General features: G+C 73.6%; 45 protein-coding genes (1 of these 45 running past the window's edge). 13 read left to right on the forward strand and 32 right to left on the reverse strand.

All coding sequences use genetic code 11. The features are described 5' to 3' along the window. Nucleotides 1-133 precede the first annotated feature (133 nt). Together H1A17_RS04360 and H1A17_RS04365 are read left to right on the forward strand one after the other, a co-directional pair. The gene (locus H1A17_RS04360) at nucleotides 134-1,207 is read left to right on the forward strand and encodes a hypothetical protein (protein ID WP_375372788.1); all 1,074 of its coding nucleotides are present in this window, start codon (nucleotides 134-136) and stop codon (nucleotides 1,205-1,207) included. Nucleotides 1,208-1,240: 33 nt separating this feature from the next. Beyond that, nucleotides 1,241-2,125, forward strand: a complete 885-nt coding sequence (locus H1A17_RS04365) for a 3-methyladenine DNA glycosylase (protein ID WP_145918301.1) — start codon at nucleotides 1,241-1,243, stop codon at nucleotides 2,123-2,125. A gap of 41 nt (nucleotides 2,126-2,166) precedes the next feature. On the opposite strand, the gene H1A17_RS04370 is transcribed toward H1A17_RS04365, so the two are convergent. The 9 genes from H1A17_RS04370 to H1A17_RS04410 form a co-directional block, all read right to left on the reverse strand. Continuing rightward, the gene (locus H1A17_RS04370) at nucleotides 2,167-3,324 is read right to left on the reverse strand and encodes a cellulose binding domain-containing protein (RefSeq protein ID WP_194821127.1); all 1,158 of its coding nucleotides are present in this window, start codon (nucleotides 3,322-3,324) and stop codon (nucleotides 2,167-2,169) included. An 88-nt stretch (nucleotides 3,325-3,412) separates the two neighbouring features. After that, nucleotides 3,413-3,811 (reverse strand): DUF4180 domain-containing protein, encoded by a 399-nt coding sequence (locus H1A17_RS04375; RefSeq protein WP_194821128.1) that lies wholly within the window; start codon nucleotides 3,809-3,811, stop codon nucleotides 3,413-3,415. 69 nt (nucleotides 3,812-3,880) lie between these two features. Then, a complete protein-coding gene (arfB, locus tag H1A17_RS04380; protein ID WP_145918298.1) occupies nucleotides 3,881-4,306 on the reverse strand; it encodes an alternative ribosome rescue aminoacyl-tRNA hydrolase ArfB in 426 nt (141 codons plus the stop codon). Between the two features lie 9 nt (nucleotides 4,307-4,315). Then, nucleotides 4,316-4,624 (reverse strand): hypothetical protein, encoded by a 309-nt coding sequence (locus tag H1A17_RS04385; protein WP_145918297.1) that lies wholly within the window; start codon nucleotides 4,622-4,624, stop codon nucleotides 4,316-4,318. 108 nt (nucleotides 4,625-4,732) lie between these two features. Next, a complete protein-coding gene (locus H1A17_RS04390; RefSeq protein WP_194821129.1) occupies nucleotides 4,733-5,596 on the reverse strand; it encodes a S1C family serine protease in 864 nt (287 codons plus the stop codon). 61 nt (nucleotides 5,597-5,657) lie between these two features. After that, on the reverse strand, nucleotides 5,658-6,617 hold the full coding sequence (locus H1A17_RS04395) for a VWA domain-containing protein (RefSeq protein WP_145918295.1): 960 nt from the start codon (nucleotides 6,615-6,617) through the stop codon (nucleotides 5,658-5,660). Continuing rightward, nucleotides 6,614-7,606, reverse strand: coding sequence for a DUF58 domain-containing protein (locus H1A17_RS04400; RefSeq protein WP_145918294.1), 993 nt, complete (start codon nucleotides 7,604-7,606; stop codon nucleotides 6,614-6,616). Before H1A17_RS04400 ends, H1A17_RS04395 begins: the two co-directional genes overlap by 4 nt. Continuing rightward, nucleotides 7,603-8,652: a MoxR family ATPase gene (locus H1A17_RS04405; RefSeq protein ID WP_145918293.1), complete on the reverse strand. Its 1,050-nt coding sequence runs from the start codon at nucleotides 8,650-8,652 to the stop codon at nucleotides 7,603-7,605. The genes H1A17_RS04400 and H1A17_RS04405 overlap by 4 nt, the downstream gene beginning before the upstream one ends. Before the next feature lie 220 nt (nucleotides 8,653-8,872). Further along, the gene (locus H1A17_RS04410) at nucleotides 8,873-9,394 is read right to left on the reverse strand and encodes a hypothetical protein (protein WP_194821130.1); all 522 of its coding nucleotides are present in this window, start codon (nucleotides 9,392-9,394) and stop codon (nucleotides 8,873-8,875) included. A 397-nt stretch (nucleotides 9,395-9,791) separates the two neighbouring features. Between H1A17_RS04410 and H1A17_RS04415 the strand changes: the two genes are divergently transcribed. Further along, on the forward strand, nucleotides 9,792-10,727 hold the full coding sequence (locus H1A17_RS04415) for an endonuclease/exonuclease/phosphatase family protein (RefSeq protein ID WP_228542921.1): 936 nt from the start codon (nucleotides 9,792-9,794) through the stop codon (nucleotides 10,725-10,727). A 15-nt stretch (nucleotides 10,728-10,742) separates the two neighbouring features. Here the strand turns inward: H1A17_RS04415 and cimA are convergent, their stop codons facing one another. Continuing rightward, nucleotides 10,743-12,326 (reverse strand): citramalate synthase, encoded by a 1,584-nt coding sequence (cimA, locus tag H1A17_RS04420; protein ID WP_194821132.1) that lies wholly within the window; start codon nucleotides 12,324-12,326, stop codon nucleotides 10,743-10,745. 278 nt (nucleotides 12,327-12,604) lie between these two features. Between cimA and H1A17_RS04425 the strand changes: the two genes are divergently transcribed. Both H1A17_RS04425 and H1A17_RS04430 read left to right on the forward strand, forming a co-directional pair. Then, entirely contained in the window at nucleotides 12,605-13,063 is a 459-nt protein-coding gene (locus tag H1A17_RS04425) for a PRC-barrel domain-containing protein (protein ID WP_145918290.1), read from the forward strand. Nucleotides 13,064-13,140: 77 nt separating this feature from the next. After that, nucleotides 13,141-13,896 (forward strand): tyrosine-protein phosphatase, encoded by a 756-nt coding sequence (locus H1A17_RS04430; RefSeq protein ID WP_194821133.1) that lies wholly within the window; start codon nucleotides 13,141-13,143, stop codon nucleotides 13,894-13,896. Nucleotides 13,897-14,298: 402 nt separating this feature from the next. Here the strand turns inward: H1A17_RS04430 and H1A17_RS04435 are convergent, their stop codons facing one another. Beyond that, on the reverse strand, nucleotides 14,299-15,396 hold the full coding sequence (locus H1A17_RS04435; protein ID WP_194821153.1) for a branched-chain amino acid aminotransferase: 1,098 nt from the start codon (nucleotides 15,394-15,396) through the stop codon (nucleotides 14,299-14,301). Nucleotides 15,397-15,507: 111 nt separating this feature from the next. Continuing rightward, the gene (locus tag H1A17_RS04440) at nucleotides 15,508-16,539 is read right to left on the reverse strand and encodes a 3-isopropylmalate dehydrogenase (RefSeq protein WP_145918288.1); all 1,032 of its coding nucleotides are present in this window, start codon (nucleotides 16,537-16,539) and stop codon (nucleotides 15,508-15,510) included. A gap of 221 nt (nucleotides 16,540-16,760) precedes the next feature. On the opposite strand from H1A17_RS04440, the gene H1A17_RS04445 reads away from it, so the two are divergent. Continuing rightward, a complete protein-coding gene (locus H1A17_RS04445; protein ID WP_145918287.1) occupies nucleotides 16,761-17,636 on the forward strand; it encodes an FAD:protein FMN transferase in 876 nt (291 codons plus the stop codon). A 358-nt stretch (nucleotides 17,637-17,994) separates the two neighbouring features. Next, entirely contained in the window at nucleotides 17,995-18,351 is a 357-nt protein-coding gene (locus tag H1A17_RS04450; protein ID WP_145918286.1) for a hypothetical protein, read from the forward strand. Nucleotides 18,352-18,436: 85 nt separating this feature from the next. Here the strand turns inward: H1A17_RS04450 and serA are convergent, their stop codons facing one another. The 5 genes from serA to H1A17_RS04475 form a co-directional block, all read right to left on the reverse strand. After that, nucleotides 18,437-20,035: a phosphoglycerate dehydrogenase gene (gene serA / locus H1A17_RS04455; RefSeq protein ID WP_145918285.1), complete on the reverse strand. Its 1,599-nt coding sequence runs from the start codon at nucleotides 20,033-20,035 to the stop codon at nucleotides 18,437-18,439. 441 nt (nucleotides 20,036-20,476) lie between these two features. Next, nucleotides 20,477-21,490, reverse strand: a complete 1,014-nt coding sequence (ilvC, locus tag H1A17_RS04460) for a ketol-acid reductoisomerase (protein ID WP_145918284.1) — start codon at nucleotides 21,488-21,490, stop codon at nucleotides 20,477-20,479. A 70-nt stretch (nucleotides 21,491-21,560) separates the two neighbouring features. Beyond that, complete coding sequence (gene ilvN, locus H1A17_RS04465; RefSeq protein ID WP_067307043.1) at nucleotides 21,561-22,076, reverse strand: acetolactate synthase small subunit; 516 nt, start codon at nucleotides 22,074-22,076, stop codon at nucleotides 21,561-21,563. Between the two features lie 66 nt (nucleotides 22,077-22,142). Then, a complete protein-coding gene (locus H1A17_RS04470; protein ID WP_145918283.1) occupies nucleotides 22,143-24,026 on the reverse strand; it encodes an acetolactate synthase large subunit in 1,884 nt (627 codons plus the stop codon). Between the two features lie 239 nt (nucleotides 24,027-24,265). Beyond that, on the reverse strand, nucleotides 24,266-26,680 hold the full coding sequence (locus tag H1A17_RS04475) for a bifunctional diguanylate cyclase/phosphodiesterase (protein ID WP_194821134.1): 2,415 nt from the start codon (nucleotides 26,678-26,680) through the stop codon (nucleotides 24,266-24,268). A gap of 110 nt (nucleotides 26,681-26,790) precedes the next feature. Here H1A17_RS04475 and ilvD point away from each other — a divergent pair, with 110 nt between their 5' ends. Then, entirely contained in the window at nucleotides 26,791-28,638 is a 1,848-nt protein-coding gene (gene ilvD / locus H1A17_RS04480) for a dihydroxy-acid dehydratase (protein ID WP_145918281.1), read from the forward strand. A 140-nt stretch (nucleotides 28,639-28,778) separates the two neighbouring features. Here ilvD and H1A17_RS04485 read toward each other — a convergent pair whose 3' ends face one another. From H1A17_RS04485 to H1A17_RS04525, 9 genes are all read right to left on the reverse strand, one after another. Beyond that, nucleotides 28,779-29,594: a DUF4352 domain-containing protein gene (locus tag H1A17_RS04485; RefSeq protein ID WP_145918280.1), complete on the reverse strand. Its 816-nt coding sequence runs from the start codon at nucleotides 29,592-29,594 to the stop codon at nucleotides 28,779-28,781. Between the two features lie 360 nt (nucleotides 29,595-29,954). Then, nucleotides 29,955-31,619 (reverse strand): SulP family inorganic anion transporter, encoded by a 1,665-nt coding sequence (locus tag H1A17_RS04490; protein ID WP_194821135.1) that lies wholly within the window; start codon nucleotides 31,617-31,619, stop codon nucleotides 29,955-29,957. Next, a complete protein-coding gene (locus H1A17_RS04495) occupies nucleotides 31,616-32,026 on the reverse strand; it encodes a metalloregulator ArsR/SmtB family transcription factor (RefSeq protein WP_309236697.1) in 411 nt (136 codons plus the stop codon). Before H1A17_RS04495 ends, H1A17_RS04490 begins: the two co-directional genes overlap by 4 nt. A gap of 143 nt (nucleotides 32,027-32,169) precedes the next feature. Continuing rightward, nucleotides 32,170-33,063 carry an acetyltransferase gene (locus H1A17_RS04500; RefSeq protein WP_194821136.1) on the reverse strand — a complete coding sequence of 298 codons (894 nt, stop codon included), beginning with the start codon at nucleotides 33,061-33,063 and terminating at the stop codon, nucleotides 32,170-32,172. 160 nt (nucleotides 33,064-33,223) lie between these two features. Further along, nucleotides 33,224-35,233 (reverse strand): FAD-dependent oxidoreductase, encoded by a 2,010-nt coding sequence (locus H1A17_RS04505; RefSeq protein ID WP_194821137.1) that lies wholly within the window; start codon nucleotides 35,231-35,233, stop codon nucleotides 33,224-33,226. A gap of 132 nt (nucleotides 35,234-35,365) precedes the next feature. After that, on the reverse strand, nucleotides 35,366-37,837 hold the full coding sequence (locus tag H1A17_RS04510) for a glycoside hydrolase family 2 protein (protein WP_194821138.1): 2,472 nt from the start codon (nucleotides 37,835-37,837) through the stop codon (nucleotides 35,366-35,368). Next, nucleotides 37,834-38,694 carry a carbohydrate ABC transporter permease gene (locus H1A17_RS04515; RefSeq protein WP_194821154.1) on the reverse strand — a complete coding sequence of 287 codons (861 nt, stop codon included), beginning with the start codon at nucleotides 38,692-38,694 and terminating at the stop codon, nucleotides 37,834-37,836. Before H1A17_RS04515 ends, H1A17_RS04510 begins: the two co-directional genes overlap by 4 nt. Nucleotides 38,695-38,765: 71 nt before the next feature. Beyond that, complete coding sequence (locus H1A17_RS04520) at nucleotides 38,766-39,779, reverse strand: carbohydrate ABC transporter permease (RefSeq protein ID WP_375372787.1); 1,014 nt, start codon at nucleotides 39,777-39,779, stop codon at nucleotides 38,766-38,768. Between the two features lie 50 nt (nucleotides 39,780-39,829). Further along, nucleotides 39,830-41,107 (reverse strand): extracellular solute-binding protein, encoded by a 1,278-nt coding sequence (locus H1A17_RS04525; RefSeq protein WP_145918273.1) that lies wholly within the window; start codon nucleotides 41,105-41,107, stop codon nucleotides 39,830-39,832. 385 nt (nucleotides 41,108-41,492) lie between these two features. Between H1A17_RS04525 and H1A17_RS04530 the strand changes: the two genes are divergently transcribed. Then, nucleotides 41,493-42,512 carry a LacI family DNA-binding transcriptional regulator gene (locus H1A17_RS04530; RefSeq protein ID WP_145918272.1) on the forward strand — a complete coding sequence of 340 codons (1,020 nt, stop codon included), beginning with the start codon at nucleotides 41,493-41,495 and terminating at the stop codon, nucleotides 42,510-42,512. 28 nt (nucleotides 42,513-42,540) lie between these two features. On the opposite strand, the gene H1A17_RS04535 is transcribed toward H1A17_RS04530, so the two are convergent. Next, complete coding sequence (locus H1A17_RS04535) at nucleotides 42,541-45,111, reverse strand: sensor domain-containing phosphodiesterase (RefSeq protein ID WP_309236699.1); 2,571 nt, start codon at nucleotides 45,109-45,111, stop codon at nucleotides 42,541-42,543. A 177-nt stretch (nucleotides 45,112-45,288) separates the two neighbouring features. Between H1A17_RS04535 and H1A17_RS04540 the strand changes: the two genes are divergently transcribed. Next, nucleotides 45,289-45,663, forward strand: a complete 375-nt coding sequence (locus H1A17_RS04540; protein WP_194821139.1) for a PH domain-containing protein — start codon at nucleotides 45,289-45,291, stop codon at nucleotides 45,661-45,663. Between the two features lie 38 nt (nucleotides 45,664-45,701). Here the strand turns inward: H1A17_RS04540 and H1A17_RS04545 are convergent, their stop codons facing one another. Further along, nucleotides 45,702-46,628 carry a 2-hydroxyacid dehydrogenase gene (locus tag H1A17_RS04545; RefSeq protein ID WP_145918270.1) on the reverse strand — a complete coding sequence of 309 codons (927 nt, stop codon included), beginning with the start codon at nucleotides 46,626-46,628 and terminating at the stop codon, nucleotides 45,702-45,704. 168 nt (nucleotides 46,629-46,796) lie between these two features. Here H1A17_RS04545 and H1A17_RS04550 point away from each other — a divergent pair, with 168 nt between their 5' ends. From H1A17_RS04550 to H1A17_RS04560, 3 genes are all read left to right on the forward strand, one after another. Beyond that, nucleotides 46,797-48,602 carry a GAF domain-containing SpoIIE family protein phosphatase gene (locus H1A17_RS04550; protein ID WP_194821140.1) on the forward strand — a complete coding sequence of 602 codons (1,806 nt, stop codon included), beginning with the start codon at nucleotides 46,797-46,799 and terminating at the stop codon, nucleotides 48,600-48,602. 70 nt (nucleotides 48,603-48,672) lie between these two features. Further along, nucleotides 48,673-49,836, forward strand: coding sequence for a sorbosone dehydrogenase family protein (locus H1A17_RS04555; protein ID WP_194821141.1), 1,164 nt, complete (start codon nucleotides 48,673-48,675; stop codon nucleotides 49,834-49,836). Between the two features lie 102 nt (nucleotides 49,837-49,938). Beyond that, entirely contained in the window at nucleotides 49,939-51,573 is a 1,635-nt protein-coding gene (locus tag H1A17_RS04560) for a metallophosphoesterase (protein WP_145918267.1), read from the forward strand. Between the two features lie 449 nt (nucleotides 51,574-52,022). Here the strand turns inward: H1A17_RS04560 and H1A17_RS04565 are convergent, their stop codons facing one another. The 4 genes from H1A17_RS04565 to gatC all read right to left on the reverse strand — a co-directional run. Further along, nucleotides 52,023-54,380 carry a transketolase C-terminal domain-containing protein gene (locus H1A17_RS04565; protein WP_145918266.1) on the reverse strand — a complete coding sequence of 786 codons (2,358 nt, stop codon included), beginning with the start codon at nucleotides 54,378-54,380 and terminating at the stop codon, nucleotides 52,023-52,025. Between the two features lie 155 nt (nucleotides 54,381-54,535). Beyond that, nucleotides 54,536-56,035 (reverse strand): Asp-tRNA(Asn)/Glu-tRNA(Gln) amidotransferase subunit GatB, encoded by a 1,500-nt coding sequence (gene gatB / locus H1A17_RS04570; protein WP_194821142.1) that lies wholly within the window; start codon nucleotides 56,033-56,035, stop codon nucleotides 54,536-54,538. A gap of 13 nt (nucleotides 56,036-56,048) precedes the next feature. Further along, the gene (gene gatA, locus H1A17_RS04575; RefSeq protein ID WP_145918264.1) at nucleotides 56,049-57,524 is read right to left on the reverse strand and encodes an Asp-tRNA(Asn)/Glu-tRNA(Gln) amidotransferase subunit GatA; all 1,476 of its coding nucleotides are present in this window, start codon (nucleotides 57,522-57,524) and stop codon (nucleotides 56,049-56,051) included. Nucleotides 57,525-57,600: 76 nt separating this feature from the next. Then, nucleotides 57,601-57,671 carry the end of an Asp-tRNA(Asn)/Glu-tRNA(Gln) amidotransferase subunit GatC gene (gene gatC, locus H1A17_RS04580; RefSeq protein ID WP_088641698.1) on the reverse strand. 235 nt of this gene lie beyond the right edge of the window, so the window shows 71 of its 306 coding nt (coding positions 236-306); its start codon lies off the right edge, out of view; its stop codon occupies nucleotides 57,601-57,603.

A 57,671-nucleotide genomic window follows, 5' to 3' on the forward strand; every position in this document is an offset into this window, starting at 1 on the left:
GGTCGTGCCGGTCACCCCGACCGCGCCCGCCCCCGGGATGACCACCGCCGGCAACCCGGGCGCGCCCCGGCCGGCGCCGCAGGTCACCGTGGCCGTGGCACCCGCCGCGACAGTGGTGCCGGGTTACCGGATCATGGTGCGGAACACGGGCGGCTCGGCGGTGCAGACGATGGTCCGGCAGGAGTTGCCGGCCGGCACCTCGACCACCGCGGTCAGCGCGGGCGGCCTGGTCACCCGACCGGGCGGGGCGGGCTCGGGCGGGGAGGTCACCTGGCGGCTCGTCCTGCCGGCCGGGGCGACCCGGACCCTGGACACCGCCCTGGCCGCCGCCGCGCCGGGCCAGGCGCTGACCGCGCCGGCCTGCGCCTACGCCGGTGACGGCGACCAGCCGTACGACTGCGCGACCGCAACCTGGCACAGCGCGGCGACCCCGGAGGCGGTGGTGCCCGCGACGCCGACCTGGCGACAGCCGCCGATCCTGCTCGGCGCGGCCCTGGTGGTGCTGGCGCTGCTGGCCGGCGCGCTCTGGTGGTGGCGGCGGGCCCGGCGACGGGCGGGCGGGATCGAGCCGACCGGCACCGCGCCGGTGGCGGCCGGCACCCCGCCGTACGCGGGCGGCCCGGCGACCCCGGGTGGCGGGACGGTGTACCCGCGCCCCGCCGTGCCCGGACAGGTCGGGCGACGCCGCAGCCCGTCGGTGTGGCTGGTGGTGGGGGTGGCCGCGACGGTGCTGGCCGGGGTGGTCTTCGCCGCCGCCTGGACGGCCACCCGCCAGGTCGCCGCCATCGACACCACCAAGCAGCCGACCGCCGGGGCGTGGACGGGCACCACCATGACCGGTCCCGTCGGCACCCCGCTGCGGGAGAAGGCGTTCGAGTTCACCGTCTACCGGGTCGTCTGCGCCACCGCGAAGGTGGCCAGCCAGCAGTGTCAGGCCACGGTCGGGGTGCGCAACGTCACCCCGGAGCAGCAGAGCTGGCACGGTCAGCTCCAGCGCGCGTACCTGCCCGGTGGGACCTGGGTGAGCACCGACGAGGACGCCACCCGGCTGGCGAACCTGGGGCGGGACGTCTTCGCCCAGCCCGTCTCGGCGGGCAGCCGGGTGGTGCTGCCGCTGGTCTTCACCGTGCACGGCATGCAGAAGCCGGAGCAGTTGGAGCTGCGCAGCGGGGTGTTCTCCGCCGGGGTCCGGGTGGACGTGCCCTGACCGGGGGCGGGCGGCGGTCGTACCCTGAGGGGTGTGACCGCCGCCCTCGCCCCCGCCGCCCTCGACGCGGCCGACTGGCAGGCCCGGCGGGCGGCCCACGCGGCGCGGGTGGCGACCTGGCTGGACCCGCACCTGGCCCGCCGCCGCACCGGCGCCCGGCATCCGGTGGAGGACTTCCTCTTCACCTACTACTCCTACCGCCCGGCGCAGTTGCGCCGTTGGCATCCGGGCGCGGGGGTGCTGCTGCGCGACGCGGACCCGGCCGAGTTCGGCCGGGACTACCGCGCCGACCCCGCCGGGGTCACCCTCGACACCGGGCGGGTACGCGCACGCCGCGCCGACTCGATCGGCTGGATCGGGGAGCTGCTGGCCGCGACCGCCGGCCGCCCGGCCCACCTGGGCTGCTTCGGGATGCACGAGTGGGCGATGGTCTACCGGCAGACCCAGGAGGAGGTCCGGCACAACGCCTGGCCGCTGCGGCTCAGCCCGGACGACACCGCCGCCGTGGTGCGTGAGCGGGGCGTGCGGTGCAGCCACTTCGACGCGTTCCGGTTCTTCACCGCGCCGGCCCGGCCGCTGAACGTGCTCCAGCCGAGCCGGGACACCCAGCACGCGCTGGAGCAGCCGGGTTGCCTGCACGCCAACATGGATCTCTACAAGTGGGCGTACAAGCTCTCCCCGCTGGTCGCCGCGGAGCTGGTGGCGGACTGCTTCGCGCTGGCCCGGCAGATCCGGACGCTGGACATGCGGGCCAGCCCCTACGATCTGGCCGCCCTCGGCTACCCGCCGGTGCGGGTGGAGACCGCCGAGGGCCGGGCCGAGTACGCGGCGGCGCAGCGCGGCTTCGCCGAGCGGGCCGCCGTGCTGCGCGCCCGGCTGCTGACCGCCCTGGACCACGCCACGGCGGCTGCCGGCTGACCCGGGTGAGGGTCCGGGCCGGGGCCCGGACCCTCGTCGGATCAACTGGCGGTGCAGGTCGCCGTGGGGGCGGTGGCGGTGCCGGTGTTGGTGCCGAGGAACCCGAAGGTGGCCTCGGCGGCCGGGGCGAGCGCGCCGTTCCAGCTGACGTTGCGGGCGGTGACCGCGCTGCCGGTCTGGGTCAGGTCGGCGTTCCAGGTCTGGGTGATCTGCTGCCCGGCGGGCAGGGTGAAGGTGACCCGCCAGCCGGTGGTCCGCGCGGTGCCGGTGCTGCGGACGGTCACCTCGCCCTGGTGCCCGCCCTGCCACTGGTTGGTGATCCGGTAGCTGGCGGTGCAGGCCACCCCGGCCGGCGGCGGCGAGGTGGTCGGCGGGTCGACCGTCGGTGACCCGGTGGGCCGGACCGTGGGGCTGACCGTCGGGCTGGGCGAGATGGTGGGGCTGGGCGTGCCGGTGGGGCTGGGCGTCGGGGTGACCCCGCCGAGGGCGGCCACCAGCGCCGGGTACCACCTGTCGGACATCTTCTGGTCACCGGCCGCGTTGGGGTGCACCCCGTCGTAGGTGTCGGTGGTGGTGCTGAACCCGGTCCACTGGTCGACCACGACGATCGGCGACGCGGCGGTGGTCTTCCCCGCCGCCCAGCCGTCGATCACGGCGTTCAGGGCCACCGCCCGCTGCCCGCACTCGGCGCAGCTCGACGGGGCCATTGGGATGATCTTGGCGACGATGATCCGCATCGCCGGGTTGCTGGCCCGCATCTGGTCCACCAGCTTCGAGTACGCGGCGAGGATGGTGGCCGGGGCGATGTTGCTCCACACGTCGTTGGTGCCGAAGTGCATGAGCACGACGTCGGGGCGGGTCGCGGCGAGCCAGCCGGGCAGCAGGTTCTGGTTGGCGACGTTCGTCACCAGGTAACCGCCGTGGCCCTCGTTGTCCCCGTCGTACGGCTGCCCGCACCCCTGCGGGCCGAGGGTGCCCACGAAGTCGACGTCGGTGTGGCCGGTGGACTGGAGGCGGTTCCACAACAGGGAACGCCAGCAGCCGGGCGAGCCGGTGATCGAGTCGCCGAGCGGCATGACGCGTACCGGGGTGGCGGCGGCGGGGTGGGCCGCCGGGGTGGCGACCAGCCCGACGAGCAGGGTGAGGGGGACGGCCGCGAACGCGGCGAGCAGGGCGGAGAGGAACGGCCTTCGGAGCATGGTGAGGGGACTCCTGTCACGTGACGACGTGCGGTCGGTGACGGCCCGGTTGCTCCCACGGACATCCCACCAGACCGGCCGCCCCGACTCAACGCCCTCCCGCATCCTGGCGAAGCGCTTCGACACGCAGCCGCTCCTCCAGCTCGGCCATGGTGTCGACGAACCAGAGCTGGCCGCCCCGGTTGGCCTCGACGACGAAGTCACGCAGGGCGGTGCTCCGCCCGACGTGCCCGGAGATGTCACCGACCACGGCCAGCCGCAGCCGGTAGTTGACGAACTTCTGCACCACCGCGCCCGCCACCCCGGTACGCAGCGTGAAGAACTCGACGGCGAGCCGGCGTACCGGCAGCACCACCAGGTCGACCCCGTGGCCCAGTGCCGCGCCGATCACGTCGGTGGCGTCGTCGCCGCCGCAGATCCGCGGCCCGTCGGGGGCGCAGGCGAGCGCGGTGGTGCCGGCGAGGGTGACCAGGGTGTCGGTGGACATGCCCGCCAGCCTAGGCAGCGCCGGCCCGCCCCGGCCCGGGTTTTCCGCCACCGCACCGGCCCGGGCGGGTCAGTCGCCGTCGGCGCGGCGGTCCCGTTTGCGCTGGGACTGGCGCTTCTTGTCGGCCAGCCGGCGTTCCTTGGCGCCCCGGGAGGGCCGGGTGGGACGCCGGGGCGGCGGGGGCGGGGCGACGGCCTCGCGCAGCAGGGCGACCAGCCGTTCCCGGGCCGCCTCCCGGTTGGCCAGTTGCGCGCGGTGCTCGCTGGCGGCGATGGTGAGTACCCCGTCGACGAGCCGGCCGGCGAGCCGTTGCAGCACCCGCTCGCGCAGCGCCGGGGGCAGGCTGGCGGTGCCCGCCACGTCGAAGCTCAGCTCGACCCGGGAGTCGGTGGTGTTCACGCCCTGCCCGCCCGGCCCGGACGAGCGGGAGAAGCGTTCCCGCAGCTCGGCGGCGGGCACGGTCCACCGGTCGGTCACCCGCAGTCCGTCGTCCATCCGGCGAGGTTAGCGCCCCCGGCCGCCGGTGGGCGTCACGGTCGCCGAGGGTGCGGGGCCGGGGGCCGGTTCGGCCCGGTCGTGGTCCGGTCCGACGGCGGCGTAGGCGACCGCCCCGAACAGCAGCAGCGCGATCACCCCGACCTTGGTGAAGACCGCCCGGACCAGCACGAGGGCGGCCCGGCGGGCACCGGGGACGGCCCGCTTGGCGGCCCGGTAGTCGGTCCAGCCACGGCGGGCGCGGGCGTACTGCGCGCCGACTCCCCAGCCGACGACGAGGCCCACCACCAGCAGCAATGCGATGAGAGGTAGCTCCACCCACGCCAGTATCCATACTTAGCGCCATATTTCTATAGGCTGATGGCCCTGACCTCGACATCTGTAAGTTTTACCTGGTCACAGCCGCCGTTGTCGGACGGCACGGGCTCAGCCGCCCTTGCCGATGATGGTGTCGGCGGTCTGTTGCACCTGGTCGATGGGGATGGCGAAGCCGATGCCGATCGACCCGCTGCCGTCGATGGTGGCGATCGCCGTGTTCACCCCGACCACCTCGCCCCGGGCGTTGACCAGCGGGCCGCCCGAATTGCCCGGGTTGATCGACGCGTCGGTCTGCACCGCGCTGCGCCGGTTGGTGCCCAGCCGTACCTGCCGGTTGAGGGCGCTGACGATACCGGCGGTCACCGTGCCGGCCAGGCCGAGCGGCGAACCGACCGCGAGCACCGGTTCGCCGACCCGGGTGGACCGGGGCTTGGCCAGCGGCAACGGGGCCAACCCGGCGGCCGACGGGACCTTCAGCACGGCCAGGTCGCTGCCGGGCTCCCGGCCGACCACCTCGGCGGCGTACCGGCGGCCGTCGGGCATCTCCACGGTCACCGCGCCACCGCCGCCCCGGGCCAGGATGTGGTCGTTGGTGACGATGTGCTGCTCGTTGTCGATGGCGAAGCCGGAGCCGGTCGCCGACTGCCCGGCGGTGCCGCCGCCGACCAGCACGGACACCACCCCCGGGACGGTCTTCTGGGCGGCGGTGACCAGTTCCGCCGGGACCGGGGCGGCGGAGGCCGCCGTCGGGCCCGCGCCGTCCTGGCCGGCCACCCAGCCGCCGGCCGCCGCGCCGGAGACGGTGGACAGGGCGACCACCGCCACGACGGTCCACAACCGCCCGCGCCAGCGCCGCCGGGACGGGTCCTCCCCCGGCGACGGTACGTCCCACCGGGGCCGGCCGTCCGGCCCCAGGTCGGGTGAGAGGAACCAGGGGCCCCGGGGCTCCCCCAGGCCGGTCGGTACTGCCATACGTCCGCTCCTCACTGTGCGCTGCGACGGATCAGGGGCAGGTGGGCCAGCACGGTCCCGCTCAGGGCAGGCGGGAGAACCAGCGCATCGACCCGGCCGCCGCCCCCATGGCGAAGACCAGCCCGAGCCCGATGAACCGGGCGGAGATGTCCTGACGTTCCTTGCGGTAGCCGACGGAGGAGCCGATGTCCTCGTAGACGTCGCGTAGTTCGGCGCTGCTGCCCGCCTCGTGGAAGCCGCCCCCGGTCTGGTCGGCGACCGCCCGCAGGGTCTGCCCGTCGACCGGCACCTGGATCGGCCGGCCACCCCGGTCGACGAACCCGCCCGGGGTGCCGAACGAGATGGTGTGCACCGGCACCTTCGCCGCGACGGCCGCCGCGGCCGCTTCCATCGGGTCGGCGCCGGAGGTGTTCGCCCCGTCGGAGAGCAGGACGACCCGGGCCGGCGGTGGTTGCTTGGCCGCCTTCCCGTCGAGGCTCTTCACCGCGCCGAGACAGGCGCTGATCGCCTCGCCGATGGCGGTGCCCTGTACCCCGGTGATCCCCTCGGCGAGCCGGTCGATCCCGTCGTGCAGGGCGCCCCGGTCGGTGCTCGGCGGCACCAGCACCGCCGCGCTGCCGGCGAACGCGACCAGCCCCACGTTGAACTCGTCGGGCAGCCCGTCGACGAAGGTCCGGGCGGCCTCCTTGGCGGCGGCCAACCGGTCCGGCTCCACGTCGGTGGCGAGCATCGACGTGGAGACGTCCACGGCGACCATCACGGTGGCCCGCTCGCGGGGCACCCGTACCTCGGCGGTGGGCCGGGCGAAGCCGACCACCAGCAGCGCCAGCATGGCCAGGAACAGGCCGGCCGGCACGTGCCGCCGCCAGGCGGGCCGCTGCGGGGCGACCCGGTCGAGCAGCCGCAGGTTGGTGAAGCGGACCGCGTACCGGCTGCGTCGCCGCTGCGCCAGCAGGTAGCCGGCGGCCAGCGCGGCCACCCCGAGCAGCAGCAGGAGCCGGGCGGGTGACTGCCAGTTCACGCGGCACCTCCCCGGGGCGCGGCGGACGCCGCCAGCCGACGCTGGGCGTGCACGTGCCGCACGATGTCGGCGGTCCAGTCCCGGTCGGTCCGCAACGCCAGGTGGTCGGCCCCGCTGCGGCGCAGCGCGCGGGCCACCTGGGCGCGTTGCGCGGCGGCGGCGCTGGCGTAGCGGCGGCGCAGCCCCGGGTCGCCGGTCCACACCTCGCGCCGCCGACCGCTCTCCGGGTCGACCAGGGTGATCAGGCCGACGTCCGGCAGCTCCAGCTCACGCGGGTCGGTCACCTCGACCGCGAGCACCTGGTGGCGGGCGGCGAGGCGGCGCAGCGCCGGCTCCCACGGGGTGGGGGCGTCGTGGTCGTCGGGCAGCCCGTCGAGGAAGTCGGAGACCACCACCACCAGCCCACGCCGGACGGCGACCCGCTGCACCGCCGCGAGCGCGGCGGTCAGGTCGGGGCCGACCGGCGGGGTGGCCGGTGCCGGGTCGTCCACCCGGGGGGCGTGCAGCAACGCGCGGAGCAGGCTCAGCAGGTGGGTACGCCCGCAGCGGGCCGGGAACCGGCGCAGCCCGTCGCGGCCGAGCACCTGCGCGCCGAGCCGGTTGCCGGTGCCGGCGGTGAGGAAGCCGACCGCGGCGACGGCGGCCACGGACAGTTCCCGCTTGTCCAGCTCGGCGGTGCCGTACTCCATGCTGGGGCTGGCGTCGACCAGCAGCCAGGTGGTCAGCTCCCGGTCGGCGTCGACCTCGCGGACGTGCGGGACGGTGGTGCGGGCGGTGACCGCCCAGTCCATCCGGCGTACCTCGTCCTCGCCGGGGCGGTACTCGCGGCTGCCGGCGATCTCGCTGCCGGGGCCGGGCAGCAGGCCGCGCAGTTGACCGTGGAGCAGCCCGTCCAGCCGGCGGGTGACGGTCAGTTCGAGGCGGCGCAGCCGCCGTTCGGGGGCGAGGTCGGCAAGGGTCGGGCCGGCCGGGGCGGTCGGGGCGCTCACGCCGCCGCCAGGTCGGGCGTGTACTCGGGGTGGCCGGTGGCGAGCACCGGGGGCGGCACCGCCTGGACCAGCCGGTGCACCACCGCCTCGGCGCTGACCCCGTCGGCGACCGCGTCGAACGAGAGCACCAGCCGGTGGGCGAGCACGTCGACCGCGAGTTCGCGGACGTCGTCGGGGAGCACGTACTCGCGGCCCCGCAGCAGCGCCTGGGCGCGGGCGGCGGCGACCAGGCCGAGGGTGGCCCGGGGGCTCGCCCCGTACGCCAGCATCGGGGCGATCTCCGGCAGCCCGAAGCGGCCCGGGTCGCGGGTGGCGAGGATCAGCCGGACCACGTACTCGGCGAGCGCGTGGTGCACGAAGACCTGGGCGGCCCGACGCTGGTAGTCGCGCAGTCGGACCGGGTCGAGCACCTGGCGGGGGCGGGGGCGGTCGCTGCTCATCCGGTAGAGGATGGCCAGTTCGTCGGCGTCGCTCGGATAGTCGACGACGATCTTCATGAGGAAGCGGTCCCGCTGCGCCTCGGGGAGTTGGTAGACCCCCTCGGACTCGATCGGGTTCTGGGTGGCCAGCACCAGGAACGGCTCCGGCACCGGCCAGCTCCGCCCGCCGATGGTGACCTGCCGTTCGGCCATCGCCTCCAGCAGCGCGGACTGCACCTTGGCCGGGGCCCGGTTGATCTCGTCGGCGAGCACCAGGTTGGCCATGATCGGGCCCAGTTCGACGTCGAAGTTCTCGGTCGAGGCCCGGTAGATCCGGGTGCCGACGATGTCGGAGGGGACCAGGTCGGGGGTGAACTGGATGCGGGTGAAGGTGCCGCCGACGACGGTGGCGAGGGTCTGCGCGGCCAGCGTCTTGGCTACGCCGGGCACCCCCTCCAGGAGGCAGTGGCCGTCGGCGATCAGCGCGGTGAGTAGCCGTTCGACGAGTCGGTCCTGCCCGACGATCACGCGTTTGACCTCGAAGAGGGTCTGTTCCAACTCGGCGCCCGCCGCGTCGGCATCGACCGGGCGGGGCAGGCTGGCCAGGGTGTCCGAGATGTCCGTCACGGTGCTTGCTTCCCGGGGTCACCGGCCGGCAAACGTCGGAATTTCGTACCCTGGCCGCACCATTCCCACCCGGATCGGGACGACCTGCCCGTCCGGGCGGCAACGCCGTGCGGCGGCGGAACCGGTACGTCGACGCGACATCCGCGCCGGAACGGGTGGTGGTCCACAACAGACGGTGCCGACCCCCGGTGGGGGCCGGCACCGCCGACGGGTCCGCGCCTCAGTTGGCGACGAACAGGTGGAACGGCTTGTTCGACGCCGATCCGCCGGAGCTGTACGTCTGGATGAAGACGCCGTTCGGTGTCTGGTTGCGCGGGGCGACCGAGATCTCGCCGGGCGGCGGCACGTTGAACTGGTCGTTGGTGCCGATGGTGGCCTGGAACGCCTTCCCGACCACGCTGTAGTCGAGCAGCACCTGGTACTGGCCGGTGCCGTACTTGGTCGCCGAGACGACGTTCGCCGAGTGCTGGAGCAGGGTGCCGCCGCTGGTGACGACCGCCCAGGCGACCGAACCCGCGGCCGGCGGGGCGAGCGAAGCCTTCAGCGCCGCGCGGGCCTGCTGGGCTTCGGCCGCCGTTACGGACGGCTGACCGGCGACGCCGGCCTGCTGAGCCCCGGGCTGGGCTACCTCGGCCGAAGCCTTGGTCGCCGGCTGGGCGACGGCGATCCCGCCGCCGGCCAGGGTGAGCGCCAGGACGCCGAGCGTCACCGCCGCCGCCTTACGCCTGAAGAATGTGGCCATGACAGGTCTCCCTTTTGTGACCGTGGCGATACGGCCGGCCCACCGTACGGCGAGCCGGATAGAGCTGGTGTGATCGAGCCGGAATTGACGTGGACGGAAAGCCTTCCACCCGCGCCGGAAATAGTGAAGAAGGAACGCTTCCAACCGGCCTGAGCTGGGAAAACTACGCTCTGTTGCGGCACCTCAACGAGGAGGAACGTAGCACCGCCAAAAGCGGAGCGTCAATAGCCGACCAACCCGTTTTGCCATCTTGAAAACGATGTTGAAAATTGCGAAACGTGAACTCTCGGCCATTCGCGGACCGGCTCCGCGCCCGACGGAAACAGCATCGGCCACTAGGCTGGCCGCCGTGCTGACGACCCCGGTGCCGGCCACCACCCGACGTCCCGCCGTCCCGCTGATCTGCTGGCTGGCGGTGGCACCCGGCCTCGCCTGGGCGGTGGTCCGCCTCGTCGGGTTCGACCGGGGACCGCTCGTGCAGGCGCTCGCCTTCACCCCGTACGTGGCGGGATGGAGCCTGCTGGCCCTGACGCTGACCCTCGCCCTACGGTGCCGGTGGCCGGCGGTGGCCGCGGCGGTGGCGGCGCTGGCCCTCCTCGGCGCGGTGGCGCCCCGCGCGCTGCCCGACCGGCAGCCGGCGGCCCGGGGGCCGGAACTGCGGGTGCTCACCGCCAACCTGCTCGCGGGCGACGCCGACGCGGCCACCCTGGTCGAGCTGGTCCGCCGGCACGAGGTGGACGTGCTCACCGTGCAGGAGTTCACCCCGGCGGCGCGGGACGCCCTCGACCGGGCCGGCCTGGCCGACCTGCTCCTTCACCGCCAGCTCAACCCCGAGGTGGGCACCACCGGCTCCGGGCTCTACGCCCGGTTTCCCCTCTCCGACGGCGGCTTCCGGCGCAACGCGGGGTTCGCGTTCACCCAGGCGTACGCGACGGTGGCGGTGCCCGGCGCACCGCCGCTACGGGTGGAGTCGGCCCACCCGGCGGCACCCTGGTCGGTCGGGGTGGTCGGCGAGTGGCGCACCGACCTGGCGGGCCAGCCGCGCGCCACCCCGGACGGTCAGCTCGGCATCCTCGCCGGCGACTTCAACGCCACCCTCGACCACTCCCCGCTGCGTGCGCTGCTGGCCAGCGGCTACGTCGACGCCGCCGACGCCGCCGGGGCCGGGCTGGTGGGCACGTGGGGCCCGTACGACGGCGACCCGATCCCCCCGGTCACCATCGACCACGTCCTGGTCGACCGCCGGATCGCCGTCCATGCGGTCACCGTCCACCGGGTGCCCGCCACCGACCACCGCGCCGTGCTGGCCACCCTGCGCCTGCCCGCCCCCTGACGCCGGAGGGTCAGCTCACACCGCCGCGCGGTCGAGGCCGTAGGTGAGGGCGTCGACCAGGGCGTGCCAGGACGCCTCCACCACGTTGGGGTGCACACCCACGGTGGTCCAGTCCCGGCCGGTGCCGTCGGCGGTCTCCACCAGCACCCGGGTCACCGCGCCGGTGCCGTGGGTGCCCTCCAGGATGCGCACCTTGTAGTCGGCCAGCTCGAAGTCGCGCAGCTCCGGGTAGTGCCGGGACAGGCCGACCCGCAGCGCCTCGTCCAGGGCGTTGACCGGGCCGTTGCCCTCGGCGGTGGCGATCACCCGCTCGCCGCGTACCCGGATCTTCACGGTGGCCTCGGAGACCACCTCCCCGTCCTCCCGGTGCTCCACCAGCACCCGGTACGACTCCAGCGCGAACGGCCGCACCGGGGCGGCGTCCGGCAGTTCGGAGCGGACCAGCAGCTCGAACGAGGCGTCGGCGGCCTCGAACGACCAGCCGCCCGCCTCCAGCTCCTTGACCCGGGCGGTCACCTTCGACACGGCGTCCGGATGGCCGGCCAGGTCCAGACCCAGCTCGCGGCTCTTCAGCTCGATGCTGGCCCGGCCGGCCATCTCGGTCACCAGGATCCGCATGTCGTTGCCCACCACCGACGGGTCCACGTGGTTGTAGAGCAACGGGTCGACCTTGATCGCGCTCGCGTGCAGCCCCGCCTTGTGGGCGAAGGCGGCGGCCCCGGCGTACGCCTGGTGGGTGTCGGGGGCGATGTTGGCGATCTCGGCGATGGCGTGCGAGACCCGCACCATCTGTTCCAGGCAGCCGTCCGGCAGGACGGGCAGCCCGAGCTTGAGCTGGAGGTTCGCCACGACGGCGAAGAGGTCGGCGTTGCCGGGGCGCTCGCCGTACCCGTTGGCGGTGCCCTGCACGTGCCGCACCCCGGCCTCGACGGCGGCGATCGTGTTGGCCACCGCGCAGGCGGTGTCGTTCTGGGCGTGCATGCCGAACAGTTCCGGGGCGATCCCGGTCCGGGCGGTCAGGTCGGCGATCGCGGCGGTCACCCGGGACGGCAGCATCCCCCCGTTGGTGTCGCAGAGCACGAACCGCTCGGCCCCCGCGGCGAGCGCGGTCTCGACCACCGAGGCGGTGTACGCCGGGTCGTGCCGGAACCCGTCGAAGAAGTGCTCGCCGTCAACGAAGACCCGTCGCCCCTGCGCGACCAGGTGGGCGACCGTGTCCCGGACCATCGCCAGGTTCTCCGCGCCGGTGGTGCGCAGCGCACGTTCGACGTGCCGGATGTCGGCCTTGGCGACCAGCGCGACGGCCGGGGTCTGCGCGTCGAGCAGCGCGCGCACCTGCGGGTCGTCGGCGACGGCGACCCCGGCCTTGCGGGTGGCCCCGAACGCGACCAGCAGGGCGTGCCGCAGCTCCAGCTCGGTGCGGGCGCGGCGGAAGAACTCGGTGTCCTTCGGTACGGCGCCCGGCCACCCGCCCTCGATGAAACCGACGCCGAACTCGTCGAGCAGGCGGGCCACCGCCAGCTTGTCGATCACCGAGTAGCTGAGCCCCTCGCGCTGGGCGCCGTCGCGCAGCGTGGTGTCGTAGACCTGGAACGTCATCGAGAGTCCCTTCCTCGGAACGTGGGGGAGCAACAAAAAGACCCCCCGCGGATGCGGGAGGTCTGCGCGCTCGGCAGAGGGGAGGCCGGCGCGCTAGCTGCCAATAATGCGGGCGGAGCTGGTCACGGTCGCCACTCTGCCACTCCCTCCCGGATCTGGGAGACAGAATCCACATCCCGGGACACGGTGTGTGCGACGTCTCCCCGGGGGTAGCCCGGATTACGGACACGAGGCGCTCATCTCCGACAACGACGACGACAGTCGAGGCAGGGGTTCCGATGGACAGGCTCGACCCGCACAGCACACACGGCGTCACCGACCCGATGGTCGACGACGGTCAGGGCGCGATCCCCGGCGGCGCTCCCGGCGGGGCGTTCGACCCGTGGACCTACCGGGACGAGGCCGGGGTGGCCGACGCGGACCTGGTCGGCTACCGGGTCGAGGCGACCGACGGCGGCATCGGCAGGATCGACGAGGCGAGCCACGAGGTCGGCGGCAGCTACCTCGTCGTCGACACCGGGCCGTGGATCTTCGGCAAGAAGGTGATGCTCCCGGCCGGCACCGTCAACCAGGTCGACCACGACGACCGGAAGGTCCACGTCGACCGCACCAGGGACCAGATCAAGGCCGCTCCCGAGTACGACGAGAACAGCCACAGCGACGCGGCCTTCCGCGACAAGCTGGGCGGCTACTACGACGACACCTACGGCAACCTGCCGCCCGGTACCGCCCGGTAGCCGGCAGGCACGGCAATCGATCGACGGTACGGCCGGCGGGGCGGCGTGCACGCCCCGCCGGCCGTTACCGTGTCCGGGTGGACCCCACCGAGAACAGCCGCCGTATCCCGTTCTCCGCGATGTTCAACTTCCGCGACGTCGGCGGCTATCCCGGCCACGACGGTCACACCGTCCGCTGGGGCCGGCTCTACCGCTCGGACTCCCCGCACCGCATCGACGGCACCGACCGGGAGGCGTTCCGCGCGCTCGGCATCCGAACGGTGATCGACCTGCGCCGCCCGACCGAGGTCGACCGGGACGGCCGGGTGCCCGACCTCGACGGCCTGACCTACCGGCACGTCCACCCCGAGCACGCCGACTGGGCGCTGAGCCGCCACGAGCCGGACTCCAGCCTGGCCCGCTACCTCGCCGACCGGTACGCCGACCTCGCCGAGACCGGCACCGCCGGGCTGGCCGAGGCGGTCGGGCTGATCGCCGACAGCGCCAACGCGCCCGTCCTGGTGCACTGCGTCGCCGGCAAGGACCGCACCGGCATCGTCTGCGCGCTGACCCTGTCCGTGCTCGGCGTCGACGACGAGCAGATCGCCGCGGACTACGCGCTGAGCACCGAGGCGTCCCGGCAGTTCAGCGCCTGGCTGGCGGAGGCCATGCCGGACGCCGAGGCGCCGCCCGCCCCCTTCCTGGGCTCCCCCGTCGAGGCGATGTCGCTCTTCCTCGCCGAGCTGCGCCAGCGGCACGGCTCGGTCGAGGACTACCTGCGGCACGCCGGCGTCACCGACGCCCAGCTCGCCGCCCTGCGCGACCACCTGCTGGAGCCGCCCGCGCCGCAGTGACCGCACCGCCGACGGGCGGTCGACCACGTCCGTGCCCGCCCGCTTCGCCGACGCGCCCCGCATACACCCGCGCCGCTCTACCGGCCCGCCCCGCCAACCCTGAACATCGCCGCCGGCAGGGCGGGTCGACACAGGTGGAGGCTTCCCTACCGGCTGTCGCCGCCGGCCCGCCCGTTTGGTGCGGGCCGAGCGGACACCTGGGCTGATTCGTCCACGACACCAGGTCGAAAGGACGCACAGACCTGACTACCTGCCCGGCCGAGGAGTGCCTCAGCGCGCTGCCCGAAGCAGCTCGCCGACGCCGGGCGCGGGCAGCCGACCGTCGGGGGGCCCACCGGCCCCAGCCAGCGGGAAACAGGCGGGAGAGCCGGCGAGGTACGGGCGGGAGAGCGGCGGGGGCGGTCAGCGGATGTGCGTGACCCAGCCGTGCGGGTCGGGCGCCTCGCCCCGCTGGACCGCCACCAGCTGCTCCCGCAGCGCCGCGGTGGACCGGCCCGGCTCACCGCCGCCGATCACGAACTCGCCGCCGGGGTGCCGCACCCGGGCGATCGGGGTGATCACCGCGGCGGTGCCGCAGGCGAAGACCTCGCGCAGCCGGCCGCTCTCGGCGTCGGCCTGCCACTCGGCGAAGCTGACCGGACGCTCGACGACCCGGTGCCCGGAGGCGGCGGCCAGGGCGAGCAGCGCGTCCCGGGTGATGCCGGGCAGGATGGTGCCGGTCAGCGGCGGGGTGACCAGGGTGTCGTCGTCGTAGACGAAGAACACGTTCATGCCGCCCAGCTCCTCGACGTAGCGGCGCTCGACCGCGTCGAGGAATACCACCTGGTCGCAGCCGGCCTCGATCGCCTCGGCCTGGGCCGACAGCGACGCCGCGTAGTTGCCGCCGCACTTGGCCGCCCCGGTGCCCCCGGGGGCCGCCCGGGTGTAGTCCGGGGAGACCCAGACGGTGACCGGCTTCACCCCACCGGCGAAGTACGCGCCGGCCGGCGAGGCGATCACGCAGTAGAGGTACTCGCGGGACGGGCGGACGCCGAGGAAGACCTCGCTGGCGAACATGAACGGCCGCAGGTAGAGGCTGGCGTCGGCGGCGTCGGGGATCCAGTCCCGGTCGATCTCGACCAGCTTGCGCAGCGACTCGACGAACAGCTCCGCCGGTAGTTCCGGCATGGCCAGCCGCCGGGCGGAGGCGATGAACCGGGCGGCGTTGGCCTCCGGCCGGAACATGGTCACCGAGCCGTCGGCCCTGCGGTACGCCTTCAGCCCCTCGAAGATCTCCTGCGCGTAGTGCAGGACGGCGCTGGCCGGGTCCATCGGGATCGGCGCGCGGGCCTCGACCCGGGGGTCGTACCAGCCCTTGCCGTCGGCGTACCGGATGGTCACCATGTGGTCGGTGAAGACCCGGCCGAAGCCGGGGTCGACCAACAGGGCGGCCCGCTCGGCGGCGGATACCGGCGCGGGATTCGGACGGATCTCGAAATCGAGCATGTCACCACCGCTCATCGCGCTGACCTCCCTGCGGATCGACGGCACGCGGGAACCACGCACCGGGCTGACGTTCCAGAAACCTACCCCGAACGGTCGTTCAGTGGATAGCTCCACTTCCCGTGAGGGTCAGGACACCGCCTGCGCGGCGAGCCGGTCCCCCACCTCGTCGGTGCGCAACGCCACACCCGGGGTCCGGCCGGCCAGCTCGGCGGCGACCGCGCCGGTCACCCGGGCGGCGGCGTCGGCGTGGCCGAGCTGGTCGAGCAGGAGCGCGGCGGAGAGCACCGCGGCCACCGGGTCGGCGACCCCCTTGCCGGCGATGTCCGGCGCGGAGCCGTGCACCGGCTCGAACATCGACGGGTACGCCCCGGTCGGGTTGATGCAGCCGCTGGCGGCCAGCCCGATCCCCCCGGTGACCGCGGCGGCGATGTCGGTGAGGATGTCGCCGAACAGGTTGTCGGTGACCACCACGTCGTACCGCTGGGGCTGGGTGACCAGGAACATGGCGGCGGCGTCGACGTGCTGGTACTCGGTGGCGACGTCGGGGTGCTCGGCGGCGACGGCCGCGAAGGCACGGGCCCACAGCGAGCCGGCGTGGGTCAGCACGTTGGTCTTGTGCACCAGGGTGACCTTGCGGCGCTCGCGGCGGCCCGCGCGGGCGAAGGCGTCCCGGATGACCCGTTCCACCCCGTGCCGGGTGTTCAGGCTCTCCTCGGTGGCCACCTCGGCCGGGGTGTCGCGGTGCAGGCTGCCGCCGGCCCCCGCGTAGAGCCCCTCGGTGCCCTCCCGGACGACGACCAGGTCGACCTCGCCCGGCTTGACGTTGGCCAGCGGGCCGGGCACCCCCGGCCAGAGCCGGGACGGGCGCAGGTTGACGTACTGGTCGAAGGCGAAGCGCAGCTTCAGCAGCAGGCCACGCTCCAGCACGCCGGGCGGCACGGTGGGGTCGCCGACCGCGCCGAGCAGGATGGCGTCGTGGCCGGCCAGCTCGCTCAGCACCGAGTCGGGCAGCACCTCGCCGGTGCGGTGGTACCGCGCCGCGCCGAGGTCGTACTGCGTGGCCTCGACGCCGGGAAGCACGGCGTCGAGGACCTTGAGGGCCTGCGCGACCACCTCGGGTCCGATCCCGTCCCCGGCCACCACCGCGATCCGTGCCACCTGCTGCTCCTCACCTCGTCCGCTGAGCGCAACGGTACGTCCCCGTCCCGCCTCCCGGTACGCGCCTTCCACCATCTGGGAGAGCGAAATGCTCAGCAGGCTCCCAGGCAGCATTCATGGTGCGGTCATCTCCACTGCCTAGGGTCGGTGCAGGACGGGTCGTGGGGGCCCGGGACGGACCGGCCGCGACGCCGCGGCACCGTCGGTGAAGGAGCAGCGTGATGCGGACCGAGCAGCAGCGGGGGCCAGGCCGACTGGACGAGCAACCGCGCACCCGCTGGGTGGACCAGACGGCGTTCTCCCGCCGCCGTCCCGACCTGCGCCTGGGCACCCGCAGCCACCGCCTCGACTCCGCCGGTGACCCGTCCGGCGGCCGGATCGCCGTGCAACACTCCGTCCGGACCGGCACCGCCGAATACTCGCTCCTGCTCAACGCCCCCGAGGAACTGGGCCGGCGGGCGGTCGGCGACGCGCTGCGCGACGCCGTCGCCGAACTGCGGGCGATCGACCTCACCTACGGGCCGAACCGGCCGGAGAGCCTGGTCTCCCGGCTGCGGCGCGGCGAGATCAGCCCCGAGTCGTACCCGCCGCTGACCGACCTGGTCGACCGCTGCGCGGCCATGCGGGCCGCCACCGACGGCTGGTTCGACGCCTGGGCCGTCCCCGGCGGCTTCGACCCCGGCGGCCTGCTCAACGGCTGGGCGGTGGAACGGGCCGCGGCCCGGCTGCGCGCCGCCGGCATCACCGACTACGCGGTGCTCTCCGGCGCCGACCTGACGGTACGCGGACACGCCGCGCACGGCGGACCGTGGCGGGTGGCGGTGCACCACCCGACCGACGGCCGGCGGGCCCCGCTGGTGCTGGAGATGACGGCCGGCGCGGTGGGCACCTCCGGGGTCAGCGGCCGGCAGGGGCACGTGGTCGACCCGCACACCGGCGAACCGGCCGGGCAGCTGGTCGCCGCGACCGTGGTCGGCCCGGACCTGGCGGTGGCCGACGCCTACGCGACCGCGTTGTACGCGGCCGGGCCGGTGGGACTGTCATGGTTCCGCGCCGACTCGGCCTATCAGGCTCTCTTCGCCCACCGACGCCGCTGAGCGGTGTCGCGGCGCGTCGGCCGACCTGTGGAGGGGGTCCACGGGGTGGCGCGGTCGACGGGCCGGCGATCGGCCCCCACGGTCTCGGCAACGACCGTGGGGGCCGGTCAGCGACGAGTGCGCGTGGCTCGCGCATTCGAGGGGTGCGGACCGGCCGGCCGGACGCTCGGCCCCGTCACCCGAAGACGGGTCGACTTCCAACTTTCCCGATGACCGCTCCGGTACGCTAGCGAATCGACGCAACTCGACGCAAGAGTCTCCACAGCGGACCGTGTTTCTCCGTACACTCACGACCACCCGCGGCGATCACGGCGGGTCAGTGTCGCTCCGGCCCCCGGGTGATGGCACGCTGTCCGCCGTGAGTTTCGATCTGAGCGTGTGGGCCCTCCACGACGGAGCCACGCCCGAGGACGTCCGGGCGGCGGTGCGGCAGTGCCACGAGGGGCGGCACGGCGAGCGGTATCCCGACCCCCGGGTGGTCGCCTTCTACCGCGCCATCACCGCCACGTACCCCGACCGGCCCGCCCACCAGGGCACCCCCTGGGAGGTGTCACCGCTGCACGCGGCGGCCGACCACGTGGCGCTGAACCTCGTACCGACCTGCGACGACCAGGTGCTGCTCGACATCGAGCGGCTGGCCGGCGAGTACGACCTGATGCTCTTCGACCCGCAGGACGGTTCGGTCTACCCGCCGCCGTCGCGCCTGGCCCGCTGACGCTGCCACCCGGGACGGTCGGGTGTGGACGGCGGAGGGCCCGGCCGTGCGGCCGGGCCCTCCGTTTCCAACCGTGCGGGTGTGACTACTCGTCGCGCAGGTCGGCCGCGCTGGCGGCGGTCGCCCCGATCGAGTCGGCGGCCGAGGTGAGCAGGTCCGCCCCGAGCGCCTGGTCGACGGTGAGGGTCATCAGGGTCTCGCCGCCGGCCTCCCGACGGGCCACCTGCATGGCGGCGATGTTGATGCCGGCCTCGCCGAGCAGCGTGCCGACGGTGCCGACCACGCCCGGCCGGTCGGCGTAGCGCAGGAAGAGCAGGATGCCCTCCGCGCCGATCTCCACGTCGAACCCGTCCACCTCGGTCAGCTTGATGACGTCGCGGGCGCCGGTGTGGGCGACCGTGCCGGAGACGCTGACCGTACGACCGTCGGGCAGCGCGCCCCGCACGGTGACCAGGTTCGGGTGGTCGACCGTCTCGGCCTGGGTGGCGAGGGTCACCTCGACGCCCCGCTCGGCGGCCAGGTGCGGCGCGTTGACGTAGGTGACCTGCTCCTCCACCACCGAGCTGAACAGCCCCTTGGTGGCGGCGAGCTTGAGCACCGACACGTCGTGGTTGACGATCTCGCCGCGCACCTCGACGGTGACGCTGGCGGCCACCCCGCCGGCCACGGCGGTGAACGCCCGGCCCAGCTTCTCGGCCAGCGGCAGCAGCGGCCGGACGTCCTCCGCGACGACGCCGCCGGCCTGCACGTTCACCGCGTCCGGCACGAACTCGCCCTGGAGGGCCAGCTTGACGCTCTTGGCCACGGCCAGGCCGGCCTTGTCCTGCGCCTCGTGGGTGGACGCGCCCAGGTGCGGGGTGGCCACCACGTTGTCGAAGGCGAACAGCGGCGACGCGGTGCACGGCTCCTTGGCGTACACGTCGACGCCGGCGCCGGCGACCCGGCCCTCGGCGATCGCGTCGGCCAGGGCCTGCTCGTCGACCAGGCCACCCCGGGCGGCGTTGACGATCCGGACGCCCGGCTTGACGATCGCCAGCTCCTTCTCGCCGATCAGGCCGACCGTCTCCGGGGTCTTCGGCAGGTGGATCGAGATGAAGTCGGCCTCCCGCAGCAGCTCCTCCAGCCCCACCAGGCGGACGCCGAGCTGGGCGGCACGGGCCGGCTGGATGTAGGGGTCGTACGCGATCAGCCGGGTGCCGAAGGCGGCGATGCGCTGGGCGAACAGCACCCCGATGCGGCCGAGGCCGACCACGCCGACGGTCTTGCCCTGCAACTCGACACCGGTGTACTTGGACCGCTTCCACTCGCCGGCCTTGAGCGCGGCGCTGGCGCTGGCGGTGTTGCGCGCGACGGCGAGCAGCAGCGCGACGGCCTGCTCGGCGGCGGAGACGATGTTGGAGGTGGGGGCGTTGACGACCATGACGCCCCGCGCGGTGGCGGCCGGAACCTCGACGTTGTCCAGCCCGACGCCGGCCCGGGCGACCACCTTCAGGCGCGGCGCGGCGGAGACCGCCTCGGCGTCGATCTGCGTGGCACTGCGCACGATCACCGCGTCGGCCTCCGCCAGCGCGGAGAGCAGGGCCGGGCGGTCGGTGCCGTCGACGTGGCGCACGTCGAAGTCGTGCGCGAGCACCTCGATGGCGGCGGGAGCGAGTTCTTCGGCGATCAGTACGACAGGATTCATCGGTCCTCGTAGACGTCGTATTAGGTCGGCCGGGGCGACCGGGCGCCGCGATGCGCCCTGCGCCGATCCGTGCCATGGCCGTCAGGTGCCGGTCACGCACCTCACCAAGGATCGTAGGGGGCGCTCCGGCCGGCAGGTCCCGGTCTGCGGGGTGAGGGCCCTCACACAGGGTTGTCGCACGCCTGTCATCCCCCGTTCATCCGGCCCGGGAGCGCGGCGCGCGGGCCGATCGCGCCCGATGAGGCATCGATCACCCCGTCCCGCCTGGTGAACTGGCCAGCGCGGACCGCGACGGCGACCGGCGGGGCGGGTGACGCCGCAGCGGGTTCCGGCGGCGGCCGACGGCCCGGCCCGGCTCGCCGAGGGATGTGTTCACGCAGAAAGCGGTATGACTGGCCGGCATAGATATGCCAGCCAGTCATACCGCTTCACGTCACCAGGTCAGGCGGTCTCGGTGAGCGGGCGGTCCACCCAGCTCATCATCGAGCGCAGCTTCTGCCCGGTCTCCTCGATCGGGTGCGCCGCGCCCTCGGCCCGCCACTTGGCGAAGTTCGGCCGGCCCGCCTCGTCCTCGGCCACCCACTCGCGGGCGAACTCGCCGGACTGGATCTCACCGAGGATCTTGCGCATCTCCTCCTTGACCCGCGAGTCGACCACGCGCGGGCCCCGGGACAGGTCGCCGTACTCGGCGGTGTCGGAGATGCTGTAGCGCATCCGGGCGATGCCGCCCTCGTACATCAGGTCGACGATGAGCTTCAGCTCGTGCAGGCACTCGAAGTAGGCCACCTCGGGGGCGTAGCCGGCCTCGGTGAGCACCTCGAACCCGGTCTGCACCAGGGCCGCCGCGCCACCGCAGAGCACCGCCTGCTCGCCGAAGAGGTCGGTCTCGGTCTCCTCGGTGAAGGTGGTCTTGATCGCGCCGGCCCGGGTGCCGCCGATGCCCTTGGCGTACGCCAGGGCGAGCGGGAAGGCGTTGCCGCTGGCGTCCTGCTCGACGGCGACCAGGCAGGGCACGCCCTTGCCGTCGACGTACTGGCGGCGGACCAGGTGGCCGGGGCCCTTCGGGGCGACCATCGCCACGTCCACGTCGGCCGGCGGGGTGATCAGGCCGTACCGGATGTTGAAGCCGTGCCCGAAGAAGATGGCCTTGCCGGGGGCGAGGTTGGGGGCGATCGACTCGGCGTAGATGGTCCGCTGGGCGGTGTCCGGCGCCAGGATCATGATCACGTCGGCCTCGGCCGCCGCCTCGGCCGGGGTGAGCACCCGCAGGCCCTGCTCCTCGGCCTTGGGCCGGCTCTTGGAGCCCGCCGGCAGGCCGATCACCACGTCGACACCGGAGTCGCGCAGCGACAGCGCGTGGGCGTGGCCCTGGCTGCCGTACCCGATCACGGCGACCTTGCGGCCCTGGATCAGGCCCAGGTCGGCGTCGTCGTCGTAGTACACCTCAACGCTCATTGACTTCCCTTTCGTACGGCGGTCTCGTCGACCGTCGTGGACTGTGTGCGGTGGCGGGCGGGCGGCGCGGTCAGGCGGCGCGCAGCGCGGGGCCGGCGGTGATCGACCGCGAGCCGCGCCCGATCGCCACCGTGCCGGACTGGACCATCTCCTTGATCCCGAACGGCTCCAGGTCGCGCAGCAGCGCGTCGAGCTTGTCGGGGGTGCCGGTGGCCTCGACGGTGAGGGTGTCCGGCGCGACGTCGACCACCCGGGCCCGGAACAGGGCGACCGTCTCCAGCACCTGCGCGCGGGCGGTGCGGTCCGCGCGGACCTTGACCAGCAGCAGCTCCCGCGCCACCGAGACCTGCGGGTCCAGTTCAACGATCTTCAGTACGTTGACCAGCTTGTTGAGCTGCTTGGTGACCTGCTCCAACGGCGACGAGTCGGCGTTGACCACGATGGTGATCCGGGAGACGTCGGGGTTCTCGGTCTCGCCGACGGCCAGGCTGTCGATGTTGAAGCCGCGCCGGGAGAACAGGCCGGAGACCCGGGCCAGGACACCCGGCTTGTTCTCCACCAGCACGGACAGGGTGTGCAGGGTCATGCCACCGTCTCGCTTCGCTCGGTCGGGCCGTGCCAGCGCACGGTCCCGGGGAATCGGGCACTCATCTCAGATGTCGTCCTCGTCGAACGCCGGGCGGACGCCCCGGGCGAACATGATCTCGTCGTTGCTGGTGCCGGCGGCCACCATCGGCCAGACCATCGCGTCCTTGCCGACCGTGAAGTCGATCACGACCGGTGCGTCGGTGATCGCCATCGCCGCCTCGATCGTCTTGTCGACGTCCGCGGCGTTCTCGCAGCGTAGGCCGACACAGCCGAGCGCCTCGGCCAGCTTGACGAAGTCCGGGATGCGGTGCTTGTGGGTGCCCAGCTCGGTGTTGGAGTAGCGCCCCTCGTAGAACAGGGTCTGCCACTGCCGGACCATGCCCAGGTTGCCGTTGTTGATCACCGCGATCTTGACCGGGATGCCCTCCAACGCGCAGGTGGCCAGCTCCTGGTTGGTCATCTGGAAACAGCCGTCGCCGTCCACGGCCCACACCACCGTGTCCGGCCGGCCGGCCTTCGCGCCCATCGCCGCCGGGACGGCGTACCCCATGGTGCCGAGGCCGCCGGAGTTGAGCCAGGTGCCGGGCTTCTCGTACGAGATGAACTGGCTGGCCCACATCTGGTGCTGGCCGACCCCGGCCACGTAGATCGCGTCCGGGCCGACGATCTCGCCCAGCCGCTTGATCACGTACTGCGGGGAGAGGGTGCCGTCGGCCGGCTCGTCGTAGCCGAGCGGGTACCGCTCGCGCAGGTCGTCGAGCTGGTGCCACCAGTCGTGCAGGTCGGTCCGGCGGCCGGCCTTCTGCTCGGTGGTCACCGCCGCGATCAGCTCGTCGATGACGTGCTTGGCGTCACCGACGATCGGGACGTCGGCGTGCCGGTTCTTGCCGATCTCGGCCGGGTCGATGTCGGCGTGCACCACCGTGGCGTCCGGGGCGAACGAGTCGAGCTTGCCGGTCACCCGGTCGTCGAACCGGGCCCCCAGCGCCACGATCAGGTCGGCCTTCTGCAGGCCGTAGACGGCGGCGACGGTGCCGTGCATGCCGGGCATGCCCAGATGCTGGCGGTGCGAGTCGGGGAACGCGCCCAACGCCATCAACGTGGTCACCACCGGGATGCCGGTCAGCTCGGCGAGCTGGCGCAGCGACTCGGTCGCGCCGGCCTTGAGCACCCCGCCGCCGACGTAGAGCACCGGCCGGCGGGCGGCGCTGATCAGCCGGGCGGCCTCGCGGATCTGCTTGCCGTGCGGGTGCAGGGTCGGCCGGTAGCCGGGCAGGTCCAGGGTGGGCGGCCAGGAGAAGGTCGTCGCCGCCTGGAGGACGTCCTTGGGGATGTCCACCAGCACCGGCCCGGGACGCCCGGTCGCCGCCAGGTGGAACGCCTCGGCGAGCACCTGCGGGATCTCCTCGGCGTTCTGCACCAGGAAGTTGTGCTTGGTGATCGGCAGGGTGATGCCCTGGATGTCCGCCTCCTGGAAGGCGTCCGTGCCGATCATCGGCCGGGCCACCTGCCCGGTGATCGCGACGATCGGCACCGAGTCCATGTACGCGTCGGCGATCGGGGTGACCAGGTTCGTCGCGCCCGGCCCGGAGGTGGCGATACAGACGCCGACCCGGCCGGTAGCCTGCGCGTACCCGGTTGCGGCGTGTCCCGCGCCCTGCTCGTGCCGGACCAGGATGTGCCGCACCGAGGAGTCGTAGAGCGGGTCGTAGGCGGGCAGGATCGCCCCGCCGGGGATGCCGAAGACGACGTCGACGCCGAGCGCCTCCAACGACCGCACCAGCGAACCGGCGCCGGAGACCGGGACCGGCCCGGACGGCCGTACGGCCGGGGTGGCCGGCGCGGCGGCGCGCGGCGGGGTGGTGTGGTCGGCGTCGCCGGCCGGCTCGGTGACCGTACGGGCCCGCCGGGCGGAGTGGGCGAGGGTCTCTGGCGTGGGTCTCGTCATGGCGGTTCAGGCCTTCGGCTGGAGTTGGGTGGAGCTGCTACGGCAGGTGCGACGGGGGCGGTGGCCCGCCCCGGTGGTTCCGACGGCAATAAAAACGGCCCTCGTGCAGATGCACGGGGCCAGCGCACTCTCGACAGCGGGAGAGTGCGCTCAGGTAAGTACTCGCAGCGACCGGTTCGACGACATGGGCCAAGCCTGACGCATCTCACGCGATGAGTCAACTGATCCCACATGTTGGTTCACGAACGGGGGACGCCATCCCCGTTGGGGGTCTCGTCAACCGGCCCGGCCTGCGCGGACTCCTCGTACGCGGGGCGCGGGGCGGGCACCGGCGGGGATGCCGGTGGGTGGGATCGCAGCCGGGGCAGCAGCGGCGACGGGGTGGGTCGCAGCGGAGGGGGCGGCGGGGCCGGCGGAGCCGACGCGGGGCGGGCGCCCGGCGAGGTGGCCGCCTCCAGCATCGCCTCCAGGTGCTCCGCCGGCACCCCCCAGCCGAAGAGCGCGCCCTGGCCGAACCGGCAGCCGGCGGCGACCACCGCGGCCAGCTCGGCCGGGTTGGTGACCCCCTCGGCGATCACCTCCATGCCCAGTTGGTGGCCCAGCCGCATGACGATGTCGACCATCGGGGCGAAGGCCGGCCCGTCCCGGCCCACCGGGCGGACCGGCTCGTGCTCGGCGACCAGGCTGTGGTCGATCTTGAGAATGTCGATCGGCAGCCGGCGTAGCTGCCCCAGCGACGAGTACCCCGCACCGAAGTCGTCCAACGCGATCCGCACCCCGGTCCGCCGCAACGCGGTCAGCCGGCGGATCAGCTCGTCCAGGTCGGTCGCGACGGCGTGCTCGGTGACCTCCAGCACCAGCCGCTGCGGCGGTACGTGGTGGGCGCGCAGCGCCTCGGCCACTTGCACCACGTACTCCGGGGCGTGCAGCTCGCGCGGGGAGACGTTGACCGACACCCAGACGTCGTGGCCGTCGGCGAGCCAGCGGGACAGCTGCCAGCACGCCTGGTGCAGCACCCAGGCCCCCAGCTTGGCGATCATCCCGCACTCCTCGGCCAGCGGGATGAACTCGTCCGGCCGGACGTTGCCCAGCTCGGGGTGGTGCCAGCGCAGCAGCGCCTCGGCGCCCACCGGCCGGACCGACGGCAGCGACGCCACCGGCTGGAAGGCCAGCCGCAGCTCGTCGCGCTCGATCGCGCCACGCATCTCGTGCTCCAGCCGGGTACGCCGGGTCAGCAGCTGGTCGTAGCTGCCGTCGTAGCGCTCGATCCGGTTCTTGCCGCGCTGCTTGGCGTAGCGCAGGGCCAGGTCGGCGTGGCGCAGCAGGCCGACCACGTCCGGATCGTCGCCGCCCTGCCCGGCCACCCCGATGCTGACCGAGAGGAAGACCGCCCCGCCCTCCTGGTCGTACGGCCGGCCGAGCACCCCCAGCAGCCGCTCGGCCACCACGTCCGCGTCGGTCGGACGACCCCGCATCAGCACCGCGAACTCGTCGCCGCCGAGCCGGGCGGCCAGGTCACCCGGGCGCAGGTTGCTCCGCAGCCGCCGCCCCACCTCGGCGAGCACCATGTCGCCGACGTCGTGGCCGCGCATGTCGTTGACGTTCTTGAAGCCGTCCAGGTCGAGGCCGAGCAGCACGCAGCCGCCCCCCTCGGTGGCGCAGCGCTGCATCTCCCGCAGCAGGCCGCGCCGGTTGGCGAGGGTGGTCAGCGGATCGGTGTGGGCCAGCTCCCGGAAGTGCGCCTCCCGGTCGGCCAGCCGGTGGGCGTAGCTGCGGACGTCGTTGAGGGTGAGGTACTGCCGGGTGACCAGCGCGAAGCCCTCCAGGCTGCCGGCGATGATCCCCAGCGCGTCGAACCGGCCGCCCTGGACGAGGTGGTACATCGCCGAACCGGCCATCGCCACCATCGGGATGAAGGCGTACTCGCCGTCGCGGCGGATCAGGTCGATGTCGACCTGGCCGGGGGCGTCCACCCGGTGCACGGCGAGCGCCCCGGCGAGCATGCCCACGGCGAGCAGCGCGGCACCGGTCAGCGCCATCGCCGAGCCGCCCTGGCAGACCCCGGCGGCCAGGCCGAGACCACCGGTGGCGGTCGCGGTGATGCCGACGCCGAGCACGGCCAGCCGGGTCCGTGGGCCGTCGGCGCGGGCCACCACGATCGCGGTGAGGCCGGCGGTGAGCGCCACGGTCACCGACGCGAGCAGGATGGCCGGGCAGGCGCTCGGGGTCGCCGGCCCGAGCAGCCGGGTCGGCTCCGAGAAGAGCACCCAGCCGACGAACCAGATCGCGGCGGCCACGGTCAGCCCGTCGAGCAGCAGCCGCGCGGCGGCGGCCCGGGCCACCATCGCGCCGGGCAGGCGGAGCAGACCCGCGCAGTAGCCCAGCCCGCTCAGCGCGGTGCCGGCCGCGATCAGTGACGCCCATCCCATTCCCTGCCCGCGCCGGTGCGCCCCGTGCTCGGTCGCGCCGAGCACCGCGACGGTGCCGGCGACCAGGGTGGCCAGGGCGATCGTGGCGGCCACGGCGAACAGCAGGTGCGCCTGGCGGTGCGGCCCGCCGCGCCGCCGGGCCGAGTCGGCCAACAGTGCGGTGGCGGCGACGGCGAGCAGGCCGCTCAACACCGCCACGGCGACCATGCCCGGGGGTAAACGCACGACCTCAACTGTGCCGGATCGGCACCCGCTACGGGGTACCGGGTGTGCAACTGTTGGGACACGGCGCTCGCGGTGGGAGCCGCCCGCCGGACGGTGCAAGACTGGTACCCATGCCTGAGCTGCGGTCGAGGACCTCCACCCACGGTCGGACGATGGCCGGCGCCCGGGCCCTCTGGCGGGCCACCGGGATGACCGACGACGACTTCGGCAAGCCGATCGTCGCCATCGCGAACAGTTTCACCCAGTTCGTCCCCGGTCACGTCCACCTGAAGGACATGGGTGGCCTGGTCGCGGACGCGGTGGCCGAGGCCGGCGGGGTGGGGCGCGAGTTCAACACCATCGCCGTGGACGACGGCATCGCCATGGGCCACGGCGGGATGCTCTACTCGCTGCCCAGTCGGGAACTGATCGCCGACGCGGTGGAATACATGGTCAACGCGCACTGCGCGGACGCCCTGGTCTGCATCTCCAACTGCGACAAGATCACCCCCGGGATGCTGCTTGCCGCGCTGCGGCTCAACATCCCGACGGTCTTCGTCTCCGGCGGCCCGATGGAGGCCGGCAAGACGGTGGCGATCGAGGGTGTCGTGCACTCCAAGATCGACCTGATCGACGCGATGATCGCCTCCTCCAACGAGGCGGTCACCGACGACCAGCTCGGCGAGATCGAGCGGTCCGCCTGCCCGACCTGCGGCTCCTGCTCCGGCATGTTCACCGCCAACTCGATGAACTGCCTCACCGAGGCGATCGGCCTGGCCCTGCCCGGCAACGGCTCGACGCTGGCCACCCACGCCGCGCGCCGGTCGCTCTTCGTGGAGGCCGGCCGGACCGCCGTCGAGATCGCCAAGCGCTGGTACGACGACGACGACGCCTCCGTGCTGCCCCGCACCGTCGCCAACCGCAAGGCGTTCGACAACGCGGTCGCCCTCGACGTGGCGATGGGCGGGTCGACCAACACGATCCTGCACCTGCTCGCCGCCGCCCGCGAGGCCGAACTCGACTTCAGCGTCGCCGACATCGACGCCATCTCCCGGCGGGTGCCCTGCCTGGCCAAGGTCGCCCCGAACTCGCCGAACTACCACATGGAGGACGTGCACCGCGCCGGTGGCATCCCGGCCATCCTCGGCGAACTCGACCGCGCCGGCCTGCTGCACCGCGACGTGCACGCCGTGCACTCCCCCTCGCTGGCCCAGTGGCTCACCGACTGGGACGTCCGGGGCGGCTCACCCACCCCGGAGGCGGTCGAACTGTTCCACGCCGCGCCCGGCGGGGTGCGTACCGTCGAGCCGTTCTCCACCACCAACCGCTGGTCCACCCTGGACACCGACGCCGCCGAGGGTTGTGTGCGGGACCGGGAGCACGCCTACACCGCCGACGGCGGGCTGGCCATCCTGCACGGCAACCTCGCGCCGGAGGGCTGCGTGGTGAAGACCGCCGGGGTGCCCGAGGAGTGCCTGACCTTCCGGGGCCCGGCCAAGGTCTACGAGTCGCAGGACGACGCGGTCGCGGCGATCCTCGCCAAGGAGATCGTCGCCGGGGACGTCGTGGTGATCCGCTACGAGGGCCCCAAGGGCGGCCCCGGCATGCAGGAGATGCTCTACCCCACCTCGTTCCTCAAGGGCCGTGGGCTGGGCCGGTCCTGCGCGCTGCTCACCGACGGCCGGTTCTCCGGCGGCACCTCCGGGCTCTCCATCGGGCACGCCTCCCCCGAGGCGGCCTCCGGTGGGCTGATCGCCCTGGTCGAGCCCGGCGACGAGATCGTCATCGACATCCCGGCCCGGTCGATCGAGCTGAACGTGCCCGACGACGTGCTGGAGGCCCGCCGGGTGGCGCAGGAGAAGCGGGACCGGCCGTACACCCCGCTCGACCGGCAGCGCCCGGTGTCGGCGGCCCTGCGCGCGTACGCCTCGATGGCGACGTCGGCCAGCGACGGCGCGTACCGCCGCGTCCCGGAGTGACCGGCCGAGTGGGTTGATCGTCTCCACCTCAGCGAGGTAGCGGTATCCCCCGACCGGGACACCGCTACCTCGACACCGGGACCGGGCCGCCATCCGGCTACAGCCGTAGCCGTCCCGGAGCATGGCCTGCCGGTGGCGGTTCAGAGGGCGACGACAGCGTCTTCCGCGAAGGTGAACAGGCCGGCATCCAGCGTGACCGTCTTGAGCTTGGTGCCCTTCGGCACGTCGAAGTAGACGTTGGCGGTCACCGAGTTGCCCGGGTTGATCTCGTCGAGGAAACCCTGGCCGTCGCTGTTGCCGTAGATTCCGGCCTCGCCGTCGGCCTCGTACTCTCGGCCGCTGGAATCCTGGGCGCTGAGGCTGCCGTCGGCGTGGAAGGTGTGCGCACGCTTGGTGACGTTCTTGACGGTCACACTGACCTTGCAGAAGGTGCCCTGCGCCTTCTTGTTGAGGAAATCGTTGCCCACACGGGAGATCCCGCACTTCATGCTCTTGACGGTGAATTCGAAGTCCCCGCCGCGCACCTTGTCACCGATACCCGGGGTCTTCGGCTTCGGCGGCGCGGGTGCCTCGGTCTTCTTGGCCGGCGCCGGTGCCGCCGGGGAAGCTGGCGCGGTGCTCGCCGCCGGTGCGGCACTGCTCTTGGCGGCGGGAGCGTCGCCGCCCACGGAGGCAGCCTCGGGCTTCGTGTCCTCGCTGACCAGGCCCAGCACCATCGGACCACCGCAGCACAGCACCACGAAGGCACCGACGCCGATGAGAGTGGGCACCAGCCAGGAGGCCCGCTTCCGCGGGGCGGGCGGTGGCGGGAGCTGGCCGGGCGTCGGCGGGGAGAACTGGCCCGCCGGGGGCGGCGGGAACTGCCCGGCGGGCACCTGCGGGAGATGGGCGGTCGGTGGCATCGGCGGCTGGCCGGCGGGCGGCTGGTTTTGGGCAGGATCGTAGGGTGCCGTCATCGAGTGGTTTCTCCCCGGTCGTGATTCGCGCAGCAGCCGCGCAATGAGCGAAGCGGCCCTCACGGTGCCATAGTTGACACCCGGTAATTGTCGTCCGGCTGGCCTGAGTCGCCCGACGGGTCTGCCTGTCGAACGACCAATCCGGGGAGCTGCCGTCGGACATTCAGCCGGCAAACGGCCTCGACGGTCGCACATTCGATTCCGATAAGACACATCGAGTCGTGTGGACCCTGTCGTATATCTGCCACCACGTTTCCCGCCGAACAAACGGCAATTACGATGCTGCGCCGAGCATCGCCGCCGGCTCGGTTTCCGCGCGCCGCGCGACGACCCGTCCTCCCGATCGGGTCACACCCGCCGTCACGCGGTGACGGGGCCCCGGAGCAGTTCCCGGGCGTGGGCGATCGCGGCCGGGGTGTCGGCGAAGACCAGCCCGTCGCGGCGCAGTTCGTCGGCCACCCCGAGGGTCGCCAGCACCTGGTCGTGGTCGGGGGTGATGCCGGAGAGCAGCACGGTGATCCCCCGGCCGCGCAGCCGCCCGATGGCGTCGCCGAGCACGTGCGCGCCGGTGGCGTCCAGCGCCGACACCCGGGACATCCGCAGGATGACCACCCGGACGTCGGCCACCTCGGAGAGTTCCAGCAGGAAGGTGTGCGCGGCGGCGAAGAACAGCGGCCCGTCCAGCCGGTACGCCACGATGTGCTCGGCCAGCAGGGCGTGTTCCTCGTCGCTGTGCTCCCCCCGGTCGAGCGGGACCTGTTCCAGCCGGGCGCTGCGGGCCACCGCGCGCAGCGCGATCACCACCGCCACGGCGACCCCGACGGCGACGGCGGTGACCAGGTCCCAGGCGACCGTGACGACGAAGGTGAGCACCAGCACCAGGGCGTCGCCCCGGGTGGCACGGGCCAGCGCCCACAGCGAGCCGGCCTCGATCATCCGTACCGTGGTGGCGAGCAGCACCCCGGCGAGCGCGGCGAGCGGGATCCGGCCGACCAGCGGGGCGGCGGCGAGCACGATCGCGGCGAGCGCCACCGCGTGGGTGAGCGCGGCCAGCTTGGATGCCGCACCGGCGCGGACGTTGACGGCCGTGCGGGCGATGGCGGCGGTGGCCGGGATGCCGCCGAACACGGGCGAGGCGAGGTTGGCCAGGCCCTGACCGAACAGTTCCCGGTCCGGGTCGTGCCGTTGCCCGACGGTCATCCCGTCGGCGACGGTCGCCGACAGCAGGCTCTCCAGCGCGGCGAGCGCGGCCACCGCCAGCGCCGACGGCAGCAGCACGCCGACCGCGCCGGGGTCGAGGAAGCCGAGCGACGGCGCGGGCAGCCCCTGCGGCAGGGCGCCGATCCGCACCAGGTGGAGCGGGAGGGTCTCGGCGAGCACGGTGGCGGCGGCCACCCCGAGCAGCGAGAACGGTACGCCGGGCCGGAAGCGTGCGCCGAGCAGCATCAGCGCCGCCACCCCGAGCGCGACCGCCAGCGCCACCGGCCGGGGGTGCACGACGAACCGGGCGACGGCGTCGGCGGCGACGGCCCAGACCCGGTCGCCGTGCGCGTCGGTCACGCCGAGCGCGGCGGGCACCTGTTGCAGGGCGATGACCACGGCGATGCCGGCGGTGAAGCCCTCGATGACGGGGGTGGGCAGGTAGCGGACGTAACGGCCGAGGCGGGCCAGGGCGAGGGCGATCAGCAGCAGGCCGGCCAGCGCGCCGACCATCAGCACCCCGGTCGGGCCGAACTGCTGCACCACCGGCACCAGCACCACGGTCATCGCCCCGGTGGGGCCGGAGACCTGGAGGTGGGAGCCGCCGAAGACGGCCGCCACCGCCCCGGCGACGACGGCGGTGACCAGCCCGGCCTGCGCGCCCAGCCCGGAGGTGACGCCGAAGGCGAGGGCGAGCGGCAGGGCCACCACGGCCACGGTCAGCCCGGCGACCAGGTCCCGCCGGGGTGAGCGGCGTACGGCCTGCCAGTCGGTGCGGTCGGGCAGCAGGCCGAGGACCCGGTCGGCGACGGCGGTGGCGCTCACCGGCCCGGCCGGGTCGGTGAGCCGTCGGCGGCGTGGGCGCGCGGACTGCCGTCGGGCGCCCCCGGGGCCGGGTCGGCGGTGGTTCCGGCGCGGAGTTCGTCGAGGAGGGCGTCGCGGTCGGTGAGGACGGTGCCGAGGATGCGCCGGCCGGCGGCCAGCAGGTCGGCCACGTCGGGGGTGCTGAGCGAGTACATGACCAGCGGGCCGTCCCGGTACGAGGTGACCATGCCGGCCCGGCGCAGCACGGCGAGCTGCTGGGAGAGGTTGGACGGCTCGACCTCGATGACAGCGAGCAGGTCGCGGACCGGCTTCGGCCCGTCCTGGAGCAGTTCGAGCACCCGGATGCGCACCGGGTGCCCGAGGGTGCGGAACAGCTCCGCCTTGGCCTGGTACAGCGGCACCGACACCGGGACCTTCTTCCGTCGACGTCGTGAACACTTTAGCACTTGCGAAATTCTTCAAGTCGCCTGTCGCGTGGTTCGTGACTCCCGGTTCGTGGCCGGTCAGGTGGCGTGCCCCCGGCGGACCGGCCGGGGGCACGCCGTACGGATCAGTCGACGGGAGCCGTGGCGGGCTCGAGGAACAGCCGGGTACGCAACTGCCGGAACCCGGTGCGTTCCAGCTCGGCGACCACCGCCACCCGGTGGGCGTCCACGTCGGCCACCACCTCCCGGGCACCATCGGCGACCAACGCCGCGACCGAGTCGGCCAGCAACTCGCCCCGCGCCGCCCCGTCCACCAGGCCGAGGTAGCCGAGCTGCGGGAAACAGGCGTCCCCGGTCGTCCCGGCCAGCCCGACCGGCTCCCCGGCGGCCAGTGCGACCCGCCAGGTCGCGGCGGTCAGCCAGGCCCGTGGCGCGGTGGCCAGGTCCACCCCGGCCACCGCCCGGGCGACCTCCCGGCCGGTCAGCACGTCCGGCTCGGCGATCCGGGCGACGAGGGCGTCGATCTCGCTGGTGCCGGTGGCCGGGCGGAACGCGTAGCGGCCGGAGGACGCCGGCAGCGGGGTGCCCGCCCACGAGCAGCGGAGCCGCTCGCCGCGCTCGACCAGCCCGGCGAGCCGGGCCGCCGCCAGCGGCAGCCGGACCACGGCCAACACCTCCGGCCGACGCCGCCAGTACGCCGGCAGCCCGGCGTGGTAGGGGTACGGGCCACCGAGCGCCTCATGGGCCGTCCGCAGCAGTGTGGCCCCCACCTGCGCCTCGGCGGTCAGGTCGAAACGGTCCAACCAGGGCGCACCGGCGGCCCCGGGCGGCAGGAGCCACGCGGCCCGGCCGACCACCCGGCCGTCCCGCAGGGCGATCCAGGTGCGTTCGGGACGGTAGCCACCTCCGGCGACGCCGTCGGCGTAGCCGATCTTGCGCAGCTGGGGCAGCGGGTCGGGCATGGAGTCGAACAGATCTTCCTCGCCCGCGACGAGCGGGCGGATGACCAGGTCGGTCATGGGAATCCTCCGGAAGGCGAACGCCCCGGTCAGACCCGCGTGGACGCCGGGACGCGGAGGGGGCGCAGAACATCGGACATCGTTCTGACCTCCTCCCGGCTCGACGGCGTGCCGCAGAACGTACTCGCCCCCGCAGCACCGCCGCAACACCCGCCTCGGGTCAGGCGGGCAGGAAGCGGACCGCGTCGGCGACCACGTACCCGTCGGTGCCCTCGGTGCGGAGCAGCACGCTGCCGGCCGTACCCGCCGCGAACTGGTACGTCCCGAGCGACACCCACTGCCCGCCCGACGTGCGCTGGTCGACCACCCGGGTGGTCACCCCGCCGCCGTGCACCACGTCGACCGGGACGTTGCCGGCCCGGTTCGGGTCGGCGGTCCAGCGCAGGTGGACCGCCCAGCTCCCGGCCGTCGGCAGGGACGGGGTGAACCGCAGCCGGTTGACGCCCTTGCCGGTGTTGCCGTCGTGCTCGTAGTCCGACCCCCAGTAGCCGCCGATCGCGGTGCTGCCCACCCAGACACCGGCCCGGGTGACCCCGGCCGACCGGTTGTCCACCACGATCTCGCCGTCGACGGTGGGTGGCCAGGTGAGCAGCTGCCCGTCGGCGCGCAGCCGGGTCTGGAGGGCCGCGACGTCCACCTGCTGCACCGGCACCCCCGCGTCGATCGCCAGCTTCGCCGCCGTCGCCGCCGACTGGGCGAGGATCATGAAGACCGGTTCCATCCGGATCGACCCGTACGCGATGTGGGTGGCCGACAGGCAGACCGGCACGAACAGGTTGGCGCACTGCGTCGCGGTGGGCACGATCGACCGGTAGCTGACCGGGTACGGGCCGGGCACCCCGACCTGCACGTCCCCCTCGTTCTTCACCAGCCCGTTCACCACCACCCGCTGGCAGTTGTGCGAGTCCATGGTGTAGCTGGCCAACCCGACCGAGTCGGCGGCCCGGACGCCGCCCCGGCAGTCCCGCTCGGTCATCACGTACGCCGAGAGCATCCGGCGGGCCTCGCGGACGTAGAGCTGCGGGGGCCAGTTGCCGGTGGTGGTGAACTCGTCGGCGGCCAGCCCCCAGGCGGCGACCCCGGACCGCACCGACGCCGGCAGCCGGGGGTCGTTGGCCAGGAACCACATCAGGCCCTGCTGGTACGTCCGGTGGTCGGCGACCATGGCCTGCCGCTGCGCCCAGGTCGCCGTCGGGTAGGCGTAGTTCGCGGCGATGAAGTCGGTGGAGAAGGCCCCGGTGTTGTTCGAGTCGGTCTTGCCGCCGCCGACGCTCTGGGTGGTGAAGAACGGCCCGGTGTAGCCGGCCTGCACGTACCGCAGCAGCAGTTCGTAGTGGGCCGGGTCGTAGCCGGCCGGCTGCGGGAACGGGACCCGGCCGGCGGCCTGGGTCAGGCACATCCGGAAGTTGTACGCCTGGATCCGGTCGTCACCGGTGCCGTTGGGCGCGACCGGGGCGGCGGAGATGCCGGGGAGCAGGCCGCTGGCCGGGTCGCCCGGCACCACGTACGGGTCGACGGGCCGGGTGAACTGGTGCTCCCCGCGCAACTGCACCCCGTTGACCGTCTCGCCGTACGCGGTGTTGGCCTCCCGTCCGACCGTGTACGACACCCCGGCGGCGGCCATCAGGTCACCCTCGTACGTGGCGTCGACGAACATCGGGCCGGCGAAGAGCTGCCCGTGCGCGGTGACCAGCCCGGTGATCCGGTCGCCGGCCCGCTGGACCGTGGCCAGCGGGGCGTCCAGGTAGACCGGGACCGCGTGCTCGGTGAGCAGGTCGTCGAAGACCCCGGCGGCCACGTGCGGCTCGAAGACCAGCCGCATCGGCGAGTCGGGGGTGACCGGGGTGCCGTGGTAGCGGGCGTACACCCGGCGGTAGAACTCCCCGGCGAGGCCGCCGATGGCGGCGCTGGTGCCGCTGTCGGTGTAGCCGAGCCCGCCGGTGGTGAGCCCGCCGACGTGGCGGCCCGGTTCGACGATCACGGCGGTGCCGCCGAGCCGGCGCATCTGCACGGCGGCCATGATGCCGGCCGAGGTCGCGCCGTAGACCACCAGGTCGACGGTGACGGTGCCGGCGGCCAGGGCGGGCAGGCCGAGACCGGGGCCGACGGCGACGACGAGGCTGGCCCCGCCGAGGCGGAACAGGTGACGGCGGGTGAACGCGGACGACATCACGGCTGCCCTTCGAGCGAGGGAAGGAGCGCGCCGCCGCACCCGGAACGCATCGACCTTCGCTGATCGCAGCGGGGCTGTCAAGGGGCGGCCCGCCCTGCGCCGGCCGGCGCGGGGCGGCGACCCGTCCGGTCAGCCCGTCGGGGCCCCGGCCGCGTCGTCGACCAGGTCGTTGACGCAGCGCAGCACCGGCCGGCTGGTCAACGCCACCAGGTCCGGCGGCGCGCCGCCGGTCACCGTGAACGTGACCGACTCCCCCGGCAGCAGGGTGACCAGCGCGGTGTCCACCTCGGCGGCCGGGTCGAGCCGGTCCGGGAACAGCGTCAGGTCACGCAGCACGGTCTGCGCGGTGACCCGGACCCGCTGGCCGCCGTCGACCGGTTCCACCGTCGCCTCGTAGCGGGCCGCCGGCCAGTGCACGTCCCGGTCCTCGGCGAAGAACCACAGGGCCCGCTCGGCGGTGTCACCGGCCTCGGCTACCAACAGCTCCCGGCGTTCCTCCTCGGCCACCGCCAGGTCCGCCGGCAGCGGCACCGTCACCGCCGCGTACGCGGGCACGTCGAGCGGGTACGAGGTCTTCGCCCTCGGCTCGCCGGTCAGCGTCGTCCGGGTCACCGTCACCGGGGCCCGCCACGGGACGCCGGTCTCGTTCACCGCCACCAGCACCAGCCCGCCGGCCCGGGGCTGGACGGTGAGCAGCCGGTCGGCGTACGCCCGGCGCAGCGCGTACCACAGGGGTTTGCGGCGGCCGTCGCCGTCGACCGCCGACCAGGAGGTGACCGGCCAGCAGTCGTTGAGCTGCCAGACGATGGTGCCGGAGCAGACGTCGCGGTGCGCGCGGAAGTGCTCCACCCCCAGCTGGATGGCCCGCGCCTGGTTGAGCTGGGTCAGGTAGTGCCAGTCGTCGAAGTCGACGGGCGGTGGCAGGTGCGCGTCCAGGCCCCGCTGGAGTTTCGCGTCCCCGTCGGCCGCCTTCTGGTGGTGGGCCATCCCCGGCGAGTCGGGCGCGAGCGGCTCGTCGGACAACGCCCGGCGCAGCGTCGCGTACGCCGGGGGCGCCTGGTAGCCGAACTCGGCGACGAACCGGGGGACGTACTCGCGGTACCTCGTGTAATCGTCGGTGTTCCAGACGTCCCAGATGTGGGTGGTGCCGTGCGCCGGGTCGTTCGGGTGGACCGCCTCGCTGCCCGACCACGGGCTGCCCGGCCAGTACGGTCGGGTCGGGTCCAGCTCGCCGACCACCCGGGGCAGCAGGTCCAGATAGAAGCCCCGCCCCCAGCTCCGGCCGGCCAGCGGCTCCTGCCAACCCCAGTCGTGCCAGCCCCAGATGTTCTCGTTGTTGCCGGTCCACAGCACCAGCGACGGATGCCCCGCCAGCCGGTTCACCTGCTCGCGCGCCTCCGCCTCGACCTCCGTGCCGAACGGCTCCTCCTCCGGGTAGGCCGCGCAGGCGAACAGGAAGTCCTGCTGGACCAGCAGGCCCTGTTCGTCGGCGAGGGAGTAGAAGTCGGTCGACTCGTACCGGCCGCCGCCCCAGACCCGCAGCAGGTTGACGTTGGCGGCGGCGGCCTGGGTGAACCGTCGGGCCAGCCGGCCGCGGGTGACCCGGGTGGGGAACGCGTCGTCGGGGATCCAGTTGACCCCCCGGACCAGCACCGGCACGTCGTTGACGTGCAGCGTGAACGGGGTGCCGTGGGCGTCGGGGGTGGTGTCGAGGCGGACCGAGCGGAAGCCGACCCGCTGCGACCAGGTGTCCAGGGTGCCGCCGTCCGCGCCGGACAGGGTCACCGTCAGCGGGTGCAGCGGCTGTGCGCCGTACCCCCGGGGCCACCACAGCTCGGGGTCGGCGACGGTGAGGGTCAGCGCGGCCGTGCGCCGCCCGGCCGGGACGGTCGCCTCGCCGGTCACGCCGGCGACCTCGGCGCGGACGGTCAGCGGGGTGTCGGTCGCCCGCTCGACCGCGACGTGCAGCTCCACCCGGCCCCGCCCGTCGACGGCCGTCACCAGTGGACGGACGGTGTCGAGCCGGGCGGTGGACCAGGCGTGCAAACCGATCTCCTGCCAGATCCCGGCGGTGACCAGCGTCGGCCCCCAGTCCCAGCCGAAGTTGCAGGCCATCTTGCGGATGAACGGGAACGGCTCCGGGTAGGCGTTGGGCCGGTCGCCGAGCCGGTCCCGCTGCGCCTCGGCGTACCGGTACGCCGAGGCGAACCGGACGGCGAGGGTGTTCTCCCCCGGCCGCAGCGCCGACGCCACGTCGAACCGGTACGACCGGTGCATGTTCGCGGTACGGCCCAACTCGACGCCGTTGAGAGTGAGCGTGGCGACCGTGTCCAGCCCGGCGCAGACCAGGTCGACCCGGTCGTCGGCACCGGGCCGGTGGACGAACGTGGTCGCGTACTCCCAGTCGGTGCGGCCGATCCAGGTCAGCGCCGTCTCGTTGGCGTCGAGGTAGGGGTCGTCGATCAGGCCGGCGGCGAGCAGGTCGGTGTGCACGCAGCCCGGCACGGTGGCGGGCACCGCCCGGCCGGCGACGGCGTCGGGCACCTGCGGCCCGGACACCGCGCGCAGCTGCCATCCCTCGTGCAACGCCTGACGGTTCACGACTTCACCGCGCCTTCCATGATTCCCCGGACGATCTGCCGGCCGCCGATGAAGAGCATCACCAGCAGCGGGACCGTGGCGATGAACGCCCCCGCGAGCACCCGACGGTAGATGACGTAGTTGCCGCTCGCCAGATCGGAGACGGCCACCATCGAGGTCGGGTAGTCGGTGCCGCTGAGCGTGATCAGCGGCCACTGGAAGTCGTTCCAGGTCGCCACGAAGGTGAGCAGGCCCAGCACCGCCAGGGCCGGGCGGATCGCCGGCAACGCGATGCTGCGGTAGATCCGCATGGTCGTCGCCCCGTCGACCCGGGCCGACTCGACCAACTCGTCGGGGACGCTGTTGACGATGAACTGCCGCATGTAGAACACCCCGAACGCGGTGACCAGGCCGGGCGCGATGACCGCCAGCAGGGTGCCGTTCCAGCCGAGCCGGCCCATCACGATGTAGAGCGCGACGATGCCGAGCTGGTTGGGCACGGTGAGGGTGAGCACGACGAGCAGCATCAGCGCGTTGCTGCCCCGGAACCGCAGCTTGGCGAAGGCGAACCCGGCCAGCGAGCAGAAGAACAGCACCGAGGCGGTCACCACGGTCGACACGATGACGCTGTTGACCAGGGAGGCGGCGAAATAGACGTCCTGGAGGGAGAACACCTCGCGCACGTTGACCAGGAACCGGTCGCCGGGCACCACCGCCGGGGGCAGCTTCGCCAGCGCCTCGTCGTCGCTGGTGGCGATGACGAACATCCAGTACAGCGGGAACGCGGCGAACAGGAAGGTCAACGACAGCAGCAGGTACGTGCCGAGGCCGGCCGGGGTGTCCTGCGGCGCGCGGCCCAGCAGGGCGGGCCGGCGCACTACGTTCCTCGCGCTCACCGATCTCCTTTCGTTCGCGACTGCGGGACTCCGCTGCGCTGCGTTCCTCGCGCTCACCGGCGACCTCCCGACAGGCGGTTGGTGAGCAGGGTGTTGAGCCCGGTGACCAGCAGGATGATCAGGAACAGCGCCCAGGACATCGCGGCGGCGTAGCCGAGGTTGAGGTCCTTCCAGCCGACCTTGTAGATGAGCTGGGCGATGGTCTGCCACTCGCCGTTCGGCCCGCCGGTGGCGGCCTGCGCGTTGAGGTCGAACAGCATCGGCTCGGTGAACAGTTGCAGCCCGCCGATGGTGGACAGCACCACCGTGAACACGATCACCGGTTGGATCATCGGCACGGTGATCCGCCAGAGCTGCCGCCACGGGCCGGCCCCGTCGATCGCCGACGCCTCGTAGACGTCGCGCGGGATGGACTGCATGGCGGCCAGGTAGAGCAGTGCGTTGTAGCCGATCCACTTCCAGTTGACCATGGTGGCGATGGCGATCCAGGCGTGCGGCTTGTCGGCCCGCCAGTCGATCGCGGCGTCCCCCGTCCCGCCGATGCCCACCTCGGCGAGCAGCCAGTTCGCCATCCCGAAACTGCGGGAGAAGAAGACGCTGAACACCATCGTCGAGGCCACGATCGGGGTGACGTACGGCAGCAGCACCCCGACCCGCCACCAGGTCTGCGCCCGCAGCCTGCGGTTGAGCAGCGACGCGACCACCAACGCCAGCAACAGTTGCGGCACCGAGGAGAGCAGGAAGATGCCGAACGTGTTGTAGAGCGCGTTCCAGAAATCCTCGTCGCCGACGAGCCGGGTGAAGTTCGCGAACCCGGCCCAGTAGGGCAGGGTGGGGTCGTCGAGCCGGTAGTTGCGCAGCGCGACGACCCCGTTGAACAGCAGCGGGAAGAGCCCGAAGACGCCGAACAGCAGGAAGAACGGCGCGACCATCAGGTAGGGCAGGTAGCGCAGGTCGAACCGGTACAGCCGGTCGCGCCAGCCGAGCGACCGGTCGCCGGCCCCGGAGGCGTCGCGCTCCGGCCCGGTGCGGTGACTCGACGGCGGCACGGCACGGGTGGTGGACACGGGGCTTCCTCCAGGGCCGGGGATCGGAACGGGGGCGGACGGGCGGACGGTCAGGAGGTGCCGGCCTTCTGGGCCTCCTTGACCGCCTCGGCCCAGGCGGCGTCCGGCTTCAGGGTCCCGTTCTGCACCCTGGTGATGACGTTCTCCACGGCGACCCGGGTCGGGCCGTTCTTCTTGCCCAGGTACTGCGGGGTGAGCCCCTGCGCCATCTTCGGGAAGATCTGCCCGACCGGCGCGTCGTGGAAGAACGGGTTCTTGAACTCGGCGATCGCCGGGTCGGCGTAGAGCGCCGGCTGCGAGGGCAGGTTGCCGACCTTCTTGAAGATCTCGATCTGCTGCTCCGGCTGGATCAGCCACTCCAGCAGCCGGTACGCCTCGTCGACGTGCCTGCTCTGCTTGGGGATGGTGAGGAACGAGCCGCCCCAGTTGCCGCCGCCGCCGGGCACCGCGGCGATGTCCCACTTGCCCTGGGTGCCGGGTGCGGTGTCCTTGATGTGGCCGAGCATCCACGCCGGGCAGGCGAGGACGGCGAACGAGCCGGCGGTGAAGCCCTTGTCCCAGTCGGCCTGGAAGCTGGCCAGGTTGGCCGAGAGACCGGCCTGGATCGCCCTGATCGTGTAGTCGAAGGCGACCCGGGGACCCTGGTCCATCTGGAGTTGTTCCTGCTCGTTGTAGAAGCCGACGGGCTGCTGGCCCAGGATCGGGTTGAACAGGTTGGTGCCGGAGTCGAGGAACTTCTTCTTCGTCCGGCCGGTGTAGTCCTGGCCGACCTCGATGAACTTGTCCCAGGTGGGCCAGAGGGCGGAAACCTGGTCGCGGTCGGTGGGCAGCCCGGCGGCGGCGAACAGGTCGGTGCGGTAGCACATGGCCAGCCCGCCGACGTCGGTGCCGAGGCCGATCTGGGTCTTGCCGTCCGCCGACAGCGACTGCTTCCACTTCCACGGCAGGTACTTGCTCTCGTACGAGCCGGCGCCCTTGTCGAGCAGGTTGACGAACTTGTCGGACTGGCTGCGGAACTGGACCATGAAGCCCTCGTCGATGGCGGCGATGTCGGCCGCTCCGGAGCCGGCGACGAGTTTCTTCTGGAGATCCTCGTGCTGGGCGTTGTACTCGCCCGAGTTGAGTTGGATCTTGACGTTGGGGTGGTCGGCCTCGTAACGGGTCTTGAGGTCCTGGAGACCGAAGTCGCCCCAGAAATTGATCTTCAGGGTGACCTGGCCGCCACCGTCCGAGCCGGTGGTGCTCTTGCCGCTGCACGCCGCGACCAGCGTCAGGCTGACGACGCCGACCGCCGCCGCGCGGGCCCAGCGGGTCCAGGACCGTGTCATCTCATCCTCCGCGCACGCGATGGAAACGCCCCCGATATCGAGGAACGTCGACTGAACCGGATAAGTGAGGCCACCGTACGGGCCACCCCGTGCACTGTCAACGGCCGGTTAACGACGACCCCGGGCGGTAACCGGAGCTGCCCCGAAAGCCCTGCCGGCGTGCCGGGCCACGCCTTCCGGCAGGTGGAAGGGTCGCCCGTCACCGGTGGCGGCACGCAGCCCGACCGGCACACTTAACCGAGCAAGCGAATCAGCCGCCCCCGCCGCACGGGACCGGCCACGGCCGGGGACGACGGCCGGCGGGGGCACCGGTAGCGTGAGGACCGCCGGCGACCCCGGCCCGAGGACGGCCTGCCCAGGCCGCGAGAAGTGGAGGAAAACGCCGGTGAAGCGGCCGACCATCGCCGACGTCGCCCGACGCGCCGGGGTGTCCAAGGGCGCGGTGTCGTACGCGCTCAACGGGCAACCGGGCGTCTCGGAAGCCACCCGGCAACGCATCCTGGCGATCGCCACCGAGATCGGTTTCAGCCCGAGCAGCGCCGCCCGCGCGCTCTCCGGCGCCACCGCCAACGCCGTCGGCCTGGCCCTGTGCCGACCGGCCCGGATACTCGGCATCGAACCGTTCTTCATGGAGCTGATCAGCGGCGTCGAGGCCGAACTCTCCGCCCGGTCGTACGCGCTGACCCTCCAGGTGGTGGCCGACCAAGAGGCGGAGATCGCCGTCTACCGCCGGTGGTGGGCCGAACGGCGGGTCGACGGGGTCCTCGTCTGCGACCTGCGGACCGACGACATCCGGGTGCCCGCCCTGGAGGAGTTGCAACTGCCCGCCGTGGTGATCGGCGGCCCGCGGCACACCGGCACGCTGGCCCACGTCTGGTCGGACGACGCGGCGGCGCTCGCCGAGGCGGTGGAGTACCTGGTCGCCCTCGGCCACCGCAAGATAGCCCGGATCGGTGGGCTGCCGTCGCTGCTGCACACCGAGATCCGTACCGACGCGTTCGCCGAGGTGTGCGGCCGGCTCGGGCTCACCGACGCGGCGACCGTCTGGTCGGACTACACCGGCGAGGAGGGCGCACGCGCCACCCGGCGGCTGCTCAGCTCCGCCCAGCGTCCCACCGCGGTGATCTACGACAACGACGTGATGGCGATCGCCGGGCTCGCCGTGGCCCAGGAGATGGGCCTCGGCGTCCCCACCGACCTGTCCATCGTGGCCTGGGACGACTCACCGCTCTGCCAACTGGTGCACCCGCCGCTGACCGCGCTCGGCCGGGACATCCCCGCCTACGGCGCGCACGCCGCCCGCCAGTTGCTCGCCGTCATCGCCGGCGAACCGGTGCACGGCCTCCAGGACGAGACGGCGCACCTGACGCCCCGGGGCAGCACCGCACCGCCCCGATCGAGATGAACCGGTTCACCTAGGCACGCCCCCACCGTCAGCGGGACGTCGTCGGGAACTCCTCGAAGTACGCCTCGACCCGCTCGGCGGTGGCCGGACGCGCCAACGCGAACCCCTGCCCGTACCGGCAGCCGGCCCGGGTCGCCCGCGCCACGTCCGGCTCCGACTCCAGCTCCGCCATCACCACGGTCACCCCCAGCCGCTCCCCCAGCCCCACCACCACGTCGATCAACGGGCGGGACTCCTCGTCCGGGTCGACCGGCCGGGGCTGCACCTTCAACAGGTCGATCGGCAGCCGGCGCAGTTGGGCCAGGGAGGCGTGCTCCGCCCGGAAACTGTCCAACGCCGTGCGTACCCCCAGCGACCGCAGGCCGGCCAGCCGGGCCACCACCGTGGGCAGGTCGGCCCCGAGCCGCGACTCGGCGATCTCCAGCACCAGCCGCTCCGCCGGGACGCCGTGCCCGGCCAGCACCGCCGCCACCCGGGGCACCAGATCCGGCGCCAGCAGCTCGGCGAGGGTGACGTTGACCGCCAGCCACAGCTCCCGACCCCCGGCCGACCAGTCGGCGAGCTGCCGGCAGGCCCGGTCGAGCACCCACCGGCCCAGCTCCCCCAGCAGGCCGAGATCCTCGGCGACCGGCAGGAACTCGGCCGGCAGCACGGTGCCCAGCACCGGGCTGCGCCAGCGCAGCAACGCCTCGACGCCGGCCGGTCGCCGGTCGGCCAGCGCCAGCACCGGCTGGTAGACCAGGTCCAGTTCACCCCGGGCCGCCGCCCCGGGCAGCTCCCGTTCCAGGTCCAGCCGGCGGACCAGCTCCTCTTCCAGGCAGGCGTCGTACCACTCGACCCGGTTGCGGCCGAGCTGGACGGCCCGGCGGCGCGCCAGGTCGGCCTGGCGCAACGCGTCCTGCGGCGACGTCGCGGCCAGCTCGGTCAGGCCCACGCCGACCCGGAGCCGGCCCATCCCGGTCGGCACCGGGCACGGCTCGGTCAACGCGGCCAGCAGCCGCTCGCCCAACGCGTACGCCGGGACCGGGCCGGCATCGGTGACCACCGCGAACTCCTCCCCGGACAACCGGGCGACCAGGTCCCGGGGGCCGACCACGTCGCGCAGCCGGCGGGCGGTGACGACCAGGAGCGGGTCCGGGCCGGCGGCGTCCTGCGCCGGGCCGAGCCCGTGCACGTCGACCAGGAGCAGCGCGCCGGGAGTGCCGCCCCGCTCGTCGAGCACCCGCAGCAGCTCCCGCCGGGTGGACAGGCCGGTGAGCGGGTCGGTGGCCGCGACCCGACGCCGCTCACGCTCCAGCCGTCGGCGGTCACCGACGTCGCGGACGTGCAGCACCACCGCGGCCACCTCCGGCACGGCCCGCTGGTCGCTCACCGTCGCCTCGGTCTCCCGCCAACCGCCGTCACCGGTACGCATCCGGGCCACCAGCAGCGGCGCGACGGTGTCGCCCGGCCGCCCGGCCAGCCGGGCCAGGACGCCCGGCGCGTCGTCCGGATGCAGCAGGTCGGCCAGCGCCCGCCCGCACACCGCCTCCTGACCCAGCCCGAACCAGCGTTCACCGGCCGCCGAGAGCCAGTGCACCCGCAACCCGTCGTCGAGGACGAGGACCAGGTCACGACCGCCGGCGACCAACGTGCGGAAGTACGCCTCGCGGGCGGCCAACTGCCCGGCCCACCGCCGCTGGTCGGTCACGGAGATCAGTTCCCGGGCCACCAGCGGCGGAATCACCGCCAGCCCCAGCAGGACGGCGGTCGGGGTGAACCCGCCGACGAACGCCAGGTGGCCGGCCGCCGCCACGGTCGCCACCGCCGCCGGTGCGGTCACCCGGGGCCAGGCCGGTGGCGGGCCGGTCGGACCCGCCGGATCGCCCGCCGCGACCCGGGCCATCCCGGCGGCCGTCAGCAGCGCCCCGCCGACCAGCAGCGGCACCGCGGTCAGCAGCGTCACCGTGGGCGCCCGGTAGGCCAGCAGCACCACCAGGTCGGCCAGGCCGAGCAGGACGGCCGCCACCCCGAGCAGGCACCGGGCCGCGCCGGGGTGGCGACGGTGCCCGGCCAGCGCGCCCACCAGCAGCCCGGCCAGGACGCCCGCGCCCGCGACGGTGACCACCCGGACCACCGGTGGCACCGGGCCGGACGGGACCAGCACCCAGCCGGCGAAGAGCAGGGCGGTGCCGAGGCCGAGCACGTCGACGCCGCGCCGCCACCGGGCCCGGGGCGTCAGCCGGGAGTGGCCGGGCAGCAGGAGCAGGCCGACCGCGTAGGCCAGGGTGGCCGCGCCGAGCCCGGCCGCCGCGACCTCGGCCCGGCGGACCGCCGGTGCCAGCGGTAGCACCGCCACGGTCATCCCGACCACGGTCACCGCGATGTTGAGCAGGACGGCGGCCCGACGGCGGCGGCGGGCGCGACGGTCCCGCCCACCGGTGCCGGTGAGGCGGAACAGCCGGGCGGCGGCCACGGCACAGCCGCCCGCGCCCGCCATCGTGGTGGCGGCCAGCGGCGGGACGGCGTCGACCAGGCCGGCGGTGACGAGGAGCGCGACCAGCACCGCGAGCGCGACGGGTGCGGACGGTGGGCGGCGGACGGGGTGAGCGACGGTCACGGCGGTCGCCTTCGTGAGGGGGACACGGCGCGGTGCGACAGGGGGTTATCGGAGAAACGAGGCACCGCCCTCCCGGTTACGCCCCTCGGCCGTGACCTACGTCACCAGTCAGCGTCGGTCGCGACCGGCCCGCCGCCCGCCCGGTGCCGCCCCGGCCCCGGGTGGAATCATCGGGGGGTGAGTCGCGCCGACACCATCCGCTTCCGGCACAACCAGGCCATCCTGGTCGCGGCCGTCATCGCCACCATCGGCGCGCTGCCCCTGGCCGCCGCCCGGTGGTATCTGCTGCCGGTGCTGCTGGTCCCGCTGACCGTCGCGGTCTGGGCCTGGCGCTCCGGCACCGACGCCGACCCGCACGGGCTACGGCTGCGGGCACTCGCCGGGGGCCGGCGCATCCCCTGGGAGCAGGTCGTCGAGCTGGCCACCGACCCGCGCGGCCGGGCCGTCGTCCGGCTCACCGACGGGCACCAGCTGCCGCTGCCCGCCGTCCGGGGCGTCGACCTGCCCCGGCTGGTCGCGGCCACCGGGCAGGCCCTGCCGGACGCGCGCTGAGCCCGGACACCCACCACCGGCGGCCGGCCCCGCCCCGGTCAGTAGCCGTCCACCACCGTGTTGACCAGCGGTGACCCGGCGACGAACCGGCGCACCTGCTCCCCCACCAGCCGGTACGCCCGGGGCAGCAGCCCGCGTACCGAACCGGCGACGTGCGGGGTGAGCAGCACGTTCGGCAGCTCCCAGAGCGGATGGTCCGCCGGCAGCGGCTCCGGGTCGGTCACGTCCAACGCCGCCCGCAGCCGCCCCGAAGTCAGCTCCGCGACCAGCGCCGCCGTGTCCGCCACCGGGCCCCGGGCGGCGTTGACCAGCAGCGCCCCGTCCGGCATGGCGGCCAGGAACGCGGCGTCGACCAGCCCCCGGGTGGCGTCGGTCAGCGGCACCAGCAGCACCACCACGTCGGCCCCGGGCAGCAGGCGGGGCAGCTCGGTCACCGCGTGCACCCCCTCGGCCGGCCGGGCGGTCCGGGCGACCAGGGTGAAGGTGACGTCGAACGGGGCCAGCCGGGCCCGGACCGCCGCGCCGATCGAACCGGCCCCGACGATCAGCACCCGCTTGCCGGTCAGCTCGTCGGTCGGCGCGACCCGGTCGTACGCCCACTCCCGGCGGGCCTGCGCGCGGGCCAGTTCGGGGAACCCGCGCAGCTGGGCGAGGATCGCGGTGACCACCCACTCGGCGGTGCCGGCGTCGTGCACCCCCCGGGCGTCGCAGAGGGTGACCCCGGCGGGCACCCGACCCGTCCAGGCGTCCGCCCCGGCGGAGAGCAACTGCACCACCGCCAGGTCGGGCAGCCGGTCCAGCATCGCCGTGGTGTCCACCCCGGCCAGGAACGGCGGCACCCAGAACCGGACGCCGGCCGGATCGCCGGGCGGATTCGCCGGGTCGGCCCACGGCTGTACCGTGACACCGGCCGGGACCGGACCGAGCAGCTCCACCCCGGCGGAATGCGGGATCCATACCTTCACGCGTGCCGACGATAGCCCTCCGACAGGCGGGCCGGGCCGACGGGCCGACCGACGACGCCGAACCAGACGTCGTCACCACGCCGACGGGTGATGGTCAGGTGGGACGGGTATAACCGAGGGTCGGAACGCCGAACGGTGTCCTCCCCCATCACGGTAGACAGGTGGTCGATGACCGAACGCACCGTACGGCCGGACGTCGACATCGCCGCGCTGGCCGATCCGGCCCGGCTGCGGTCGCTGACCGAGACCGGCCTGGACGCCGCGCCGGACGAGGCGTTCGACCGGTTCGCCCGGCTGGTCAGCGACCTGCTCGACGTGCCTGTGGCGCTGGTCTCCCTGGTCAGCGAGACCCGCCAGTTCTTCCCCGGCGCGGTCGGGCTGCCCGACCCGTGGGCCGCCCGCCGGCAGACCCCGCTGAGCCACTCGTTCTGCCAGCACGTGATCGACACCGAGATCCCGCTGGTGCTGCCGGACGCCCGGCTCTACCCCCGGGTACGGGAGAACCTGGCCGTGCCGGAGCTGGGCGTCGTCGCGTACGCCGGGATGCCGCTGACCGACCTGGACGGCCGGGTGCTCGGCTCGCTGTGCGCGATCGACAGCAAGCCCCGGGCCTGGACGAAAGCGCAGCTACGGACGCTGGCCGACCTGGCGGCGGCCTGCTCCTCGGAGCTGCGGCTGCGGATCGCCCTGGACGCGGCCGAGGAGGCGCGCCGCCTGGTCGAGCAGGCGCACGACCGGCTCAACCTGCTCGCCTCGCTGAGCGAGACCCTGACCGGCACGCTCGACGTGGAGACGGCCGTGGGCCGGCTGGCCGACGCGGTGGTGCCGTCGCTGGCCGACTGGGCCCTGGTGACCCTGATGGACCAGGGCGGCGCTCCCCGCCGGGTCACCGCGGTGCACCGCGACCCGGACCGGGCCGCCGAGGTGACCCGCTTCGGCGAGCTGGCGTCGACCCGGCTCGGGCCTACCTCGATCACCCGGACGGTGCTGCGGACCGGTCAGCCGGTGCTGCGCAGCGCCGCCGACCTGGACGACGTCCGCCGGGCCAGCGACACCCCGGAGCTGGTGGCGCTCGCCGAACGGCTGGGCTTCGCCTCGCACCTGACCGTGCCGGTGCCGGCCCCCGGCCGGGGCACGGTGATGGGCGCGGTCACCCTGGTCAACGGGCCGGAGCGGCGGGCCTTCGACGACGACGACCTGGGCACCGCCCTGGAGATCGGCCGCCGCGCCGGGCAGGCGGTCGGCAACGGCTGGATCTACTCCGAGCAGCGGCACGTCGCCGAGGTGCTGCAACACAGCATGCTGCCGCAGTTGCCGCAGAGCCCGTGGGTGGAGCTGGCGGCCCGCTACCAGCCGGCCGCCGACCGGGTGGAGGTGGGCGGCGACTGGTACGACGCCTTCGTCCAGCCCGGCGGCGACCTGGTGGCGGCGATCGGCGACGTCGCCGGCCACGACATCGAGGCCGCCGCGACCATGGGCCAGCTGCGCAACCTGGTGCGGGGCAACGCGTTCGGCCGGGACGACCCGGTCGAGGAGCTGATGCGACGGTTGGACGCCACCATCTCGGGGTTGCGTATCCCGACCGCCGCCACGGCGGTGCTGGCCCGGCTGCGGCCGGTCGCCGGCGGGGTGGCCGTCACCTGGTGCAACGCCGGTCATCCCGCGCCGCTGCTGGTCACCGCCGACGGCACGGTACGGCTGCTCGACGGCCGGTGGGAGCCGCTGCTGGGGCTGACCCGGCCGACCCCGCGTACCGGGGCGGAAGTGCTGCTCGCCCCCGGGGACACCCTGTTGCTCTACACCGACGGGCTGGTGGAGCGGCGGGACCAGTCGATCGACGAGGGGATGGCCCAGTTGTGCGCCCGGGTCGCCGCCGCCGGTGCCCGGCCCGCCGCCGACCTGTGTGACCTGCTGCTCGGCACCGGGCACCGGCGCGAGGACGACGTGGCGCTGCTGGCCCTGCGGGCCCGCTGAGGCGTGCACCGGCCGGTGAGCGGTCCCCGGTGGCCCGGCCGGTCCGGATTCGCGGGCTAGGCTGGGGCGGGTGAGCGCCCGTCTCCCGTACCCCCGCACCGTCCGGGTCCGCGCGGCCCTGGCGGCCTCCGGTGCCGCGCTGCTGCTGACCGGGTGCAGTTTCGGCCCGCCGGAGCCCGATCCGGCCGGTGAGCCCCCCAACCTGCCGACCCCGTCGGCGTCGGCGAACACCCCCGAGCAGCAGGTGGTGGCCACGGTCCTGGCCAAGGGGCTGCGGGTGCCGTGGGGCATCGCCTTCCTGCCTGACGGGGCGGCGCTGGTCACCGAGCGGGACAGCGGCAGGATCCTCAAGGTCGGGCCGGAGTCGGGGCCGCAGGGGTTGACCGTCACCCCGGCGCAGACCGTGCCGGGGGTGGCCGCGTCCGGCGAGGCGGGCCTGCTCGGCATCGCCGTCTCCCCGGCGTACGCGCAGGACCGGACGGTCTTCGTCTACTACACCACCGAACAGGACAACCGGGTGGCCCGGTTGACGCTGGGCGGCACCCCCACCCCGGTCCTGACCGGCATCCCGAAGTCCGGCAACCACAACGGCGGCGGGCTGGCGTTCGGCCCGGACGGGCAGCTCTACGTCAGCACCGGCGACGCCGGTGACCGGGACGCCGCCCAGGACCGCGCCAGCCTGGCCGGCAAGATCCTGCGGATCACCCCGGACGGCAAGCCGGCGGCGGGTAACCCGTTCCCCGGCTCGCCGGTCTGGTCGCTGGGGCACCGCAACGTGCAGGGCCTGGCCTGGGACGCCGGGAAGCGGATGTACGCCACCGAGTTCGGGCAGAACACCTGGGACGAGATCAACAAGATCGACAAGGGGGCGAACTACGGCTGGCCGACGGTGGAGGGGCAGGCCGGCGACGGCAGGTTCGTCGACCCGGTCGTGCAGTGGGGCACCGACGAGGCGTCCTGCTCGGGGCTGGCGGCCACGGGCCGGCTGCTGGCCGCCGCCTGCCTACGCGGGGAGCGGCTCTGGCTGGTGGAGCTGACCGATGCCGGCACCGCGCTCGGCGCGCCCCGGGAACTGCTCACCGGGAAGTACGGCCGGTTGCGGGCGGTCGCCGCCGCCCCGGACGGTTCACTCTGGGTGTCCACCTCCAACCACGACGGGCGGGGCCAGCCGACCCCGGAGGACGACCGGCTGCTGCGACTGGTCTTCGCCGAGGGTGGGGCCGGGAGGAGCTGACGACACGCCGACGGGTCGGACAGCCGGGCAGGTACCGGGCGGATCAGCCGTCCGTCCGCCGGGTTTGCCAAGATCTTTCACGGGGCAGGTCAGAATCTCATCATGGGCGGTCAGGAGAACGAGCAGCGCGGGCCCGGGGAGACGGACCTTCCCGCCCGGCGTGAGCGACGCTGGCGGACCTGGTGGTCGGCCCTGCGGTCGGCCCGGGCCCGACGGTTCGGCGTGGTGCTGGCGGTGCTGCTGGTCGCCCTGACCGGAACGGTCATCGGGGTGTTCGCCGGTGGCCGGGTCAGCACCGACATCGGCCCGTTCCGCGCCGACCTGACCCTCGCCCCGGCGGTGCGGGGCGGCACCACCGTCGACATCCCCCCGCTGGGCGCGCTCCAACTCGACAGTCACCAGGGCCCGACCCACCTGACGGTCGGGCTCGGCGCGCTGGACCAGCGCAAGACCGAGGCGTTGATCGACGACCCGGCCAGCATCAGCCGGGCCAGCCAGTCGGCGGTGACCGACGTCCGCAACGGGGTGCTGCGGCTCGGTCTGCGTACCCTCGGGGCGGCGGTGCTGGTCACCCTGCTGCTGGCCGCGTTGGTCTTCCGGGACACCCGGCGGACCGCCTGGGCCGGCGGGGTGGCGCTGGTGGTCACCGCCGGCAGCCTCGGCCTGGCCGCCGGCACCGTCCGCCCGCAGGCCATCGAGGAACCCCGCTACGAGGGCCTGCTGGTCAACGCCCCGGCGATCGTCGGCGACGCCCGCCGGATCGCCAACGACTACAGCCGGTACGCGGAGCAGTTGCAGCGGCTGGTCGGCAACGTCAGCCAGCTCTACACCACGGTCTCGGCCCTGCCGGTGTACGAGCCGGCACCGGGCACCACCCGGGTGCTGCACGTCTCCGACATGCACCTCAACCCGACCGGCTGGCAGCTCATCCGGACCGTGGTCGAGCAGTTCGGCATCGACGTGGTGATCGACACCGGTGACCTGACCGACTGGGGCAGCGAGCCCGAGGCGTCGTACGTCGGCTCGATCGGCCTGCTCAAGAAGCCGTACGTCTACATCCGGGGCAACCACGACTCGCCCCGGACGGCGGCGGCGGTGGCCCGCCAGCCGAACGCGGTCGTGCTGAACAACTCGACCACCACCGTCGCCGGGTTGACCATCGCCGGCATCGGCGACCCCCGGTTCACCCCGGACAAGGAGACCTCCCCGGCCGGCAGCGGCCTCACCGCGCAGGTCGCCAACCAGGTGATCGGGGCCGGCGAGACGCTCGCCACCACGGTCCGCGACTCGCCGCGCCCGGTGAACATCGCGCTGGTGCACGACCCGGCCTCGGCCGGGCCGCTCTCCGGCACCTGCCCGCTGGTGCTGGCCGGGCACACCCACGCCCGGCAGGTCTCGAAGCTGCCGCAGGTAGCCGGCCAGCAGCCGACGCAGCTGATGGTGGAGGGCTCGACCGGCGGTGCCGGGCTGCGCGGCCTGGAGGGCGAGAAACCCACCCCGCTGTCGATGACGGTGCTCTACTTCGACCAGCAGAAACTGCTCCAGGCCTACGACGACATCACGGTCGGCGGCACCGGGCAGGCCCAGGTGAACCTGGAGCGGCACGTGATCCGCGACCCGGCGAAGGGCGCCGACGTCCCGGTCACCCCCACCCCGACCCGGGGCGGCTCGGAGTCCCCGTCGCCCTCCGGGACCGGCCCGACCCCCACCTCGCCGACCCCCAGCCCGACCAGCTGAACCACCGGCAGGCCTGCAGCGACGCGCCCCCTGCGGCGGGCCTGCCGGCGGCCATGGCTGCGCCCCCGGCCGCCCGGGTACCGCCCCGCGCCACGGCACCCACCTTCCACCGAAGTCACCGAAAGTGACTTCCGGGCGACACCCGCCTACCCGCGCTCGGCGACTTTGCTCTGCCGCCCTCACGGCGACAGTTGCTCTCCGCGACCAGGCGGCCGCCCACCCGCTCGGCCGCCCTTCCCATCCCCGCTGCTCATAGGGCTGTCGCCTTGATGGCAGCAGAGCAAAGGATGCAGACCTACCATTCCGTGGTCGCCACGCACGACACCCAGCGTGACCACAGTCAGCATCAGCCAAATAGGCACGGAGAGTGATCGTCAGCCGCAACGGCCACACCGAACCGGACCAGGCCAGGCCGTGCCAGCGCCGGGGTGGGCCAGCGCGGGGCGCGGTCAGCGCAGCGACAGGGCCGCCAGGGCGGCGTTGACGATGCTGCCGGGAAGCAGGTCGTGCAGCTCGTACAGGTCACGGACGCTGCCGGACTGGCCGAACTCGTCCACCCCCAGCGGCACCGCCGGCACCCCGAGCGCCGAGCCGAGCCAGGCCATCGTGTGCGAGGCGGCGTCGTGCACGGTCACCAGCGGGGTCCGGTCCCCGAAGGCCGCCCGCAACGCCCCCGGCACGCTCGGCACGGTCGCCGTACGGACGCCCTGGCGCAGGGTGCGCTGCCAGGCCCGGTAGAGCCGGTCCAGGCTGGTCACGTCGACCACATGCGCCGCGATGCCCTCCTCGGCCAGCTCGGCGGCGGCGGCCAGCGTCTCCGGCAGCACCGCCCCGGAGGCGGCCAGGGTCACCACCGGCGCGTCGGCCAGCTGCGGGTACGCCTGGTGCGCGTCCACCAGCCGGTACGCCCCGGCGACCACCTGCCGGCGCAGCACCGCGTCACCGAGGCGGACCCGGGCCGCCTCGAACGGCGCCTGGTCCAGCGGGCGGGTGCTCAACCGGAAGTAGTACGCCCCGTCCTCGGCCGGCGCGGCGGTGGCGGCCGGCGCGGAACCCTGCGCGATCTGCCCGAGCGCGTCACAGAGCAGCCAGTCGAGGCTGGTGGCGTACGCCGGTTCGCAGAGGGTGACGCCGGGCAGTTCCAGGCCGACGGACGCGGTGATGGTGGACTGGTGCGCGCCGCCCTCCGGGGCCAGGGTGATGCCCGACGGGGTGCCGGCCACCACGAACCGGGAACCCGAGTAGGTGCCGTAGAGGAACGCGTCCAGGCCGCGCAGCACGAACGGGTCGTAGACCGTGCCGACCGGCAGCAGCGGCTGCCCGGACAGGTCCCAGGACAGGCCGAGCTGACCGAGCAGCAGGAACAGGTTCATCTCGGAGATGCCCAGCTCGATGTGCTGCCCGGCGGGGCTCTCCGTCCAGCGCAGCATCCGGTCCTCCGACCAGGAGCGCCGCTCGGTGGGGGCGAACACCCCGGTCTTGTTGATGAACCCGGCGAGGTTGGTGGAGGTGGCCACGTCCGGCGCGGTGGTGACCAGGTAGGGGGCCACCTGCGGGTCCCGGGCCAGCTCCACCAGCACCCGGCCGAAGACCTCCTGGGTGGAGACCGGCTTGTGGGTGCGTACCCCGGTGGCGTCGGGGACGGTGACCCCCAACGACCGGTGGCGGGGCGCGCGGGCCAGCGCCTCCCGGCGCGCGCCGGCCCGGATGCCGGCCGGGCTCGCCGGGTCGAGGCGGTCCCACTCGGTCGCGGCGGTCAGCCCGTGCGCCGCGCGCAGCGCGTCGACCTGCGCGGTGGACAGCAACGCGGAATGGTTGCGCGGATTGCCGGCGATCGGCAACCCCCACCCCTTGACGGTGTACGCGAAGACGACGCTGGGCCGGTCGGTCACCGCGTCGCACTGGGCGTACGCGTCGAGCATCGCCGCCAGGTCGTGCCCGCCGAGGTCGGTGACGAGCGGGGCGAGTTCCTCGTCGGTCAGGTCGGCGATGAACCCGGCGATGCCGTCGGGTGCGCCGTCCAGGAACTGCCGGCGCAGCGCCGGCCCGGTCAGCCCGAACAGCGACTGGTACTGCTCGTTGGGCATCCGGTCGATCCAGTCGCGCAGCGCCGCCCCGCCCGGCCGGGCGTACGCCTGGGCGAGCCGGCGGCCGTACTTGACCTCCACGACGTGCCAGCCGGCGGCCTCGAACTGCCCGCGCCACTGGTCGATCCGGATGCCCGGGACCACCCGGTCCAGCGACTGCCTGTTGAAGTCGACGAGCCACATCACGTTGCCCAGGCCGGTGGTGGCCGGGTCGGCGACCGCCTCCCAGATGTTCCCCTCGTCCAGTTCGGCGTCGCCGATCAACGCGACGAACCGGGAGTGCGGGCGGGCCCCGAAGTGGGCGTCGACGTAGCGTCGGGTCACCGCGGCGAACAGCGGGGCCGCCGCGCCCAGCCCGACCGAGCCGGTGGAGAAGTCCACCGCGTCCGGGTCCTTCGTCCGCGACGGGTACGACTGCAACCCGCCCCGCGCCCGCAACCGCGGCAGGTACGACCGGTCCAGGTTGCCCAGCAGGTACTGGATCGCGTGGAACACCGGGGAGGCGTGCGGCTTGACCGCCACCCGGTCCTCGGCGTCCAGGTGGGCGAACCACAGCGCGGTCATCGCGGTGACCAGGGAGGCGCTGGACGCCTGGTGGCCGCCGACCTTCACCCCGTCGCCGGTGTCCCGGTCGTGGTTGGCGGCGTCCACGATCCGGGTGGCGAGCCACAGCACCCGTCGCTGGATCTCGTCGAGGACGTCGAGGTCGTGCTCGTTCACGGGAACTCCATCCGGGCGTCGCCGTTGACGCCCTCGGTGGGGGGGGTCGCGCGGGTCGCGCGCGTACCCCGGGGAAGGGGTGAGGGCCACCGTCGGGTCACGACGGCGGCCCTCGCGGGTCGCGGGCGGGAAGCCCCGGCTTCCGGCCCGCGCGGTCAGCCCTGGACGCCGAGGCGCTCCAGGACCAGGTCACGGACGGACTTGGCGTCGGCCTGGCCACGGGTGGCCTTCATCACCGCGCCGACCAGCGCACCGGCCGCGGCGACCTTGCCGCTGCGGATCTTGTCGGCGATGCCCGGGTTGGCGGCGATCGCCTCGTCCACGGCGGCGGTGAGCGCACCGGTGTCGGAGACCACCTCCAGGCCCCGGTTGGTCATGATCTCGGTCGGCGAGCCCTCGCCGTCGACCACGCCCTCCAGCACGGCACGGGCCAGCTTGTCGTTGAGCTTGCCGGCATCGACCAGGCCCTGCAGCTCGGCGACCTGCGCCGGGGTGGCCCCGATGTCGGCCAGCTCGGTGCCGGTCTCGTTGGCCCGGCGGGACAGCTCACCCAGCCACCACTTGCGGGCCGCCGCCGGGGTCGCGCCGGCCGCCACGGTCGCCTCGATCAGCTCGACCGCACCGGCGTTGAGCACCGACTGCATGTCGAGGTCGGACAGGCCCCACTGCTCCTGGAGCCGGCGACGGTGCAGCCGGGGCAGCTCCGGCAGGGCCGCCTTCAGCTCGGCCACCCAGGCGGTGTCCGGGGCGAGCGGCACCAGATCCGGCTCCGGGAAGTACCGGTAGTCGGTAGCGGTCTCCTTGGACCGGCCCGGCGTGGTGTCCCCGGTGTCCTCGTGGAAGTGCCGAGTCTCCTGGGTGATCCGGCCGCCCGCGTCCAGCACCGACGCCTGACGCAGGATCTCCGAACGGACCGCCCGCTCCACCGACCGCAACGAGTTGACGTTCTTGGTCTCGGTGCGGGTGCCCCACTCCTCGCCGGGCAGGTTGAGGGAGGTGTTGACGTCGCAGCGCAGCGACCCCTCCTCCATCCGGACGTCGGAGACGCCCAGCGAGCGCAGCACGTCCCGCAGCTCGGTCACGTACGCCTTCGCCACCTCGGGGGCGAGCGCGCCGGTGCCGGGGACCGGCTTGGTGACGATCTCGACCAGGGGGATGCCGGCCCGGTTGTAGTCGACGAGCGACTCGGTCGCGCCGTGGATGCGGCCGGTGGACCCGCCGACGTGCAGCGTCTTGCCGGTGTCCTCCTCCAGGTGCACCCGCTCGATGCCGATCCGCACCAGCTCCCCGTCGACCTCGACGTCCAGGTAGCCGTCGGAGCACAGCGGCTCGTCGTACTGGCTGATCTGGAAGTCCTTCGGCATGTCCGGGTAGAAGTAGTTCTTCCGGGCGAACCGGCACCATTGCGCGATGGAGCAGTTCAACGCCAGGCCGATCCGGATGGTCGCCTCGATCGCCGCCTTGTTGGCCACCGGCAGCGAACCGGGCAGCCCCAGGCACACCGGGCAGACCCGGGTGTTCGGCTCGCCGCCGAAGTCGGTCGGGCAACCGCAGAACATCTTGGTGTTCGTACCCAGCTCGACGTGGGTCTCCAGGCCGATCACCGGCTCGTAACGCGCAACGACCTCGTCGTACGCGGGCAGTGTCGTCGTCATCTGAACTCCAGCCTCACAGTGCCGGTGGGGTGAACGTGCCGACCACGGACTCCAGCGCGGCGGCGACCCGGTACATCCGGTCGTCGGCCATCGTCGGGGCCATCACCTGCAGACCGACGGGCAGCCCCTCGGACAGGCCGCACGGCACCGAGATGCCCGGCCCGCCGTACAGGTTCGTCGGGATGGTGAACAGGTCCGCCAGGTACATCTGGTACGGGTCGGCGGTGCGCGCCCCGATCGGGAACGCCACGAACGGCGTGGTGGGCGAGATCAACGCGTCGACCTGCTCGAACGCCGAGGTGAAGTCGCGGGTGATCAGGGTACGGACCTTCTGCGCCTGCCCGTAGTAGGCGTCGTAGTAGCCCGACGACAGCGCGTACGTGCCGACCATGATCCGCCGCTTGACCTCGGCGCCGAACCCGGCCTCCCGAGTCAGCGACATGACCTCCTCCAGCGACCGGTTGCCGTCGTCGCCGACCCGCAGCCCGAACCGGACCCCGTCGAACCGGGCCAGGTTGGAGGAGCACTCGCTCGGCGCGATCAGGTAGTACGCCGGCAGCGCGTACCGGAAGTGCGGGCAGGACACCTCGACGATTTCCGCGCCCAGCTTGGCCAGGGTGTCCACCGACTCGCGGAACGCGGCCATCACGCCCGGCTCCGCGCCCTCACCGGTGAACTCCTTGACGATGCCGAGCCTCACCCCGGTCAGGTCGCCTGTCGCACCGAGCTTCGCGGCGGCCACCACGTCCGGCACCGGCTGCGGGATGGACGTGGAGTCGCGCGGGTCGTGCCCGCCGATGACCTGGTGCAGCAGCGCCGCGTCGAGCACCGTACGGGCGCACGGGCCGGGAGTGTCCAGCGAGGAGGAGAACGCGACCAGGCCGTACCGGGAGGTGCCGCCGTAGGTGGGCTTCGCGCCGACGGTGCCGGTCACCGCGCCGGGCTGGCGGATCGAGCCACCGGTGTCGGAGCCGATGGCCAGCGGCGCCTCGTACGCCGCCAGCGCGGCGGCACTGCCCCCGCCGGAGCCGCCCGGAATCCGGTCGGTGTCCCACGGGTTGTGGGTCGGGCCGTACGCCGAGTATTCGGTGGAGGAGCCCATCGCGAACTCGTCCATGTTGGTCTTGCCGAGCATCACCGTGCCGGCCGCGCGCAGCCGCTGCACGATCGTCGCGTCGTACGGCGGACGCCAGCCTTCGAGGATCTTCGAGCCGACGGTGGTCGGTACGCCCTTCGTGGTGAGCACGTCCTTCACCGCCACCGGCACCCCGGCCAGCGGCCCGAGCTGCTCACCGGCGGCCCGGCGCTCGTCGACGGCGCGGGCGGCGGCCAGCGCCCCCTCGGTGTCGACGTGCAGGAACGCGTGCACCCGGTCGTCGACGGCGGCGATCCGGTCCAGGTGGGCCCGGGTCACCTCGACGGCGGAGGTCTCCCCCGAGGCCACCAGCCCGGCCAGGTCGGTCGCGGTCATTCTGGTCAGGTCGGTCATGCCGTCGCCTCGCTCCGCTCACCGGTGCCCGGGGCAGCCGGCGCACTGGGCTCGATGGTTCGCCTGTCGGGTCCGCTCACGACGCCACGTCCTCGTCCAGGATGCGCGGGACGCGGAACCGCTGCTCGGCGACGTCGGGGGCACCCG

Origin of the sequence: Micromonospora sp. S-DT3-3-22 (genome assembly GCF_015354745.1) — a bacterium.
Lineage (GTDB): Bacteria > Actinomycetota > Actinomycetes > Mycobacteriales > Micromonosporaceae > Micromonospora > Micromonospora wenchangensis.

What these genes read in the sequence shown, in the direction of transcription:
- H1A17_RS04360 (WP_375372788.1), top strand. Translation starts at nt 134, where the DNA reads ATGGTGCGGAACACGGGCGGCTCGGCGGTGCAGACGATGGTCCGGCAG.
- H1A17_RS04370 (WP_194821127.1), bottom strand. Translation starts at nt 3,324, where the DNA reads ATGCTCCGAAGGCCGTTCCTCTCCGCCCTGCTCGCCGCGTTCGCGGCC.
- H1A17_RS04375 (WP_194821128.1), bottom strand. Translation starts at nt 3,811, where the DNA reads ATGTCCACCGACACCCTGGTCACCCTCGCCGGCACCACCGCGCTCGCC.
- arfB (WP_145918298.1), bottom strand. Translation starts at nt 4,306, where the DNA reads ATGGACGACGGACTGCGGGTGACCGACCGGTGGACCGTGCCCGCCGCC.
- H1A17_RS04390 (WP_194821129.1), bottom strand. Translation starts at nt 5,596, where the DNA reads ATGGCAGTACCGACCGGCCTGGGGGAGCCCCGGGGCCCCTGGTTCCTC.
- H1A17_RS04410 (WP_194821130.1), bottom strand. Translation starts at nt 9,394, where the DNA reads ATGGCCACATTCTTCAGGCGTAAGGCGGCGGCGGTGACGCTCGGCGTC.
- cimA (WP_194821132.1), bottom strand. Translation starts at nt 12,326, where the DNA reads ATGACGTTCCAGGTCTACGACACCACGCTGCGCGACGGCGCCCAGCGC.
- H1A17_RS04425 (WP_145918290.1), top strand. Translation starts at nt 12,605, where the DNA reads ATGGACAGGCTCGACCCGCACAGCACACACGGCGTCACCGACCCGATG.
- H1A17_RS04435 (WP_194821153.1), bottom strand. Translation starts at nt 15,396, where the DNA reads ATGAGCGGTGGTGACATGCTCGATTTCGAGATCCGTCCGAATCCCGCG.
- H1A17_RS04445 (WP_145918287.1), top strand. Translation starts at nt 16,761, where the DNA reads ATGCGGACCGAGCAGCAGCGGGGGCCAGGCCGACTGGACGAGCAACCG.
- serA (WP_145918285.1), bottom strand. Translation starts at nt 20,035, where the DNA reads ATGAATCCTGTCGTACTGATCGCCGAAGAACTCGCTCCCGCCGCCATC.
- ilvC (WP_145918284.1), bottom strand. Translation starts at nt 21,490, where the DNA reads ATGAGCGTTGAGGTGTACTACGACGACGACGCCGACCTGGGCCTGATC.
- ilvN (WP_067307043.1), bottom strand. Translation starts at nt 22,076, where the DNA reads ATGACCCTGCACACCCTGTCCGTGCTGGTGGAGAACAAGCCGGGTGTC.
- H1A17_RS04470 (WP_145918283.1), bottom strand. Translation starts at nt 24,026, where the DNA reads ATGACGAGACCCACGCCAGAGACCCTCGCCCACTCCGCCCGGCGGGCC.
- ilvD (WP_145918281.1), top strand. Translation starts at nt 26,791, where the DNA reads ATGCCTGAGCTGCGGTCGAGGACCTCCACCCACGGTCGGACGATGGCC.
- H1A17_RS04485 (WP_145918280.1), bottom strand. Translation starts at nt 29,594, where the DNA reads ATGACGGCACCCTACGATCCTGCCCAAAACCAGCCGCCCGCCGGCCAG.
- H1A17_RS04500 (WP_194821136.1), bottom strand. Translation starts at nt 33,063, where the DNA reads ATGACCGACCTGGTCATCCGCCCGCTCGTCGCGGGCGAGGAAGATCTG.
- H1A17_RS04505 (WP_194821137.1), bottom strand. Translation starts at nt 35,233, where the DNA reads ATGTCGTCCGCGTTCACCCGCCGTCACCTGTTCCGCCTCGGCGGGGCC.
- H1A17_RS04525 (WP_145918273.1), bottom strand. Translation starts at nt 41,107, where the DNA reads ATGACACGGTCCTGGACCCGCTGGGCCCGCGCGGCGGCGGTCGGCGTC.
- H1A17_RS04550 (WP_194821140.1), top strand. Translation starts at nt 46,797, where the DNA reads ATGACCGAACGCACCGTACGGCCGGACGTCGACATCGCCGCGCTGGCC.
- H1A17_RS04560 (WP_145918267.1), top strand. Translation starts at nt 49,939, where the DNA reads ATGGGCGGTCAGGAGAACGAGCAGCGCGGGCCCGGGGAGACGGACCTT.
- gatB (WP_194821142.1), bottom strand. Translation starts at nt 56,035, where the DNA reads ATGACGACGACACTGCCCGCGTACGACGAGGTCGTTGCGCGTTACGAG.
- gatA (WP_145918264.1), bottom strand. Translation starts at nt 57,524, where the DNA reads ATGACCGACCTGACCAGAATGACCGCGACCGACCTGGCCGGGCTGGTG.